This window comes from Mycobacterium heidelbergense (assembly GCF_050205645.1).
Taxonomy (GTDB): domain Bacteria; phylum Actinomycetota; class Actinomycetes; order Mycobacteriales; family Mycobacteriaceae; genus Mycobacterium; species Mycobacterium heidelbergense_A.
In genome coordinates, this window is record NZ_JBNMQT010000002.1 from 56874 (window position 1) to 111839 (window position 54966).

Consider the following 54966-nt stretch of genomic DNA (forward strand, 5'->3'; position numbering starts at 1 on the left):
CAGGAAGCGCTGGCGTCGGGGCTGCCGGTGATCGCCCCCGACGCCGGCGGACCCCGCGACCTGGTCGCGCCGTGGCGAACCGGACTCCTGTTGGGAGTCAACGAGTTCGAGGCGCGGTTACCCGGCGCTGTCGCGCACCTGCTCCAAGAGCGCCACCGCTATTCGCACGCCGCTCGGCGCAGCGTGCTCGGCCGCAGCTGGCCGGTCATCTGCGACGAGCTGCTCGGCCACTACGAGGCGGTGCTTTCGCCCTATGCGCCGGCGCGTATGTCGTTCCGGCGACATGCGCAGGGTGAGTGAGTAGCCGAGCCGCTAGATTTTGATCGGCGTCTTCGTCGTGTCCCCGAGGAACTTCGTCAGTAGCCGATCGAACTGTTGGAGCTCGGCCGCCGACCAGTCCGAAAGCGCCCGCGCCAGGTGATCCCTGCGCACCTCGTGCAGGGAGCCCGCGGCGCGTACGCCGTCCGCCGTGGCTTCAATGACCGAAACTCGGCCGTCGCCCGGATCACCGCGTCGTGTAACGAGTCCCGCATCGGCCAGGGCCCGCACCCGGCGTGTGGCCATCCCGACGTCCATGTGCGCCATCGTTGCCAGGCGCCCGATCGGTAGAGGTCCCTCGTCGATCAAGACGCGAAGCAGGATGTAAGAGGGTTGCGATAGCTCGGTATCGGCAGCCGACGCCTGTCGAGCGAACGCCGAGCGACTCACGCTGAGCCGCACGATTCGCGAAAGCGTGGCGCTGATGGAATCCACGGAATCCCGCTTTGGCGCGTACGTCACGCCCCTCACCGTACCAAAAATATACTTGACATAGTCAAATACATGGCGATAGCCTGCCGAAATCAGCTTGCGCTGAGGAGGTTTCATGCTGGGGTCGCGCTTCTACTTTGACTGGCACAACTACCGGACCATGCTCGGGTTGTTGCGCCGGGACCCGCCGACGCCGAAGCGTTGGTCGCGCTACCTCGGCTTCCTGGTCGGCGTGCCGACGATCGCGGCGATCCACGCCGTGTGCTTCACGCTCGATCCGATCCTGTTTCCATCGCTGCGCCGCACGCGGGTGACCGGGCCGACGTTTTGCATCGGGCACGCCCGCAGCGGCACCACCTACCTGCATCGGCTGATGGCCGCCGACCCACAGTTCAGCTACGCCCTGATGTACGAGCTGTTCTTCCCGTCGCTGTTGGAGAAGCGGTTGTTGCGCCTTCTGTTTGCCCTTGACGCCGCGGTGTTCGCGAAGCGCCTGCGGCACCGCCTTGACGCGATCGAGGAGCGCCGGTTCGCGCCGACCGACGATATACACAAGACGGGCTTTTTCGTCCCCGAAGAGGACGACTTCTTTCTCACCTGGTCGCTGTGTTCGGGTTTCTGGATCGTGGTGTTCCCGTTCATGGGCGAGCTCGACTTCTACCACGTGGACCAATGGCCCGAACGCAAGCGCCGCCGGGTGATGGACTTCTACTCCCAATGCGTCCGCCGACAGATCGCGCTCAACGGCGGCGGGACGCACCTGAGCAAGAACCCCACCTTCTGCGGTCGCGTCGAATCCCTGATCGAGACGTTTCCCGACGCGAGATTCGTTGTGCCCATGCGTAATCCCGACGAGACGATCCCGAGCCTGCTCAAGATGCTGAAGACCGAATGGGGCCTGCGCGGCCGCGACGAGCGCCTGATCGCGAAATCGCTGCGCGTGCTGGCCGATCAATCCTTCGATACCTACCAGCGGCCGCTTGACGTTCTGGCCAGGCATCCCGAGGTTCGCTCGGTCGTCGTCGACTATCGCGAGCTGGTCGCGCAACCCGGCGCCACGATGCGCCGGATCTATCGGGAGTTGGACCTCGATCTAGGTCCGGTGGCCGCCAAGGCGTTCGCGTCCGCCGGGGGCGGTCACGAGTCGGCCCACCGCTACAGCCTCGAGGAATTCGGCCTCGACGCCGGAGAAATCCACACCCGCCTGGCCGCCCTGTTCGATCAATACCAGTGGGACACCGAAGGAAAGGAAGCAGATGTCCACTGAATCAACCCGGGTCGAACTCCGCGCGGCCTGGACGGACATGATCGACGCCATGACCCGGGCGCGCGACGCCGTCGACTCCGCCGAGCTGCACGCGCCACCGCTGACCGAACAGGGCCTGGCGGAAGGGCACCGCTATCTGCTGGGCTTCGTGTTCAGCGCGATCGAGCGCGCCTTCTTCGAAGACCCCGAATTCCCGTACTTCCGGCGCGCCATCCAACCGCTCGACAAGGCGACCATCGACAACGCCGACGCCCTGTACCTCTCGGCCTCGATCGACGGCGCCAAGGGCTACCGGGTCCGTGGCCGGCTCGTGCCGAAAGCGCCGCAATACATCATCTTTGAGGCCCACACTGTGTACGCCGGAGACACCGGCAGTCTCGCCGAACTCGCCCCGGGAGGGCGCGCCGTCACCGGATCGTTGGATGTCGCCGACCTCGCGGTCGACGGCGACGGCCGCTTCGAGATCCTGCTGGCTCCCCAGCGGCCAACCGGCCACGCGGGCAACTTCATCGCCACGTCCACGGCGGACGGCACCGAGACGGCTCGTTTCCTGATCGCCCGCATGCTCTTTCATGACTGGGAACACGAGGTATCTCCCGAGCTGCACATCGTGCAGATCGGCAAAGAGGGCGGCCGCCCGCTGCCGATCGATCCGGCCGGGGCGTCCCGTCACCTTCGTCGCGTCGGCACGATCGTCGAAAACCAGATGAGATTCTGGAACGAATTTTATGACGTCGTGCTGGAGGCGCACGGCGACAAGAATGGTGACGGGTTCACCCTGATGCCCCGCAACGCCCTGAACGAGCCGGCGCTCGCCAACCTCGCCATGGGCGGCGGGCAGAGCACCAACGTCTACTCCGGTGGCGTGTTCGACCTTGAGCCCGACGAGGCGCTGCTCGTCGAAGTCGCCGTCCCCGTGGCGCCGGCGTACATGGGCTTCCATCTTTCTAATTTGTGGGGCGAATCGCTCGATTACGCCAACCACACGAGCAGCCTGAACGGATTTCAGTCCGAATCGGACCCTGACGGGACCTTCCGCTACGTGGTCGCGGGGACCGACCCCGGCGTGCCGAACTGGCTCGACACCGCCGGCCACCGCGGCGGGTTTCTGGCCCTGCGGTGGACGTACTCCACGCCCCCGCCCGACTTGCCGACGGCGACGGCGACCAAGGTACCGCTGGCCGGCGTGCGTCAGCACCTTCCCGCGACCACCCGCGCCGTCTCTCCCGAGGAGCGCAGGGAGCAGATCAGGGTGCGCCAAGAACACGTCCAGCGAAGGTACCGACAATATTGACCCGGTAGCGTCGTCCGGGTGAGCCGCGCGGCGCTGGACAAGGACCCCCGCGACGTCGCGTCGATGTTCGACGGCGTCGCCCGCCGGTATGACCTGACCAATACCGTGCTGTCGCTGGGCCAGGACCGGTACTGGCGCCGGGCGACGCGTTCGGCGCTGAAGATCGCGCCCGGCCAGAAGGTGCTCGACCTGGCCGCCGGCACCGCCGTGTCGACCGTGGAGCTGGGCAAGTCCGGGGCGTGGTGTGTGGCGGCCGATTTTTCGGTCGGGATGCTCGCCGCAGGCGCCGCGCGCAAGGTGCCGAAGGTCGCCGGCGACGCCACCCGGCTGCCGTTCGGTGACAACGTATTCGACGCGGTCACAATCAGTTTCGGGTTGCGCAATGTGGCCGACCCGCAGGCGGCGCTGCGCGAGATGGCGCGGGTCACCCGCCCCGGCGGTCGATTGGTGGTGTGCGAATTCTCCACTCCCACCAACGCGCTGTTCGCCACCGCCTACAAGGAATACCTGATGCGGGCGCTGCCGCGGGTGGCGCGGGCGGTCTCCAGCAACCCCGACGCGTACGTGTATCTCGCGGAGTCGATCAGGTCCTGGCCCGACCAGGCGACGCTGGCGGGTCGGATTTCGGCCGCGGGGTGGTCAGCGGTGCGGTGGCGCAACCTGACCGGCGGCATTGTGGCCTTGCACGCCGCGTACAAGGCCCTGCGGTGACCGAGGCCTAGCGACCGGCGCTCTGTACGAAGCCGACCTGGTCGGGGCAGTAGTGATCGACCGCGGCGCCGAGGAACTGGAACGCCTGCCCCTCGCTGGTGCCGCGCGGCAGGTTGCGCTGGATGAAGTTGGCCGACTTGTACGGGTCGGTGTCCACGCCCCTGCCGATCCGGTCACAGGTGATCTTGCCCAGCCACGCCAGTTGGTCCTGCGGCTGGTAGATGCCGAACCCGTTCACGGTGTTCTTGAACGGAGCGTCGTAGTCGCTGGGCGGCGACGGCGTCCGCGGCGTCGGATACGGCGCAGTTGGCGGCGGATCGGCGTGCACCGGCGCGGCCAGCGCGATGGCTGCCGCCGCCATGGCGACGCTGGTAAGCAGCTTGGTACCCCTCATTAGCAGGACTATACACCTCGGCGATGGTTCGAAATCGGCAAATCAGTCGCGGTGCGCAGACAACAGCCAGGCACCGACCGACCGCAGGCCGCTGGGCTCTTCGCGGAATCCAGCGAACGGCAGATCGGGAGCGCTGTCGGGCAGGTTGGCGTGGATGCGGGCCGGCCTGATCTCGTCGACGACCCAGTACTTGGACACCGTGTCGCGCAACTCGTCGGCGGTGACGGCATTGATCGGGCCTCCCGGCACCGCCGCTTTGTCGAAGACCAGGGCGAAGTACGAGGCGCCGGGCGCGGCGGCGCGGCGGATCGAGCGCTGGTAGCCCTCGCGCGCCTCCACCGGGATGGAGTGGAACAGCGTGCTGTCGACGATGGTGCCGAACCGGCCGTCATATCCGCCGAATTCGCTGATGTCGGCGACCTCGAAGGCGACGTTGGTCAGGCCCCGCCTCTCGGCCTCGCGACGGGCCAGGTCGACCGCGGTGGGCGACAGGTCCAGGCCCACCGTGTTGTAGCCACGCTCGGCGAGCGCCAGCGAGATGGCCGCCTCCCCGCAGCCCACGTCGAGCACGTCGCCGTGGAACCTGCCCTGCTCGATCAGCGCGGCGAGCTCCGGCTGCGGGGCGTCGATACTCCATGGCGGCCGCACGCCTGCACCGAACGGGGATTCACCGCGGTAGGCCGCCTCGAACTGGAAATCTGTTGGCTGAGTCATGCCCCATGTATATCAAGCGGCCTGATGCTATGTCAACGAACTTGATATTGAACTCCGGCTCAGCTGAACGGCGTTCGACGGTCGATGAACCGCGACAGCAGGCCCCCGCCGCGCCATACGCGCGCAACCCAGTCGGCATCGTCGTCGGTGACCAGGTTGGCCATCACGCGCACGGCGATGGTCATGAGCGTTGTGGAGCGCATCGCGATCGGCCCCGTCGCGGGAAGGAAGCGTTGGAAGGTGAGCAGCAGCGCCAGCCTGCGCGCCACCGAGAACCCGCGGGCGTAGTGGTGTTGCAGCAGCGAGGGCCACACCCGCGAGAGGTCGCGGGTGTCCAGCAGCTCGGCGGCCAGGCGTCCGGTCTCCAGGCCGTAGTCGATGCCCTCGCCGTTGAGCGGGTTGACGCAGGCGGCGGAGTCGCCGATGAGCATCCAATTCGGCCCGGCCACCCCCGACACCGCGCCGCCCATCGGCAGCAGCGCCGAAGCCACCGCGCGGGGCTGGCCGGTAAAGCCCCACTCGTCGCGGCGCAGGTCGGTGTAGTACGAAATCAGCGGCCGCAGCGCCAGATCCGCCGGGCGCTTCGAGGTCGACAACGCTCCCACGCCGATGTTCACCTCGCCGTTGCCGAGCGGAAAAATCCAGCCGTAGCCGGGCAACACGGCGCCGTCGGGGGAGCGCAGTTCCAGATGCGACGTCAGCCAGGGGTCGTCGCTGCGCGGGGTGGTCAGGTAGCCGCGGGCGGCCACGCCGTACACCGTCTCCTGATGCCAGCGCCGGCCCAGTTTGCGTCCCAACGACGACCGGCCCCCGTCGGCGACGATCAGCTGCCGGCAGCCGACCTCGGTGCCGTCGGCCAATGTCAGTGATGTCACCCGGCGCGATGAGTCGTGGTGGGTGGCAACGGCTTTGGTTCCGAGCAGCATCCGTGCGCCGGCATCTTCGGCGACCTTGCGGATCCGGTCGTCCAGCTCGAAGCGGGCCACCGCGCTGCCGGTCGACGGGAACGACGGTCCGGGCCAATCCACTTCCAGCTCGCCGCCGAATCCGCTCATCCGCAGACCCCGATGCCTGATGCGGGTATCCAGCCAATCGCCTAGGCCCATCCGTTCCAGTTCGGCGACGGCGCGCGGCGTCAGCCCGTCACCGCAGGCCTTGTCGCGGGGGAAGCTGGCCGAGTCGACGACCAGGACGTCGCGGCCCGCGCGCGCGGCCCAGGCCGCCGCCGCCGAACCGGCGGGTCCGGCGCCCACGACCACCACGTCGGCCTTGGTCTCCACGCTCACCAGTATGTTGGTCGAGTGAGTACTCCGGCGACGGTGGTGGCGGGCGTGGACTTCGGCGACGCCGCGTTCGCCGCGACGGTCCGCGACGGTGTCGCGAAAATCGAGCAGCTCATGGACACCGAACTGCGCAGCGCCGACGCGATCATGATCGACTCACTGACGCATCTGTTCAAGGCCGGCGGCAAGCGGTTCCGGCCGCTTTTTACCGTGCTGTCCGCCCAGATCGGACCCAACCCGGACGCCGCGGAGGTGACGATCGCCGGCGCGGTCATCGAACTGGTGCACCTGGCCACGCTCTACCACGACGACGTGATGGACGAGGCGGAGGTGCGCCGCGGCGCCCCGACGGCGAACGTGCGCTGGAGCAACAACGTCGCGATCCTCGCCGGCGACTATCTGTTCGCGACCGCCTCGCGGCTGGTCTCGCGGCTGGGCCCGGATGCGGTGCGGCTCATCGCCGAAACGTTCGCTCAGCTGGTCACCGGCCAGATGCGCGAGACCCGCGGTGTCGCCGAAGCATCGGATTCGATCGAGCACTATCTGAAGGTGGTCTACGAGAAGACGGCCTGCCTGATCTCGGCCGCCGGCGAGTTCGGCGCCATGTTCTCAGGGGCGGACGAGGATCAGGTCGCGCGGCTGAGCCGGCTCGGCGGCCTGGTGGGCACCGCGTTTCAGATCTCCGACGACATCATCGACATCGACAGCGACTCCCACGAATCGGGCAAGCTGCCCGGCACCGATGTGCGCGAAGGGGTGCACACCCTGCCGATGCTCTACGCGCTGGGCGAACCCGGACCCGAGGCGGCGCGGCTGCGCGAGCTGCTGGCCGGGCCCGTCGACGATGACGACGCCGTGACCGAAGCCCTGACGCTGTTGCGGGCGTCGCCGGGCATGGCCAAGGCCAAAGATTTCCTGGCGCAATATGCCGCAAAAGCCCACCATGAGCTGGCCCTTTTGCCCGACGTGCCCGGGCGGCACGCGATGCAGGCGCTGGTCGACTACACCATCAGCCGGCACGGCTAGCGCTGATTGCGGAACTCCGCCCGCCGTTTCAGGCGTTCAATAGGCTGAAGTCCGCGACAGAGTGGTCCGAGGAGGACACCGATGACCTGGCATCCCCATGCCAACAGGCTGAAGACCTTCGCCCTGTTGGTCGGTATGTCCGTGTTGATCGTGCTGGTGGGCTCGCTGTTCGGCAGGACGGCTATGTGGCTGGCGGTCCTGTTCGCGATCGGCATGAACGCCTACACCTACTTCAACAGCGACAAGCTGGCACTGCGGGCGATGCACGCGCAGCCGGTCTCCGAGCTGCAGTCACCGGCGATGTACCGGATCGTGCGCGAGCTGGCCACCTCCGCGCACCAGCCGATGCCGAGGCTGTACATCAGCGACACGAACGCCCCCAACGCCTTCGCCACCGGACGCAATCCGCGCAACGCCGCGGTGTGCTGTACCACCGGCATCCTGGGCCTCCTCAGCGAGCGTGAGCTGCGCGCCGTGCTCGGACATGAACTTTCGCACGTCTACAACCGCGACATCCTGATCTCATGTATCGCCGGCGCCCTGGCGTCGGTGATCACCGCGCTGTCCTACATAGCGATGTTCTTCGGCGGCGATGACCGCGATGGCGACAATCCCTTTGCGCTGCTGCTGGTTTCGCTGCTGGGCCCGATCGCCGCGACTGTCGTGCGGCTGGCGGTGTCGCGTTCCCGGGAATACCAGGCCGACGAGTCGGGTGCCGTGCTGACCGGTGACCCGCTGGCGCTGGCGTCGGCCCTGCGCAAGATCTCCGGAGGCGTACAGGCGGCGCCGCTGCCGCCGGAGCCGCAGCTGGCCAGTCAGGCGCATCTGATGATCGCCAACCCATTCCGTGCGGGTGAGCGAATCGGATCGCTGTTCTCGACGCACCCGCCGATCGAGGACCGCATCCGCCGGCTGGAAGCGATGGCGCGGGGTTGATAGCGGCTTGGCCCTTCGGCCTCGTCTAGCTACGTACCATGGGAGTTGCCGATCGATTGGCTACATGGAAGCAGTGATTCCGATGCCGGGAGCTAACTCAATGGATATCCACGAAGCCGGATTGTCACTGGACCTGCCCGACTTGATATTCGAGACGCGCGTCGGCGCGGGCATGAACCAGGCCCAGCTGGCCGATGCACTCGGCATCGACAAGGGCGTGGTCGCCGCCTAGGAGAAGGGCAGTGACGTGCCGCGGATCGATGTGCTGGAACGCCTGGCCCAAGTGTGCGGCAAGCGCCTGCACATCAGGATCGACGTCGATTAGGCGGCGGCTTCGGGTCGCTCGGGTTCGACCAGGTCGCGAAAGGGCCGGCGGGCATGGCCCGTCTCGAACTCACCGTGGATTCGGATGGTGCCGCCCGTGGCCTCATACTGCTGTCGCCAGTCGGTAATCGCTTGGTGCGCAGCATGATCCATGTAGTTGACTGAAATACTGACCGACACGGTGTGACCGGTCGGGACCGATGCCAGCACGCGGGTCAGCCGGGGCAGGGCGAGGAAGGTGCACGCGGTGCCCTCGATGCTCACCTGCCATTCGTCGCGGACGGGCTTCGCCTCGACCTTGACCCGGATCACCCGCCATCCGGTCAACGCGATCGCCAGAGCGAGCCCGATCATCACGCCGTGCAGCAGATTGAGGAAGATGACGCTGACCGCCGTCACCACGTACACGGCGAGATCCCGGTGTTTCATTGCGGTTTCGATGTGCGCGGGCTTGAGCAACTGAATGCCGATGACGATGAGCAGGCCGGCAAGGGCGGCGGACGGGATTTTCTCAACCAATTCCGCGAAGGGAACCGTGAACAGCAGGATCCAGACGCCGTGCATGATCGAGGAGGCGCGGGATTTCGCGCCCGCGTAGACATTCGTTGAGCTGCGCACGATCACGCCGGTGACCGGCAGCCCGCCGATGGTCCCCGACACGATGTTTGCGGCACCCTGTCCGACCAACTCGCGGTCGAAATCAGTGCGGGGCCCGTGATGCATCCGGTCGACGGAAACCGCCGACAGCAGGCTTTCGACGCTGGCGATGAGCGCGACGGTGATCACGCCGATTGCCACCGCGCCCCAGTTGCCGTGCGGAATGTCGGGCAGCCGCAACGCGTTCAGCGGCGACTCGTCGATCTCGATCCGCCTCACGTGGAACGGGAAGACCAGCGAGATGACCGTCGCCGCCACGATGGCGACCAGCGGGCCCGGGATAAAGCGCAGGCGGGCGGGAACCCAGCGCCAGGCGATTAGGATCACGATCACCAGGACGCCCAGCAGCACTCCCGGCCGATGCGCGCCGATGATTTGGCCCGGCAGGCCGATAAGGTTGTGCCAGGCCGTGCTTTTGGATTTGCCGCCCAGCAATACGTGCGCTTGTTGCAGCGCGATCGTGATCCCGATGCCGGCCAGCATGGCGTGCACGACGACCGGCGAGATCGCGAGCGCCGCCCGCGCAACGCGGCTGAGCCCCAACAGAACCTGCAGCACGCCCGCGGCGGCGGTGATCAAACACGTTACGCCCCAACCGAAATCGGCGATGAGGCCGGCGACCACCACTGTCAGGCCGGCGGCGGGCCCGCTGACCTGCAGCGGTGATCCGCCGATGGCACCGACGATGATGCCGCCGGCGATCGCGGCGATCAGACCGGCCAGGACGGGAGCGTTCGACGCGATCGCGATGCCCAGCGACAACGGAAGCGCGACCAGGAAAACCACGAGCGAAGAGGGCAAATCGTGCCGCAGAATCGATCGCAATCGGTCGGAGGACAGCGCCTCGATGTGGTGCATCGGTGGCTCCCTCGTTAGGACTAGCGGGGGACGTTCCGATATCCCGCCCTTGCGTTCAGTAACGTCTGCGTAACTGATTGGCGCACAAACGATTACACCCAGCGCAACACGATGGGAACGCTTGGCTACCTCGTTCGACGGTATGGGCCAGCAAAACCTCGGTCAAGCTGACGGGGCGGGCGCATATGGAATGCAAATGTTTTCGTAACGTCCCGTTAAGCAGGGCAGTCAGAAGCCCGAGCCGTGCACCTCGTGCCCCGGGACCTCGGCGATCAGCCCGTGATAGGCCTGCTCGACGGACGAGCCATGGTTGATGACCGCGTCGACCTCACGGGCGATCGGCATGTTCAGGCCGAACTCGTTGGCGAACTCCATGATCACGCTGGCGGCCTTCACCCCCTCGGCGACCTGGTTCATCGACGCGATGATCTCGTCGATCGGCTTGCCGGCCCCCAGCTGCTCGCCGACGTGGCGGTTCCGGCTGCGCTGGCTGGTGCAGGTGACGATCAGATCGCCCAGGCCGGCCAGCCCTGGAAAGGTGTCGGGGTGGCCGCCGACGGCCACGCCGAGCTTCGTCATCTCGCGCAAGGCGCGGGCGATGACCAGCGCGCGGGTGTTCTCCCCGATGCCCAGCGAGTAACCCATCCCCGCCGCGATCGCGAAGACGTTCTTCAGGGCCCCGGCCATCTCCGCGCCGACGACGTCGTCGGTGGTGTAGACGCGGAAGCGCCGGGTGCGGAACAACGCCGCCAGCCGGGTGGCCAAATGCTGGTCGGGCATCGCCAGCACCGCCGCCGCGGCATAGCCTTCGGCCACCTCGCGGGCGATGTTCGGGCCTGCCAGGATGCCCGCCGGGTGGCCGGGCAGCACCTCCTCGACGATCTGCGACATCCGCATATTGGTGCCCTGCTCGAGCCCCTTGACCAGCGACACCACTGGCACCCACGGCCGCAGCTCTTTCGTCAGCTCGGTGAGCACGCCCCGGAAACCGTGCGAGGGCACGCCCATGACGACCACGTCGGCGGCATTGGCGGCCTCGGCGAAGTCGGTGGTCGCGCGCAGGGTGTCGCTCAGGACGACGTCGTTGCCGAGGTAGCGGTGGTTGCGGTGATTGTCGTTGATGTCCTTGGCGGTCGCCTCGGAGCGCACCCACTGCAGCGTCGGTCCGCGGCGCGCGCAGATCGACGCCACCGTGGTCCCCCAGGAACCGCCACCGAGGACAACGACTTTGGGTTCGCGCTTCGTAGCTGCCATGGCGATCAGCGTATTGCCGACACTCGCGATTTAGAAGCAGTTCATCCGGCCAGGGGCGCCCGGTCGCCGGCGCGGCCGAACACCATCGCCTCCTCGATGCGGTCGAACCGGTAATCGATCGCATCGGCGAGGTAGTTCTGCCGCACATTCCACGGCCGCTTGGTGCCCGACTTGGGTAGCGCGTGCAGCGACCGCTTCACATAGTTGGCCTGGATGTCCCAGGCCGGCTTCTCGGCCATCGGCTCATCGCCCAGGTGTGGGGCGGCATGCGTGTAGCCGTGAGACGCCATGTGCGCCATCAGCTTTGCCGTTGCCCGAGCGGTGATGTCGGCCCGCAGCGTCCACGACGCGTTGGTATAACCCACGCACCAGAACAGGTTGGGCACGTCTTCGAGCATGTGCGCCTTGTAGACGAAGCGGTCCCGCGGGTTGATTTCGACGCCGTCCAGGCTGATCGTGGCCCCGCCCAGCGCCTGCAATTGCAGGCCGGTGGCGGTGACGATGACGTCGGCGTCGAGGTGGCCGCCCGATTGCAGGGCGATGCCGGTGGCGTCGAAGCGGTCGATGTGGTCGGTGACCACCTCGGCGCGGCCCGACGCGATCGCGGTGTACAGATCGGCGTCGGGAATCAGGCACATCCGCTGGTCCCACGGGTTGTACCGCGGCTTGAAGTGCGTGTCGATGTCGTAGCCGTCGGGCAGATAGCGGGTCGCCACGTAGCGCAGCAGCCGCTTGATCAGCCCGGGCGTCTTGCGGGAGAAAAACCAGAACACCGCCTCGGTCAGGGCGGAGTATGTCCGGGTGACCAAGTGGGCGGCCCTGCGCGGCAACACTTTACGAGCCGCCGCGGCCACCCTGCTGTATTTGGATGCCGCCATCATGTAGGTCGGAGAGCGCTGCAGCATGATCACTTTGGCCGCGCGCTCCGCCAGTGCCGGGATGAGCGTGATCGCGGTGGCGCCGCTGCCGATGACCACGATCTTCTTGCCGCTGTAGTCCAGGTCTTCCGGCCAGTGCTGCGGATGCACGACGGTGCCGCGGAACTTCTCGATGCCGGGGAAGTCGGGGGTGTAGCCCTCGTCGTAGTTGTAGTAGCCGCTGCCGAAGAACACGAACCGGCTGCGGTAGTGCCTCAAAGAGTTAGGGGCACCGTCTTGCTCGACCGTGACCGTCCAGGTGTCGGTGGACGAATCCCAGTCCGCGGAACGGACATAGCTGCCGAACCGGATGTGGCGGTCGATGCCGTGCTTGCGCGCCGTCGCGATCAGGTACTCGCGGATGTGGGTGCCGTCGGCGACGCCCTCCCTGCGGGTCCACGGCTCGAACGGATAGCTCAGCGTGAAGATGCTGCTGTCGGACCGAACTCCGGGGTAGCGGAACAGATCCCAGGTGCCCCCGATCCGGTCGCGCCGCTCCAGGATGGCGTAGGTCGTATGCGGGTTGCGCTCGGTGATCCGGTACGCCGCGCCGATGCCGGAGATACCGGCGCCGACGATCACGACGTCGAAGTAAGCGGCGCTAGCCGCGCCGTCGCCGGCGGCCTCCTGGGGAGTCACGGTCATCGTGAACCTCGCTTGATTCGTGGGACTCGGCACTACCTTAGGCACCCACCGGTTGGTTGAGCCAGCAGCTAGACCGCGCTACCGGTAGTTGACGAACTGCAGCGCCACGTCGAGGTCGGCCTTCTTCAGCATCGCGATCACGGCCTGCAGGTCATCCCGCTTCTTGCTGGTGACGCGGACCTCGTCGCCCTGGATCTGGGTCTTGACGTTCTTGGGCCCCTCGTCGCGGATCAGCTTGGTGATCTTCTTGGCGTTCTCGCTGTTGATGCCCTGCTTCAGGGTGCCGGTGACCTTGTAGGTCTTGCCGGAGGCCTGCGGCTCGCCGGCCTCGAAGGCCTTCATCGATATGTCGCGGCGGACCAGCTTTTCCTTGAAGACGTCGACGGCGGCCTTGACGCGCTCCTCGGTGGACGACGTCAGCTCGACCGCCTCGTCGCCCTTCCAGGCGATCTTGGTGTCGGTGCCGCGAAAGTCGAACCGGGTGGCTAGCTCCTTGGCCGCTTGGTTGAGCGCGTTGTCGACCTCCTGCCGGTCGATCTTGCTGACGATGTCGAACGATGAGTCCGCCATTCGATCCGTCCCTTCATCAGGTGATAGCCGTTTGTGCCCTGTCTACCCGTTCGTTGTAACCTGTCTGGCGGCAGGTTGCCCGAGCGGCCAATGGGAGCGGACTGTAAATCCGTCGGCTTACGCCTACACAGGTTCGAATCCTGTACCTGCCACCAAGGCTCGTGCAGTTCAGAGCATGCTCCGCTGAAGCGCGCTTAGGCGGAAGGCGAATAGCGCCCACCCGGACACCGCCCTAAAATTTGGCGCATGGGATCGGATGGTTTGCAGGTGGTCCCTCCTGAGCTGCAGGCTACGGCCGCCAACAGTTCAGCAAGTCAGGATTTCCGGCGCGCCTACACCGACTACGCAGCACAGAGTCAGCAAGCCGGTCAGGCACTGCAAGCGGCGTGCCCGGCATGATGACCGCGATTCTGGCATTGACCGCGATGGTGGCCTTGATGGCTCTCTTCACCATCTTCTTTTACTGGTATTGCCGCTGGATCCGCGACGGCCGAATCAACCTGTATACGGACCCAGAATGGAATTCGGTCACCGGCCCCGCGTCACCACACTCGTTGCTTGATCCCAACACCCGCATAGGGAAACAGCCCGAGTACGACGACGACCATGTCCACCATCGATCGGAAGAGTGACTGCGCGGTCTGCTCAGAACCACGGACCGGGATAGTGACCGTCCTGGTCCTGCACCATCACGATCTCCTTGCATTCGCCGGTCGCGTCCGCGGCGGTCTCGCCGCGGCATACCAGCGTCCAGCCGTTGATCCGCGCGAACGGACGCACCGACCAGTTCGAGGCGACCGGATCGGGAGCCGGCAGGGCGATGACCGAGAACGTGTTGCCCACGTTCGTGATGTAGAGGTGATCGCCGAAGAAAGCCACCTTGGCGATCGGTTGCTTCAAAGCGTCGTCGCGGTTTTTCAGAAAGTCCCAGTGCTGTGTTCGCAGGTTCCACACCCCGAACCCGAACTGCGAATTGTCCGAGACGCGGCCGTCGACGAACAACTTCCCGTCCGACAGTGTCGCCCCCAGTCCGCCCCCGGAGATCCGGTCGGTGTCCCCGACCTTGATGACGGATTTGGAGTTCAGGTCGAAGAACATGGTCGACACGGCGGTGGGGGAGTCCTGTCGCGTGATCTTCACGAGTTTGTCTGGCCCGTCGGATAATTCGGCGTCGACGGACACGACATCGTTGTCCTGGTATATCGGTTCGCTGTTCGGCCGGCGCAGCTCGGCTCCCGTCGTCTTGCCCTCCGTGGTGTTCCGCTGGAATGCCAGAACGTCCTGCCAGGCCCGGGCGGGCTGCGGGTCGCTCCACGTCGTGGAAAGGTCTGCACCGGAAAGGATTACGGTCCGCGGCGGCGACGTCGCGGCGTGGCCGTCGGTGAAGGCGTTCACCCATGCCACCCCCGACGCGGTTGCGCCGAGCCCCCATCCGTTCGGTGCGGTCAATCTCAGGTCAGGGGTGGGCGGCTGCAGCTCCTTGGTGGCCACCGGCTGGCCGGACTTGAAATCGAAGGCGTACGCGGTCGCCTTGGTGACTTCGGGGGCGGGCGTCTGGGCCGGCTTGACGGTCGTTACCAGGTAGACGACCTTCATGTCGTCGGCGACGCCCGTTAGCGCGCACATCGCGCCGCTGAGAATCTCACCGGCGGGCACCGCGGGGAGAGCCGGCGCCACATACTGTCCGGTCTTGGTATCGAAGACCTTGGGGCGGATGTCGTCGAGTGCCGATTTGGCGACCGAGAACCTTTCGGGACACCCGAAGTAGGCGGTGCCGCCGTAGCTTTTCCAATCCTTTTCCAACGGGCCCGTTATCGGGGCCGGTGGGGGCGCCGCGCTGGTGGTCGTGGAAGAAGAGGTCGTCGACGAGGTGGTCGGTGTGAATGCGGGCGGCGACACCGTCGCCGAACACGCGGCGACCGCAAGACAGACGCCGGGCACGACGAGGGCAAGCTTGCCTCCGGGCACACGTCGCCCCATAAGCACACCCACTAGCAAACCCCCGTTCGTGTAACCAACGAGCGTAGAGCCGGGCGGGTGCAACCGCGACTCCGGCACAGCGGTTTCGATCACACGTGATAGACCAAGAGCCATGAGCGGTCTTGCCGACGAGACACGGTGGATGGATGCCACGGACCAGGCGGCCCTGGTGGCCAAAGGCGAGGTCACGCCCGGCGAGTTGCTCGAGGCGGCGATCGAGCGGATCGAGCAAGCCAACCCGTCGTTGAACGCCGTGGTCATCGAGTGGTTCGAGCACGCGCGGTCGGTGGCCGCGGATCCGGGCCTGCCACACGGGCCGTTCCGCGGCGTCCCGTTTCTGCTCAAGGACCTGTATACGAGTTTCGCCGGTCAGACCCTGTCGAACGGCAACGTGGCGCTCAAACAAGCGGGCAAGATCGACACCGCCGACACGACGCTGGTTGCCCGGTTCAAGGCGGCCGGGCTGGTGATCGCGGGGCGGACGAACAGCCCAGAGATGGGCAGCCTGCCGACCACGCAGCCGCTCGCCTGGGGGCCGACGCGCAATCCGTGGGCGCTGGATCGCACGCCGGGCGGATCGAGCGGCGGAGCCGCCGCGGCCGTGGCCGCCGGGATGGTGCCGTTCGCCAACGCCTCGGACGGCGGCGGCAGCATCCGGATCCCGGCTTCGTGCTGCGGGCTGGTGGGCCTCAAGCCGAGCCAGGGACGGACCACGGCCGGGCCGCTGCGCACCGAGGCGGGGCTGGGGGTCGAACTGTGCGTCAGCCGCACGGTGCGCGACACGGCGAGCCTGCTCGACGCGGTGCACGGTCCCGGTGTCGGCGACAGCGTGATCGCGCCGGCGCCCGAGCGGCCGTACGCCACGGAGGTCGGCACCGATCCGGGCCGGCTGCGCATCGGGCTGCTCGACGTGCATCCGCGCGGCGACTTCCTGCATCCGGACTGCGCCTCGGCGGTGCGGTCGGCGGCGGCGATGCTGGAGGGGTTGGGCCACATCGTCGAGCCCGCCTGGCCGGCTTGCCTCGCCGATACCTCCTTGGTCGAGAAGTTCATGGCGCTGTGGGCGACGCAGATGGCCATGGCGGCCCGGGGATTCGGCGAGACGCTCGGACGCGAAATGACGGCCGACGACATCGAGCCGGTGAACTGGGTGCTGGTCCAGCAAGCGCAGCGGTTGACCGCCGTCGACTACGCCGACGCCCAGGCCGCGGGATGGGCCTTCCGCAGGGCGGTGCAAGGGTGGTGGGCCGACGGCTGGGACCTACTACTGAGCCCGACGCTGGCGGAGCCGCCGCTGCCGCTGACGGAGTTCGAGAACAATCCCGAGCAGCCGACGGCGCCCATGCGCCGCGCGGGCCAATTCGCCGCGTTCACACCGCCATTCAACATGAGCGGGCAGCCGGCGATCAGCCTTCCGCTGCACCGCAACTCCGAGGGCCTGCCCATCGGAATCCAGCTCTCCGCCGCCTACGGACGCGAAGACGTGCTCATTCGCCTTGCGGCCCAACTGGAATCGGCCCACCCCTGGGCGTCCGATCACCCGCCGATCCCGTGACGCTGGAGGAGAGGTCAACTTCACCCGACGGTCGATACAAAGTCTGCGTCGACCCATTCGAGGCACGTGCTTTCCAATGGGTCGAGACGCCCGAACTGATTGATTCCGCCACTGACAGAGCGCTTCTCGCCTTGACGGACCGCTACTGGCACCTGGATTCGGTCGACTGGCGAAGCGGGTCCGTGGTGAGCATTGATTTGCGACACTTCCCGGATGGTTGCCCCGAGTACCGGGTCGACATTGACTGCGAGCGACTCACCGCAAGCGTTGATGGAAATGGGCCTTACCCCCTAGGACAACTCGAAAAGGCGCTGGAGCGCGCTAGCGGGGCGCCCTCGACGACGCCGGGGCCGACGATCCCAAGTTGAGGCGGATGCCTCATGTGTCGAAACGGCGTCGGGGTCGACTATTTCAGCATGATTGACAGCAAGATCCCACGCCAGACCGCGCCGGTGACGCCGGAGCAGCGATGGGACAAGGTGTTAACCGAAGGTCACGCGCCTTTGGTGTCGGCGCGGCGGGTGTTTCGCTACCTGCCGTCGGCCCCACGTTGCAAGCTGTGCAACAACCCCTTTGGGGGCCTGATCGGCCACGCTTTCGCCGCGGCCGGGTTCCGCCCGTCGCGCAAGAACCCCAATTTGTGCAGTCGCTGTTGTGATGTGCTTCCGCCGGGTGGCGCCGAGGTCGATATCGCGGTTTTGTTCGCCGACGTTCGCGGCTCCACCGCGCTGGGCCAGCACGCTGTCGCCGCCGATTTCGCCGCGTTGCTCAACCGGTTCTATGTCGTTGCAACACAGACCCTGCTGCGGCACGACGCGGTGATCGACAAACTCATCGGCGACGAGATCATGGCGTTCTTTGTTCGGGGCATCAGCGGTCCGCAGTACCGCCGGCGTGCGGTTCTGGCCGCGATGGAGCTGATCAAAGCGGTCGGGTACGGCAGCGACGAGGGGCCTTGGCTGAAGCTAGGCATCGCGGTCAATGCGGGGGTCGCATACGTCGGCAACGTCGGGGGCGCGGTGGTCGATTTCACCGCCCTCGGTGATCCGGTCAACGTGTCGGCCCGGATGCAACAACACGCCGCGGGCGGGGAGTTGCTCGTCGCATCCGGAGTGGCCGACGACCTGATGGGGATGACGCCGCGGCGGCGACTCAACCTGCGTGGGCACGACCAGCCGATCGATGCCTTCGTTCTGGATTCGGTCTCCAGCGGTGGCCAAGCTAGTCTTCAACGTCGTGACAGCGCCGACGCGGGCGAAGCTGGCCGACGGCCGTGACCTGCTTTTCTTTTCGCTGCCCGGGCACCGACCGGCCCCGGTCGAAGATCGCAGGCCGCTGCCGCCGCGCGACCCCGACCAGTCGCAGTTGCGGTTCGACCGCTCGACCGGACAGTGGGTGATCATCGCCGCGCTACGCCAAGACCGCACCTACAAGCCACCGCCGGACCAGTGTCCGCTATGTCCGGGCCCGACCGGGCTGACCAGCGAGGTGCCCGCCCCCGATTACGACGTCGTCGTTTTCGAGAACCGCTTCCCGAGCCTGTCCGGCGCCTCGGCCGATAAGCCGGCTGAAATGCCCGCGGGTGACGGCTTCGTGTTCGCCCCCGCGTACGGGCGCTGCGAGGTGATCTGCTTTTCCAGCGACCACACCGGGTCGTTCGCGGAGCTGCAACCGCCGCATGCCCGGCTCGTCGTGGACGCGTGGCGGCACCGCACGGCCGATTTGATCGCAAAGCCGGGCATCGAGCAGGTGTTCTGTTTCGAGAACCGCGGCGAGGAAATCGGGGTGACGCTGACCCATCCCCACGGCCAGATCTACGGCTATCCCTACCTGACGCCGCGCACCGCCGCCATGCTCGGCCAGGCCCGCGAGCATCGAATGCGCCACGGCGGCAACCTCTTTGCCGACCTACTTGCGCGCGAGGTCGCCGACGGCAGCCGCGTCATCACGCGCACCGAGCTGTTCACGGCGTTCGTGCCGTTCGCGGCGCGCTGGCCGGTCGAGGTGCACATCTATCCGAACAGGTTCGTCCATAACCTTGTCGACCTCGACGAGAACGAACTGAACGGATTCGCCCAGATCTACCTCGACGTGCTGGAACGGTTCGACCGGATGTATTCGGCTCCGCTGCCATACATTTCGGCGCTGCACCAGTTCGTCGACACGCACGACCAGGCCGACGGCTACTTCCACGTCGAGTTGATGTCGATCCGGCGCAGCGCCACCAAGCTGAAGTATCTGGCTGCATCCGAATCGGCGATGGACGCGTTCATCGGCGACGTCACACCCGAGGCCGTGGCCCAGCGGCTACGGGAGCTCGGCCGATGACCGACTCGAGCGTGCGGTACGCCGCCCCCGGGCGGATCAACCTGATCGGGGAACACACCGACTACAACCTCGGGTTCGCACTGCCGATCGCACTCCCGCAACGCACCCTGGTGACCTTCCTCCCCGACGGCGGCGACGCGATCACCGTGGGCAGCGATCGCGCTGACGGCTCGGTGCGCATTCCCCTCGACACCGCTCCCGGCGGCGTGACCGGCTGGGCCGGCTACGTCGCTGGGGTGATGTGGGCGCTGCGACAGGCCGGCCACCCGGTGCCCGGCGGCGCGATGTCGATCACCAGCGACGTCGAGATGGGCTCGGGCCTGTCGTCCTCGGCGGCACTGGAATGCGCAACCCTCGGCGCGATCGCGGCGGCGGCCGGTGTGCGCATCGACCCAACGGAGCAGGCGCGGATGGCCCAGCGCGCCGAGAATGAATACGTCGGCGCCCCAACGGGTTTGCTTGACCAGCTGGCCTCGCTGTTCGGCCGGCCCGCCACGGCGCTGCTGATCGACTTTCGCGACGTCACCGTCGATCCGGTGGCCTTCGATCCCGACGGTTGTGGCGTCGCGCTGCTGCTGATCGACTCCCGGGCACGCCACCGTCACGCCGGCGGTGACTACGCGGCCCGGCGCGCCTCGTGCGAGCGCGCGGCCGCCGAGCTGGGCGTGTCGTCACTGCGCGATCTGCAGGATCGCGGCACGTCGGTTTTGGCGAGAGTGACCGATCCGACGGACGCCCGCCGTGCGCGTCACGTGCTCACCGAGAACAGCCGGGTGTCCGATTTCGTTGGTGCCCTGGGTGATTCGGACTTCGCCGAAGCCGGCCGCATCTTTACCGCCTCGCACGCCTCCATGCGCGACGGCTTCGAAATCACCACCGAGCACATCGACCTGATCGCCGATGCCGCGGTGGGCGCGGGCGCCCTGGGCGCCCGGATGACCGGCGGCGGGTTCGGGGGCTGCGTGATCGCCCTGGTGCCAACCGAGCGGGTGGATTCCGTCGGTGACGCGGTGCGAAGGGCCGTGTGCGACGCCGGGTTTGAGCGGCCGGTGATCACGAGAACCCATGCCGCCGCGGGCGCGGGGCCCGAGTAGGTGAACGAACCGCCGGGAGTCGGCTACGTCGAGGTCCGGGCGTACGCCGAACTGAACGACTTCCTGGCGCCCGAGCTTCGCGGCGCCACCGTGCGCCGCCCCTTCCGTTCCCACCAGACCGTCAAGGACGTGCTGGAGGCAATGGGCATTCCGCACACCGAGATCGACCTCATCCTGGTCAACGGAGATCCGGCCGACTTCGAGCATCGGCCCACCGCCGGCGACCGCATCGCGGCGTACCCGATGTTCGAGGCGCTCGACGTCACGTCCACCGCCAGGCTTCGGCCGGTGCCGTTGCGCGATCCGCGATTCGTCGTCGATGTGAACCTCGGCCGGCTCGCGCGGCTGCTTCGCATCCTCGGTTTCGACGCGTGGTGGTCCAGTGATGCCGACGACGCGGCCCTGGCCCGCATCAGCCTGGACGAGCAGCGAATCCTGCTGACCCGCGATCGCGGCCTGCTGAAGCGCCGGGCAATCACGCATGGCCTCTTCGTGCACTCCCAGGATCCCGAGCAACAGGCCCTCGAGGTGATGAGGCGACTGGACCTACGCGAACGGCTGGCGCCGCTCACCCGCTGCCTGCACTGCAACGGTGCATTGGCAGCGGTCGACAAGCGCGACGTGATCGACCAGCTCGAGCCGTTGACCGCCCAGTACTACGAGGAATTCAGCCGCTGCTCGGGATGTGGTCGCATCTACTGGGCCGGCTCACATCATGCGAAGTTGCTCGGCCTCGTCGAACGGCTGCGCGGGCAACTCTGATCGGTCCCTATGCGGGAGTCAGCCGCACCGCTCCCAAGTGCATCCGGTCGACGGCCTCGGCGAATTCGTCCAGGGTCGGCATGCGCTGGTCGCGAAATTTCAATCCGATCATCCGCTGCGCGCGCTGCACGCCGTAGGCCTGGGCGCAGCGCAGGTAGAGGTCGGAGACGACGGCGCGGTCCCGGATGAGCTCACCGCGCATGGTGGTCGTCTTGCCGTCGTAGACGACCTCGGCGGTGGCGCCGCCGCGGAAGTTCTGCTTCCAGGGCGCGCCGGTCAGCGCGTAGAGGTCGTTGTCAATCATGTGGGCGCTCACTGGAAGTGAGTACGGCCGCCCGGTCTTTCGTCCGGTGAAGCTCAACACCATCAGCTGCTTGCGCGCGGACCCCGCCAGCGGGGTGCGCAGCAGGGAGCGCAGCATCGGGTTGACGATGCGAAGTAGAGCCGACGGTGGGTGCCCGACGTCTATCGCGTGCGACTGTTCTGCCATGCCAACACCGTAGGACCAATCGGGGTCCGGGGGAACATGCCGGATCGCGCCGCGGAGACGAACACGCTCCGCGGCGCGATCCGGCTACCGACTCAGACGGAGATGGTGGTCTGGTCGTCGACGATGTTCATCCCGTCGATCAACGTCGCCTTGTCGGTGGCGAGCGCGTCGGCGTTGAGCTGCAGCACGAAGAGGGCGCCCTGGCCGGGAATCACCACGGTCTTCTGTCCGACAAACCGTGTCTTGCCGTCCTTGACGTAAGTGCCGCTGATCTGCCACGCCTGGAAGCCGCTGAGGGTGGAAGCCGATCCGTCGCCGGAGACCTGGGCACCCGGCAGATTCTGCACCTCGCCCGGGGCGTACTGGATGATCTTGGCCGGGTCGGCGTTACCGTCCAGCTTGGCGACGAGCGCCGAGATCGTCGGCGGATCGGAAGGATCCGACGGCTGAGAGAAGGCGATGGTGCCGTAGGAGGCGCTGCTTTCGTTGGCTACCTGCCAGCCCGGGGGCATCGGCAGACTGATCGTGGGGGAGCCCGGATCGCCCCGGCGAACGGGGCTCTGCGTGATGTGGTTCTCGTTGAAGTAGTCGGCGATGGACTTGTGGGCCTGCCCGGAAGATGTCGCGCTGGTTGTCGTGGTCGTCGACGTCGACGTGCTCGTCGATGTTGATGTCGACGTGGACGTTGATGTCTTGTTGTTGGATCCGCAACCGACGAGCGCCACAATCAGCGCCACGGTAATGGTTGCTGCGGTCAAGTGTTTCATCAATCAACTCTCCCGAAAATTGGGGCCGGCACCAGCGCCAGCCGCGCGGATTGAGACTAGCCGAAGTCGCTGCGGAAAGTTGCTAGACCATCTCGTTTGCGGTCAGCCACCGCATCACCGGCCACCCGACGAACACCGGCAGCCAGCAGGTGAGCACCCGATACAGCAGAACCGACGGCACGCCGACGGCCGCGGGAACGCCGAAGGCGGCCAGACCACCGATCAATGCCGCTTCCACGGCGCCGACGCCGCCGGGCGTCGGCGCGGCCGAGGCGAGCGTTCCCCCGACCATTGTCACCACCGTGCAGGTGACGAACGTCGCGCCGCCGCCGAAAGCCTCGACGCTTGCCCACAGCGCCAGTGCCGCGCCGAGAGTCGTTCCGGCGCAACCGAGTACGATCAGACCCAGTCGTTTCGGTTGGCGGGCGACCTCGACCAGGTCCCCGACTACCTCCTTCAGCTTGGGCCGCAAGTCCGTCGCCAGCCAGCGCCGCAGCCTGGGCACGAAGAGAAATGTCCCTAGAAGGCCGAGCGCCACACCCGCGATCAGGTACAGCACGGTGGCATCCGGGACGAAATGCTTGAGGTCCATCGACGCGCCCGCGACGGTGCTGAACAAGACCAGCAATACCACGTGCATGATCACCTGCACGGATTGCTGCAGTGCCACGGCGGTGGTGGCCCGCACTGCGGGTAGCCCTCCCCCCTTCTGTAAGTAGCGCGTGCTAAGGGCCAGCCCGCCGACGCCGGCCGGGGTGGTGGTCGCGGCAAAAGTGTTGGCCACCTGTGCGATTGACAGCTTCCAGAAGCTCACCGATTCGTCAGCGCTTGCCCATAACGCGGCCGCCGCGCCCACGTAGGTCAGCGCCGACACCGTCAAGCCCAGCACCGCCCACCACCAGTTCGCGTTTCGAACTTCGTGGAAGAACGTCGGCACGGTGCTGATGAAGGGATACGCGACGTAGACGAGCGCCCCCAGCAGCACCAGTTGAATGAACTGGCTGCGGCTGAAGCGGGTGATCGTCGCCGCCTGGATCTGATCGGCACCGGTTTGCCGCTGGACCTCCGCCTTGGCGGCGGAGATGACCGCGCCGGCGTCGGCTATCGACTGTCGAACACGTTTCGGCACAGCGGCTTTGGTGAGCCGGCGGGACGCGGTCAACACGGCGGCTTTGCCGAACACGTCGATCGCGGCGGCCACCGCCGACTTCGGATCGTACAGCGCCGACGTCGTCACCAGAAGTTGCGCGACGTCGGACTGCAATTGGGCCTCGGTGGCGCCGTATTCGGCGTTGCCGAATCCACCGAAGAACACGGTGCCGTCGCGCACCGTGATCTCGTCGCCGCGCAAATTGCCGTGTGAAATCTGCTGTTCCTGCAGGGTTTTCAGCGACTCCCACACTGCGGCGACGGGTGTCGCGGTGGCGCATTCGACGAGGGGAAGCCCTTGCACGGGCCGGTGCGCGTACATGATCCAGCCGCGATCGAGCACGGCGACCGCGATCGTCGCCGTGTTGGCAACTCCCACTTCACCGATGGCGATTGCCATCAATGCGCGGTGCTCGACGATGCGACGCATAGAGGTCTGAAAGGGCGCGGTCTCGGAGCCGCGCAGCCTTAGCTTCCACCACAATTGGCGCAATGCACCACCGCTGCGCTGATGCGGGCCGTACAACTCGACAATCGCGGCGTCGGAGGCCGAATCGGAATCCTGACAGGTGGCACTGAGAACGAGCGGTCCTTGTCCGGCCGGCTGGATCACGCGCAATCTGGTGACCACGCAACCGCGTTTGGCCAGCGAACGCGCCGCACCGTCCAGCGGCACCTCCAGAGCGGGTGTGCCGACGACCAGAACCACCAGCGCGCCGACGAACCATCCCACCGCCAGTCCCAGCAGGGAGCGGGCGGGGACTATCGCGCTGATGAACAGGTGGATCGGCACGAATGCGAGCAGCAGCGCCCACCACCAACGTCGCCAGCGCGCGGGAAGCCACGGACCCGAGACGGTCAGCACCGCCGCGAGCAGGGCTATCCACCGTGGGTCGTCCAGGATCTGGGCCAACACGGTTTGGGGTCGATCGGTCAGGTCGAAGTGCCATCGGGGCGCCGCGATGCCATTGCCGCCGATCGAGAGCGGAAGAACGGCCAACAGCCCCGCGGCCGCATAGGCGCCGAGCAGTTTCCATTGCCGGGCGGCGATCAATCCGATCAGGATCGCGAACGGCAGCACCAGGATCGCGATGCCGTACGCCAGGTAGACCAGATCGGATTGGGTGGGTGTCAGCACGCCGACGATCTCGGAGATCGACTTTTCCAGCGCGACCCACTGCGGGCGGGTGATCAACGATCCGGCGATGACGATCCCGAAGAACACCACGGTGGCGCCGAGCCGCAGGATGTCGTTCGTCCGTCGGGTCAGTGGTTGCAGCAAGTCGCCCGAGACGCTGATGTCACGCCCGTCAACCCGCATGTCCGACAACTTAACCGGATACCTCCGGGTCAGCGGAGGAGAACCTGACGTACAGCTCGCTCACACGCAGCGCGCGTAGGGTCGCTATGTAGGCGTGCTAGCAAATTGGAGGACGTGAGAGTGGCGAGAACCGACAACGACACCTGGGACATCACCGAGAGCGTGGGTGCGACCGCGCTGGGCGTCGCAGCGGCCCGCGCGGCCGAAACCGAGAGTGAGAATCCGCTGATCAGCGACCCGTTTGCGCGGGTGTTCCTCAACGCCGCCGGAGACGGCATGTGGAACTGGTTCGCCGCACCGGACCTGCCCGCCGAGATCGCCGAGGCCGAACCCGACCTCCAGCCGCGGATGCAGGGGATGGTCGGCTACATGGCCGCGCGGACCTTGTTTTTCGACCAGTTCTTTCTCGACGCCGCGCGGTCGGGCGTGCATCAGGTGGTGATCCTGGCGGCGGGTTTGGACTCGCGGGCGTGGCGGCTGCCTTGGCCCGACGGCGTCACCGTCTACGAGCTCGACCAGCCCCGGGTGCTGGAATTCAAGTCGTCGACGTTGCGCGACAGCGGTGCCCAGCCGAAGTGCAACGTGGTGCACGTCCCGGTGGACCTGCGCCACGACTGGCCGGAGGCGTTGCAGCAGGCCGGTTTCGACGCTTCCGCGCCCAGCGCCTGGTCGGCCGAGGGGTTGTTGCCGTTCTTGCCGGCGGCGGCGCAGGAGTTGCTTTTCGAGCGCGTTCAAGCGCTCGGCGCCGCCGGCAGCCGAATCGCGGTGGAGGCACCCGGCCCCGACTTCCTCGACCCGGACGCCATCGCGAAGCGGCGCGAGACGATGCAACGCGTGCGCGAGCTGATGGCCAAACTCGAGCCGGAACGGGAGATCCCCGAGGTGCAAGACCTGTGGTATTTCGAGGAACGCGAGGACGTCGACGCCTGGTTGCGCCGCCACGGCTGGGACGTGACAGTGACTCCGGCCGAGGAGCTGATGGCCCGCTATGACCGGACGCCGCCTCAGCACATCGAAGGCGCCGCCCCGCGGACCCTGTTCGTGGCCGCCGAGCGGGCAGAAGGGAACTGAGCGTGGCCAGAACCGACAACGACACCTGGGAGATCACCGAGAGCGTAGGCACGACCGCGCTGGGGGTGGCGTCCGCGCGCGCGGCGGAGACCGAGAGCGACAATCCGATGATCCGCGACCCGTTCGCGCGGGTCTTCCTCGATGCGGCCGGCGATGGACTGTGGAACTGGTACTCCGCATCGCAGCTGCCCTCCAAGCTCCTCGATGCCGAACCTGAGGTGCGGCTGCAGATGCAGGCGATGGTCGGCTACATGGCATGCCGCACAGCCTTTTTCGACGACTTCTTCCTCGACGCGGCGGGCGCGGGCATCCGCCAGGCGGTGATCCTGGCGAGTGGATTGGACTCGCGGGCCTGGCGGCTACCGTGGCCGGACGGCGTCACGGTCTACGAGCTCGACCAGCCAAGGGTGCTGGAGTTCAAATCGGCGACCTTGGCCGAGCACGGGGCGCAGCCCGCGTGCGACCGCGTCGCCGTCCCGGTCGACCTGCGTCAGGACTGGCCGACGGCGTTGCGCCAGGCGGGTTTTGACGCCTCGCTGCCCAGCGCCTGGTCGGCCGAGGGGTTGATGCCGTATCTACCCGCCGCGGCCCAGGACTTGCTCTTCGACCGCATCGACGCGCTGAGCGTCGGTGGCAGCCGCGTGGCGGTGGAAGCGCTAGGGCCGCGGTTTCACGATGCGCAATTCCGCGCGAAGCGTCGGGCGCGGATGGAGCGTATCCGTACCGTGATGACCGAAGTGGACCCGCAGCGCGAGATCCCCAACAACGAAGAGTTGTTCTACTTCGAGGAGCGCGAAGACGTCGGTGAGTGGTTCCGGCGTCACGGCTGGGACGTGACGGTGACGCCGTCCGACGATCTGATGGCGGGCTATGGACGCAGCGCCCCCAAAGAGGTCGCGGACACCATGCCGGGAAACCTGTTCGTGGCCGCGCACCGGTCGGAAAGCTAGCGGCCGATAGCCGAACGTGCGGCTAGCCGCACGTTCGGTGTCGACTGTGCGGCTAGCCGCACGTTCGGTGTCGACTGTGCGGCTAGCCGCACGTTCGGCGCGATAGAGGATTATGTCCGAAGCGGATCTCTCCCCATCCGTAAACGGAGTTTCGTCCGGGCGAGCGCGTAGATCGCCACGAGGTCAAGGCCGATGGCCGCCAGATTGAACCAGTGATAAGTCGCCACCCATACGGCGGAGATAACCAACGACGCGCACGCCGCGACGAGGGCAAGGATCGGAGCGCCCGGCACCCTGAAGACCAGCATCGCGGCCGTGCCCGCGACAATGATTCCGACCGCGACAAAGAGCCAGCCCTGCCAGTAGCTGATCGTGTACAGGCCCTCCAACAAGGAATTCAAGCCGGAAATGCCCAGCAGGATCCCGGCCATGAATGGCAGGCGTGATACGTCCGTCCGCCGTATCCGCTTGTCACCGCCTTGTTGATCCGTAGTCATCGCTGAGGCACTACCCGCGCGGCGCGGCCTCAAACGACGACACGCCGATAGTGGTCTGACCACTTGACGTCAGACCACCGCCGAGCCAGACTGACCGGCATGGCGCTGCAGCCGGTAATTCGCCGATCGGTGCCTGAAGAGGTCTTCGAGCAAATCGCGACCGACGTGCTCAGCGGCGAGATGCAGCCCGGTGAGGCCTTGCCCAGCGAGCGGCGGTTGGCGGAGGTCTTCGGGGTGTCCCGGCCCGCGGTCAGGGAGGCCCTTAAGCGGCTTTCGGCGGCGAGGCTGGTCGAGGTCCGCCAGGGCGGCGTAACCACCGTGCGTGATTTCCGCCGGCATGCCGGCCTTGACCTGTTGCCCCAGTTACTGTTTCGGGATGGCGAGGTCGATCTCGCCGTTTTCCGGAGCATCCTCGATGCCCGGCTGCGCATCGGTCCGAAGGTCGCGGAGCTGGCAGCCGAGCGGCGCGGACCCGAGTTGGCCGAATCGCTCGAAGAAGCGCTGCGCACCCTCGAGAAAGACCCCCTTGAGTGGCAAGGCCTGCCGTTCACGTTTTGGGATCATGTGGTCGACGGTGCGGGTTCGATCGTATTCCGGTTGATGTACAACGCATTTCGCGCCGCGTTCGAACCCGCGTTGGCCGCCCTGCCTGTGTCCGCCGACGGCAAATGGCGCGAGGAGTATCGGAACTTGGCCGATGCGATCTGCGCCGGTGACGCAGCGGAAGCGAACAAAGCCGCCCGCGACTTACTCGAACGAGCGAACGTCAGGATGCTGGCCGAACTCGGCCGCCGGGGGAAACGGCGATGAGCACCGCCACCGTCATCACCACGTATCTCCGTGGCCAGATCCAGCCCGGGGTCGACGCGGTCGGCGGCTTCTACCGGACCTGCGTGCTCACCGGCAAGGCGCTGTTTCGGCGTCCGTTCCAGTGGCGGGAGACGATCGAGCAGGGCTGGTTCATTACGAGTGTCTCGTTGCTGCCAACGCTCGCTGTCTCGATTCCGCTGACCGTCCTGATCATCTTCACGCTCAACATCTTGCTGGCCGAGTTCGGCGCCGCCGACATCTCAGGTGCGGGTGCGGCGCTCGGCGCGGTCACACAGCTGGGCCCGCTGACCACCGTGCTGGTGATCGCCGGGGCCGGCGCCACCGCCATCTGCGCCGACCTGGGCGCCCGCACCATCCGCGAGGAGATCGACGCGATGGAGGTGCTCGGCATCGACCCCATCCACCGGCTGGTGGTGCCTCGCGTCGTCGCCGCGACCATCGTCGCCACACTGCTGAACGGCGCGGTGATCACCATCGGCCTGGTCGGCGGTTTCGTCTTCGGTGTTTTCATCCAACACATTTCGGCCGGCGCCTACGTCGGCACCCTCACCCTGGTCACCGGCTTACCCGAGGTGGTCATCTCGGTCGTGAAGTCGGCCACGTTCGGAACGATCGCCGGCCTGGTCGGTTGTTATCGCGGCCTCACCACCAAGGGCGGTCCCAAGGGCGTCGGCACCGCCGTCAACGAAACCCTGGTGTTGTGCGTGATCGCGCTGTTCGCGGTCAACGTGGTGCTGACCACGATCGGCGTGCGGTTCGGGACGGGGCGCTGACGTGGCCGGGTCTTCAGCGCGGGTCGTACTGCGCGCGCGCTATCCGCGGACGGCCACCAATCTCAACCGCTATGGCGGCGGCGCGGCCCGAAGGCTCGAACGGATCGGGACTTTCGCGAGGTTCACGCGGATCAGCGTCATGCAGATCGGGTGGGCGCTACACCGCTACCGCCGGGAGACGCTGCGCCTGATCGCCGAGATCGGCATGGGCACCGGCGCGATGGCCGTGATCGGCGGCACGGTCGCGATCATCGGCTTCGTGACACTATCCGGCAGCTCGCTCATCGCCATCCAGGGATTCGCGTCGCTGGGCAACATCGGCGTCGAGGCGTTCACCGGATTCTTTGCGGCACTGGCCAATACGCGCGTGGCCGCTCCCATCGTCTCGGGTGTCGCGCTGGCCGCCACGGTCGGCGCCGGCGCCACCGCCCAATTGGGCGCCATGCGGATCAGTGAGGAGATCGACGCGCTGGAAGTCATGGGCATCAAGTCGATTTCGTTTCTGGTCTCCACTCGGATCCTGGGCGGGCTGGTGGTGATCGTGCCGCTGTACGCGCTGGCCCTCGACATGGCTTTCACGTCCGGGCAGGTCGTCACGACGATCCTCTACGGCCAGTCGAACGGCACGTATGAGCATTACTTCCGCACGTTCCTGCGCCCCGAGGACGTGGCCTGGTCGGTCGTGCAGGTCGTCATCATTGCGGTGGTCGTGATGATCACCCATTGCTACTACGGCTACACCGCCAGCGGTGGACCGGTCGGCGTCGGCCAGGCCGTCGGGCGATCGATGCGTTTTTCTCTGGTCTCGGTGGTGGTGGTCGTCCTGGTGGCCGAGTTGGCGCTCTACGGCGTCGACCCGAACTTCAACCTCACGGTCTAACCCGCATGACGACACAGCTGACGCGCAAGAGTCGACGGGTCCTCCTGTACGTGGAGGGTGTGGTCTTGCTGGTAGTCGCCGCATTGGTTCTGGTGTTGGTGTACATGCAGTTTCGGGGGGACTTCACGCCGAAGACCGAGCTGACCATGGTGGCTTCGCGGGCGGGGCTGGTAATGGAACCGGGCGCGAAAGTCACGTTCAACGGGGTCGCGATCGGCCGGGTGGCCAGCATTACGGAGATCGAGCGCGACCGCGGCCCCGCGGCAAAGCTGGGGTTGGAGGTCAATCCGGAGTTCGTCAAGCTGATTCCGGCCAACGTGGTGGCGACCATCGAGGCGGCCACGCTGTTCGGCAATAAGTATGTGGCATTGTCCTCGCCGGAAAATCCGCTGCCCCAACGCATCTCGCCGCGCGATGTCATCGACGTTCGGTCGGTGACCACCGAGTTCAACACGCTGTTCGAGTCGATCACCTCGATCGCCGAGAAGGTGGATCCGGTCGAACTCAACGCGACGCTTTCGGCCCTGGCGCAGGCGCTCGATGGGCTGGGCGGGGGCTTCGGAGAGTCGCTGGTCAACGGCAATCGTATTCTGCAGCACTTGAACCCGCGGGTCGAGCGCCTCGGATACGACGTGCGGCGGTTGGCGGATCTCGGTGAGATCTACACACGTGCTTCGCCGGATTTGTGGGGTTTCCTGCAGAACGCGCTGACCACCGCCCGCACACTGACCAGGCAGCAAGGGGATCTGGATGCCGCGTTGTTGGCGGCGGCGGCCGCGGGCAAGACCGGTGAAGACATCTTCGCCAGGGGCGGCCCGTATCTGGTGCGCGGTGCAGCCGACCTGGTACCCACCGCCGAGCTGCTCGACACCTACAGCCCCGAGCTGTTCTGCACCACCCGCAACTTTCACGACGCCGCGCCACTGATCCTGAACGCGGCCGGCGGCAACGGCTATTCGCTGGCGGCATACGGCACGCTTCTGCCGGCGCCCAATCCCTATGTCTATCCGGACAATCTGCCCCGGGTGAACGCCCACGGCGGGCCCGGGGGGCGGCCGGGCTGCTGGCAGACGATCACCCGGGATTTGTGGCCGGCCCCCTATCTGGTGATGGACACCGGCGCCAACCTCGCGCCGTACAACCACCTCGAGGTGGGCCAGCCGCTGTTCGGTGAATACGTCTGGGGACGCCAATACGGGGAGAACACGATCAACCCATGAAAACCACTGGCACGGCACTCAAACTCGGCATCGTGTGGTTGGTTCTGCTCGTGTTCACCCTGGTGATCATCGTGGTATTCGGCCAGGTGCGCTTCGATCGCACCACCGGCTATTCCGCGGTCTTCTCCAACGCCAGCGGCCTAAAGGCAGGGCAGTTCGTCCGCGCGGCGGGCGTGGAGGTCGGCAAGGTCTCCAAGGTGACGCTGATCGACGGGAACAGACGGGTTTTGGTGGCCTTCACCGTGGATGACTCGCTGTCGCTGGACAAGGCGACGACCGCGTCGATCCGCTACCTCAACTTGATCGGCGACCGCTACCTGGAGCTCAAGCGAGGGGACAGCGGCCAGCCGCTGTCCCCGGGCGGCACCATCCCGCTCGAGCACACCCAGCCGGCCTTGGATCTGGACGCATTGATCGGCGGGTTTCGTCCGCTCTTCAAGGCGCTGGATCCGGACAAGGTCAACAGGCTCGCCCAGTCGATCATCACCGTGTTCCAGGGGCAGGGCGCCACCATCAACGACATCCTCGACCAAACCGCCTCGCTCACCGCGACGTTGGCCCACAAGGATCAAGCGATCGGGGAGATAGTCACCAACTTGAACACCGTGCTGGCGACGGCCGTCAAGCATGAAAAGGAGTTCGACACCACGGTCGACAAGCTAGAGGTGTTGATCACCGGGCTGAAGAACAGGGCCGATCCGTTGGCGGCGGCGGTAGCCCATATCAGTGGCGCCGCGGGAACCCTCGCCGACCTGCTGGGGGAGGACCGGCCCTTGCTGCACAGCACATTCGGACACCTGGAGGGCATCCAGCAGTCGCTGATACACGATCTGCCGACACTCGACGACGTGTTGCGCAAGCTGCCGGGCGCGTACCGGATCATCGGCCGCGCCGGCGGTACCTATGGCGACTTCTTCAACTTCTACCTGTGCGACATTTCGCTGAAAGTCAACGGATTGCAGCCCGGCGGTCCGGTGCGCACCATCAAGCTCTTTGGGCAGCCCACCGGGAGGTGCACGCCACAATGAGGACGCTGACGGAATCCAACCGCGGGCGCATCGGGCTGATGGGCGTGGTGGTCACGCTGCTCATCATCGGTGTGGGACAGACCTTTACCAGCGTGCCGATGTTGTTCGCCACGCCCACCTACTACGCGGAGTTCACCGACACCGGCGGGATCAACACGGGCGACAAGGTGGAAATCTCCGGGGTGGACGTCGGCCTGGTCCGCTCGCTGGCGATCCGCGGCAACCGGGTAGCCGTCGGATTCACCCTCGATGGGAGGACGGTCGGGACGCAGAGCCGGGTGGCGATTCGCACCGAGACCATCCTCGGCCGCAAGAACATGCAGATCGAACCGCGTGGTTCAGAGCCATTGCTGCCCAACGGTTTCCTTCCGCTGGCGCAAACCACCACGCCATACCAGGTCTACGACGCTTTCGTCGATGCCACCAAGGCGGCCAAGGGCTGGGACATCGAGGCCACCAAACGTTCGCTGAAGGTGTTGTCGGAGACCTTCGATCAAACCGCTCCACATCTCAGTGCCGCCCTCGACGGGGTCAGGGCATTCTCGGACACCATCGGCAAGCGCGGCGAGCAGCTCAAGCAACTGCTGGCCAACACCAACAAGATCGCGCGGGTGCTGGGTGACCGCAGCGGCCAATTCAACGGGCTGCTGGTCAACACCAACACGCTGCTGGCCTCGTTCAAGCAACGCAGCCAGGCGCTGAGCATTCTGCTGAGCAATGTCTCGGACGTGTCGGCCCAGGTTTCCGGTCTTTTCAAGGAAAACCCCAACCTCAACCATGTGCTGCAGCAGTTGGGCACGGTCAGCGACGAACTGGTCAAGCGCAAGAATGACCTGGCCGACGTGCTGATACTGCTGAGCAGATACACCGCGTCCCTGACCGAGGCCGTGGCTTCCGGACCGTACTTCAAGGCGATGGTGGCGAATCTGCTTCCCTACCAAGTCCTTCAGCCCTGGGTCGACGCGGCGTTCAAAAAGCGCGGCATCGACCCGGAGAACTTCTGGCGCAGTGCCGGGCTGCCCGAGTTCCGGTGGCCCGACCCCAACGGCACCCGGTTCCCCAACGGCGCGCCTCCGCCGGCTCCGACGGTGCTGGAAGGCACACCGCAGCATCCGGGGCCGGCCGTCCCGCCCGGATCGCCGTGCTCCTACACGCCGGGGCCGGGCGCGTCGCCGCGTCCCGACAATCCGCTGCCCTGCGCCGGCGCCGCGATCGGGCCGTTCGGAGGCCCCGCATTCCCGGCGCCGCTCGACGTCCAGACCTCGACGCCCAAACCCGATGGGCCGCAACCGGAGCCGGGCATTCCGATCGCGGGGCGACCGGGTGAGACGCCGCCGGATGTTCCGGGCGCACCCGTTCCGTTGCCGCCGCACGCGCCGCCCGGGGCACGCGCCGAACCGCTGGGGCCGGCCGGCCCGACACCGCCGCCGTCGACGTTGGCGCCAGGCTTGCCGCCGCGCCCCGGCCCGCCGCCGGGACCGGGACCGCAGCTGCCGGCGCCGTTCATCACGCCCGGCGGGACGGGAGGTAGCAACCAATGAGCACCATCTTCGACATCCGCAGCCTTCGACTGCCGAAAGTGTCGCGCAAGGCGCTGCTGGCCGGGGCGTTGGTAATGGTGTTGGCCCTCGTCGCCCTCGTCGTCGGCGTGCAGCTGTATCGCAAGCTGACCAACACGAGCGTCGTCGCATATTTCTCCGAGACCCTCGCGCTCTACCCCGGCGACAAGGTCCAGATCATGGGTGTGCGGGTGGGTTCGATCGACAAGATCGAGCCGGCCGGCGACAAGATGCGAGTCACCTTCCACTACAGCAACAAATACAAGGTGCCCCTCAACGCCACCGCGTCGATACTCAACCCCAGCCTGGTCGCCTCGCGCACCATCCAGCTGTCACCGGCCTACACCGATGGGCCGGTAATGAAGGACGGCGCGGTGATCCCCGTCGAGCGCACCCAGGTGCCCGTCGAGTGGGACCAGCTGCGCGACTCCCTCAACGGGATCCTGCGACAGCTCGGCCCGACACCGCAGCAGCCCGAGGGCCCCTTCGGCGAGCTCATCGAATCGGCCGCGGACAACCTGTCCGGCAAGGGCAAGCAGGTGCACGACACCCTGAACAGCCTGTCGGAGGCGTTGACCGCGCTGAACGAGGGGCGGGGTGACTTCGTCTCGATCACGCGGAGCCTGGCGCAATTCATCGGCGCGCTGTACCAGAACGACCGACAGTTCGTCGCCCTCAACGACAACCTGGCTCAGTTCACCGATTGGTTCACCAAATCCGACCACGATGTGGCCGACACGGTGCAGCGGGTCGACGAGGTGCTCGCCGCCACGCGAAAGTTCGTGAACGACAACAGGTCCGCGCTGAGCCACGATGTCAACAACCTCGCCGACGCGACCACCGCGCTCCTGCAGCCCGAGCCGCGGGACGGTCTGGAAACGGCGTTGCACGTGTTGCCGACCTTCGCGGGCAACATCAACAACATCTACTATCCGGCGCACAGCTCGCTGGTGGGTTCGTTCGTATTTCCCAGCTTCGCGAACCCGATTCAGTTCATCTGCAGTTCCATCCAGGCCGGCAGCCGGCTCGGCTATCAGGACTCGGCCGAGCTGTGCGCGCAGTACCTGGCGCCGGTTCTGGACTCCATCAAGTTCAACTACCTGCCGTTCAGCGCGAACTTCTTCAGCTCGGCGGACACCTTGCCCAAGGAGGTGGCGTACTCCGAGGAGCGGCTGCGCCCGCCCCCGGGATACAAGGACACCACCGTGCCCGGGATCTTCTCGCCCGATACACCCTTTTCGCACGGCAACCATGAACCGGGCTGGGTCGTCGCGCCCGGAATGCAGGGGACGCAGGTTCAGCCGTTTACTGCGAACGTGCTGACCCCTGAGTCGCTGGCCGAGCTGATGGGCGGTCCGGACGCCCCGCCCCCGCCGCCGGCGAGCAACCTCCCCGGACCGCCCAACGCCTACGACGAGTCCAATCCGCCTGCGCCGCCGTGGTTTTCGCAGCCCGCACAGCCGGGGCCGGGCCGATGAAACGCCTGATCATCGGCGCCGGACGCCGCGGACTGGCGGTGGTGATGGCGTTGGTGCTGAGTTCGTGCGCCTGGCGTGGCATCGCCAACGTGCCGCTTCCGGTCGGCCGTGGCACCGGCGCGGGCCACATGACGATCTACGTCCAGGTGCCCGACACGCTGGCGCTGAACACGAACAGCCGGGTGCGGGTCGCCGACGTCTGGGTCGGCACGGTGCGCGACATCCGGCTGAAGAACTGGATCGCGACCCTGACGCTGGACATCGATCCGAGCGTGAAGCTTCCGGCAAACGCGACCGCGAAGATCGGCCAGACCAGCCTGCTGGGCACTCAGCACGTCGAGCTGGCCGCGCCGAAAAACCCGTCGCCGCAACCGTTGAAGACCGGCGACACCATCAGCCTGATGAACTCCTCGGCCTACCCGACCGTCGAACGGACGTTGGCCAGCATCGCGGTCATCCTGACGGGAGGCGGCATCACACACCTCGAGGTGATTCAGAACGAGATCCTCAATGCCCTCGACGGCCATGTCGATCAGGTCCGCGAATTCCTCGGGCGGCTGGACACATTCACCGCCGAACTGAACCGGCGAACGAGTGACCTCACCCGCGCGATCGATTCGAGCAACGAACTCCTGACCGCCATCGCGAACCACAACGACACGCTGGATCGGGTGCTCACCGACATCCCGCCGCTGATCCGGCACTTCGCCGACACGCGCGAACTGTTCGCCGACGCCGTCGAATCGCTGGGCAGATTCAGCGACGTCGCCAACCGGGCGCTTTCGGATTCCCGGGGCAACCTGCGCCAGAACCTGGAGTCCTTGCAGCGGCCCCTCATTCAGCTCGAGCGGGCCTCGCCGCTGACGGTCGATGCGTTGCGGCTGGGCCTTACCGCGCCGTTCAACATCGACGGTGTCCCGAAGCTGATCCGCGGCGACTACATCAACATTTCGGCCGGGATCGACCTGACCCTGTCCGCCCTGGATAACGCGCTGCTGACCGGAACGGGACTCTCCGGCATGTTCCGAGCGCTCGAACAGGCGTGGGGCCGCGATCCGGCCACGATGATCCCGGACGTCCGCTATACGCCGAACCCGAATGACGCCCCGGGCGGACCGCTGGTGGAAAGGGGCGAGTGAAAGATGCTGACTCGCCTCATCAAAACCCAACTGGTGCTATTGGTGGTGCTGGCGGTCGCTGCGGTGGTGGTCCTGGGCTGGTACTTCCTGCGGATACCGAGTCTCGTCGGCATCGGGCGATACACGCTCTATGCCGAATTGCCGCAGTCCGGTGGGCTTTATCGAACCGCCAACGTCACGTATCGGGGCATCACCATCGGCACGGTCACCGCCGTCGACCCGACCGCGCGCGGTGCGCGGGCGACGATGAGCATCGACAACGGCTACCAGATCCCGACCGACACGTGGGCCAACGTGCATTCCGTGTCGGCGGTCGGCGAGCAGTACCTCGATCTGGTGTCGACCCGCACCGGCGGTCCGTACCTCGAGAACAACCAGACGATCACCAGAAGCACGGTCCCCAGCCAGATCGGCCCCGCGCTCGATGCCGCCAACCGCGGATTGGCCGTGCTGCCCAAGGACAAGGTGGCGTCGCTGCTCTACGAGGCGTCACAGGCCCTGGGTGGGCTGGGCCCGTCACTTCGGCGCCTGGTCGACGCGGCCCAGGGCATCAGCCACGACTTCAACGGCAGCATCGACGACGTCGACGGCATCATCGACCATTCGGCGCCCATCATCGACAGCCAGGTCAATTCGGGTGACGACATCGCGCGCTGGGCCGCCAACCTCAACACCCTGACAATGCAAACCGCGCAGCAGGATCAAGCGATTCGTCGCATCCTGGCCGAGGCGGCACCGACCGCCGAGCAGGTCAACGCCACGTTCGGCGACGTGCGGGAATCGCTACCACAGACGCTCGCCAATCTCGAGGTCGTGATCGACATGCTCAAGCGCTACCACAACGGCGTCGAGCAGGCGTTGGTGTTCTTGCCGCAGTCCGCGGCGGCCGCCCAGTCCGTCACGTCGGAATTTCCCGGCCAGGCGGCCCTCGGCGTCGGCGCACTGTCCCTCAACCAGCCACCGCCGTGCCTGACGGGTTTCCTGCCGGCATCGGAATGGCGGGCGCCGGCCGATACCAGCACCGCGCCGCTACCCAGTGGGACCTACTGCAAGATCCCGATGGACGCGCAGAATGTCGTTCGTGGGGCACGCAACTACCCGTGCGCGGACGTGCCGGGCAAGCGGGCCGCATCCCCCCGGGAGTGCCGCAGCAGCGAGCCGTACGTGCCGCTGGGCACCAATCCGTGGTACGGAGACCCGAATCAGATCCTGACCTGTCCCGCCCCGGCCGCGCGGTGCGACCAGCCGGTGAAGCCCGGTCTGGTGATCCCCGCGCCGTCGGTCAACAACGGTCTCAACCCGCTGCCCGCCGATCAGCTGCCGGGCACGCCGCCCCCGGTCAGCGACCCATTGCAGCGACCCGGATCGGGCACCGTCCGCTGCAACGGGCAGCAGCCCAATCCGTGCGTCTACACCCCGAACGCGCTTTCCGCGGCAATCTATGACGTGCAGAGCGGCAAAGTCGTGGGGCCGGACGGCGTGGTCTATTCCGTTGAGAACTCGACCAACATCGGAGACGAGGGGTGGAAGAAGATGCTGACACCGGCCGGCTGATCCGGCACAGCGTTTCGTCAGGGCGCCTCCGCTTCCGGATCCGCTGTGCCGCTGGCTTTTTCGTGACGCGCGTGGTGACGCCAGCTCCGGTACCCGCGTCGAGCGGCGAACGCACCGACGACGGCCGACACGCACCACACCCCAATCGCCGCATATGCCAAAGCGGGCGACCGATTCCCGATCGATGCGCCCAGCGCCGTGTAAGCGAAAGCGCGCGGCAACGAACCGATGAACGAACCGACGGCCATCTGCCACAACGGAACTCCGAACGCCCCGAACGCGTAGGAGGCGAGCGCATCCGATATGCCGGGGACAAAGCGCTGACCCACAACCGCCCACAGCCCGCCGTGTTCGATCAGCGCGTCGATGCGGTCGGCGCGTGCCGTGCCCAGCAGAGCCCGAGCGCTGTTGCGGCCGGCCCGACGGCCCAGACGGCTGGCGACGATCGCGGTGCCCACCGCCGCGCCCAGCGTCACGAAGACGCCCACAACGGGGCCGAACAACAGCCCGCTGCCCGCCGCCAGAATCGAGCCCGGCACGAACATCGCGCCCAGCGCGGCCGACACCACGACGTAGGTCAGCGGGGCCGCCGGGCCCGTCGCCGAAACCACGCCCCGCAGGTCCTCGATGTCGACAATTCGCTTGACGGCCAAGAGATAGAACATCGCGGCCAAGAACGCGGCAAACACGGCGAGCCGCACGATGTGGCTGCGCCGGGAGGCGGGTGGGGTTGCCGGTGCGGGACCGTCGTCGTCGGACATCGGGCGTCATTCTTCCGCAATCGTCTTACTATGCGACATGGGAGGCTCCAACCATGACCGAACACCCCGAGTCACCGCGGCGCAAGCGGATCGTGGTCTGCCTTGACGGGACCGCCAACCAAATCGGGGCCGGCAATCTCACCAATGTCGCCAAGCTCTTCGAGCTGCTGGCGAAGGACGATCCAACCAGCCAACTGACCTATTATGACCCCGGCGTGGGCACGCTGGCCCCGGCCGCCGCGCACTCGACGTTGCGTCGCACGGTCTCGCTGCTATTCGAGCAGGCATTCGGTGTAGGCCTGAAAGACAATGTGGCACAGGCATACCGGTACTTGATGGAACATTGGCGGCCCGGCGATGCGATCTACATATTCGGGTTCAGCCGCGGCGCGTATACAGCCCGGGCGCTGGCCGGGATGCTGCTGCGGCCGGGGCTGATGCGACCCGGTTCGGAGAATCTGCTACCTTACGCGGTCGAAAAGTACGCTATCAACCGGGATTTCACCAAGAACGAGTACGACCTCTGGGGCGAGTTCGCCCGCGCGTTCTGCTGGCGCACCGAGGGCGAACCGCTGTTTTCGGCTGTGCGCCAGAACAATCCTAATCAGGTGTGGCACTATGCGGTGCCGGTGGCGTATCTGGGATTGTGGGACACCGTCAAGGCGGCGGGCTTCCTGCGGCTCGGCACCTTGCGATGGCCGTACACGCGCACGCTGCCCAACGTGGCGCGCATCCGTCACGCCGTCTCGATCGACGAACGTCGTCGTCCCTACCGTGAATACCTCGTCGAACGGCACCCGCTGGGGCTCGAGGAGCGATGGTTCGCCGGCGTGCACGCCGACGTGGGGGGCACCTTTTCCGACCACCGGCTCGCCACGATCGCGCTGAAGTGGATCGTCGACGGCGTGGCCCACGACCTGGCGATCGACGCCGACGACTACCGGCAGCAATGCGCGGTGACCGAGGACTTCGCAACCGCACCGATCCACGACAACGGGAAACTGTGGTACTTGGTGGGGCGGCGACGTCGGCCGATTCCTCCCGACGCGCTGGTGCACCCGAGCGTGCTGGTGCGCCGCCGCGAAGACCCGGGATACTTGCCGAAGCTGAGCGCCGAGCAGCTACAGGCCAGCGCCGCCCAGCCGGATTGGACGACTCCAGCGTTGTAGAGGAGTAATTGTCATGGCACTTGATTCGCTGCCCGAACTCGACCAGTACAAAGCCGCGCCCTTCCCGCCCGGATATCCCGACCACACCCGCACCTTCTACAGCCCCGTCGACCGCGTGCACGACGCGCTCAAGGCGTTGCTGACTTCCGCCGACAAGAGCCTCGTCGTGGCGATGTACGGCTACGACGACCCGGAGCTGAATTCGGTCCTGAAGTCCAAGCTGCAGGACGAAAAGATCTATGTGCAGCTGACTCTCGATTCCACTCAAGCCAAAGGAGTCGCCGAGCGCGCTCTGCTGGCACAGTGGCTGAACGACAAAACCGGCAACAGCATTGCGATCGGCCACAGCGAGAAATCGGCGATCATGCATTTGAAGATGGTGATCATCGACGGGGTCGACGTCGTCACGGGTTCCACGAATTGGTCCCAGGGCGGAGAAGCCAGGCAGGACAATCAGCTCACCGTTATCCGCGACTCACTGGTTTGCGCGGAAGCCCGCTCGCGGATCGACATCATCCACGACGACATGCTCAAGCAGATGGCCGCCAAGGCACAATCCGGAACAACGCACTAGAGGGGATGAGATGGAAACGTGGGACGCGATCCGCGCTCGGCGCAACGTTCGGCAGTACACGGCGGAACCGGTGCCGGAAGCCGACCTGAACCGGATCGCCGAGGCCGGCTGGCGGGCGCCGTCGGCGAAAAACCGTCAGCCGTGGGACTTCGTGATCGTCACCGACCCGACTCAACTCGAGGAGCTTTCCACGGTCTGGATGGGCGCCGGTCACATCGCCGCGGCCGCGGCCGCAATCGTCATCGTGGTGCCGGTGCCGCCGGACGAGCGGCGGCTGGTGACGGACAACTACGACGTCGGCCAGGCAACGATGGCGATGATGATCGCGGCCACCGACCTCGGGATCGGCACCGGCCATTCGTCGGTGGGGGATCAGGAGAGGGCGCGCGCCATCCTGGGCGTCCCTGACGACCACCTGGTGGCCTTCATGCTCGGCGTCGGCTATCCGGCCGACCGGCCCCTGGCGCCGATCCGCAAACCGAATCGGCGCTCCTTCGACGAGGTGGTCCACCATGGCCGCTGGTGAATCGGTGACTGCCGACGTGCGCAAGGGCGAATACGGATACGACGGCTCTTTTCATACCATCTCGGCACGAGCCCAATTGGCCGGCGTCGCAGCCACTTCCGCTGCCCTGCTCGCGGGGGCCGGCTTCGCGCTGGCCCGCGGTAACCGCTTGGCGGCGTCGCTCGCGGCCGCGTCGGCCGTCGAGATTCTCGCGACGGCCGCCTCCTTCATCTACGCGACGCGATCGGGCAAGTTTCGCGCCTGGGACGACGTTTTGGACAACCTACGACTGCGCGGGGACGAAACGTTGCTCGACCTCGGGTGCGGGCGGGGTGCGGTGTTGCTGGCCGCGGCCAAGCGACTGCCGCGGGGCCGCGCGGTGGGCGTCGACCTGTGGCGGGCCGATCAGACCGAAAACTCCCAGGAGGCAACGTTATCCAACGCGGCCCTGGAAAGCGTCGCCGAGCGCGTCGAGGTGTACACCGCCGACATGACCGCCCTCCCGTTGGGCGACGAGAGCGTCGACGTGATCGTGAGCAGCCTGGCCATCCATAACATTCCGAAACGCGCCGGGCGGCGACAGGCGTTGGACGAAGCGGTTCGGGTGTTACGGCCGGGCGGCCGCCTGGCCATCGCCGACCTGTGGGAGACCCGTCAGCACGCCGCGCGGCTGCGCGAGCTGGGCTGGCTCGACGTGCGGCGCCGCAACCTGGGGTGGCGCATGTGGTACGGCGGCCCGTGGTTCGCCACCCGCTTGGTCACCGCGACGAAGCCCGGCTAGGTCCGGCGGTGCATGCTGGGACGCATGACGAGAAACGAAGTCACCGAGCAGATCGTCGTTGCCCGCCTCGCGCGCGGCCTGACGTGGCAGGAGCTGGCCGACGCCATAGGCCGGCCGGTCGTGTGGACCACGTCGGCATTGCTTGGTCAGCATCCCATCCCCGCCGAACTCGGCAAGGTCGTGGTCGAGATGCTGGGTCTCGACGAGTCGGCGGTAGCCGTGCTGGCCGCCCCGCCCATGCGTGGCGGACTGCCTACGACAGTGCCGACCGACCCCACCATCTACCGTTTCTACGAAGCGCTTCAGGTGTACGGCGGCGCCATCAAGGAACTGATTCACGAGCGGTTCGGCGACGGCATCATGAGCGCGATCAACTTCAGCGTCGACCTGCAAAAGAAGCCGCACCCGTCGGGCGACCGCGTGGTGGTGACATTCGACGGGAAATTCCTTCCCTACGACTGGGTTTCGGCGGAGAACTAATGGCGGTCAAGGCAGCGCAGCCGAAATCGGTGGATCTGGTGCTCTCCGGTGGTGGCGTGAAGTTCATCGGTCTGGTGGGCGCCATCGTCGCGCTGATGGATGCCGGCTATTCGATCAAGCGGATCTCGGGTGTGTCGGCCGGCTCGGTGGTTGCGGCGATCTTGGCGGCCGGGTCCAGAGGCGGCCAGCTGAGCGGCGCGGACATGAAGGAACTCGCCTTCTCGGTACCGCTGAACCAGTGGCGCGATGCGGGGCCCGTCCCCTTTCTCGGTGCCGCGTGGGGACTGGTGCGGGACACGAGCATGTACCGCGGCGATGTTGCCTACGACTGGATTCGGAGTGAGCTGAAGAACCTTGGCGTCACCTCCTTCGGCGATCTAGTCCTCGACGAGGACCACCCGATCGAGGGATGGCAATACAAGCTGGTGGTCACCGTCGCCGACCTCACCGCGGCGCAATTGGTGCGGCTGCCGTGGGATTACCGGCGGCTCTACGGCCTGGACCCCGACGAGCAGCCGGTCGCCGACGCGGTGCGCGCATCGATGGCGATCCCGTTCTTCTACCGCCCGGTCAAGCTGACGAGCGCGAGCGGCGAGACGTCGACCCTCGTCGACGGTGGTGTGCTCTCGAACTTCCCGATCGACACCTTCGACCGGCCCGACGGCAAACCGCCACGCTGGCCCACGTTCGGGATCACGGTGCTGCCGAGGCTCAACGAGGGCATCCTCGCGGTGATGCCCGCGCTGAAACCCCTGCGCTTCTTCGAACAGACCGCGTTGTTGGAAAGCCTGCTCACCACGATGCTGGCCGGCCACGACCAGACCCACCTCAACCGGCCGTGGGTCGCCGCGCGCGCGATCCCGGTCGAGTCGACCAATGTGGGGGTGCTCGACTTCGATGTCGCGCCCGGGCGCCTGGAAGAGCTATACGACAGGGGTTATGAGGCGGCGCAAGAGTTTCTGGCGACGTGGGACTGGACCGCGTATCTCAAGCGCTTCCGCTGGGCCGGTTGACGGTCACCCTTTCGGGCCGAAAGGCCTGGTCACGGGGTGAAGTGACGGCGTCGCGCAAACGTGTCAGACTTCCGAATGGAGGAGGCGACATGAGGGGAGGCGGTTGCCCGGGCAACCGCATCGCCTTCTCCGCAAAACTGAATCATGTTGCACCGCGCCAACTTTCAGCTGGTCAATGCCTGCGCGGTGCGACGCGGAACTACACGCCGAACTCGGCCTCGATCCCGTCGATCCCGGCGCGGATGGCTGCCAGCGCGTCGGCGCGGGCGCGCAACTTGGTCGCGGCGTGGGCGTGCTGGTTCAGGCCGGCGAATTCCTGCGCGGCTTCTTCGGCGCGGCTGAGCACCATCTCCGGAAGCACGATCTCGTCGACAAAGCCCGCCGCGAGGGCGGTCTCGCCGAAGAAGGTCTTGGCCAGGCCCGTGGCTTGCTGGTACGCCGACCGCGTCAGCCGCAGCTTCATGATCTCGAGAGCGGCGTACGGGATGATCATGCCGATAGCGACCTCGTTGGCCTGAATGTTGTACGCGTGGGCGGCCACTCGGTGATCGCCGGACGACAACAGGAACGCCCCCATCGCGATGGCGTGGCCGGTGCAGGCCATTACCACCGGCTTCGGGTAGGACAACAGTCGATGCGCCAGCTCGAAGCCGCCCCTGAGCATGTCGATCGCCGGCTGCACCTCACCGGAGGTCAGAATCTTCAGGTCGAATCCGCCGCTGAACACCCTCTCGTTGCCGGCGATCACCACCGCGCCCACGTCGTCACTGTCGGCCTGGTCGATGGCTTCGTTGAGAGCCTGCTGCATGGTCGGGCCCAGCGCATTGACTTTGCCGTCGTCCATCCGGATGACCGCGATGGACTCGTTACGGCTGTAGGTGACCGGGCCGCTCATGGCTCACTCCTTTGATACGGACGCGCAGTCGATTGAATCAGATCGACATCGGCGGGAGCCGGCCCGCCGTCACACGTGCTGGCCGCGATGCTTGCCCAGCTCGTTTTCCGCGTTACCCCAGCGGAGGCTGACATCGGTGGGTTCGTCGAGCTGCCGGGTGCGCCAGCGGTCCTGGGTTTCCTGCACCGCCTTGTTGATTCGTTCGATTTCGCTGCGGAACACGTCGGGACGCGTTTCCTTGCTCGCGTAGTGGAAGTAGGTGAGCAGCCCGCGCAGCAGTTCCAGTTTCTGCTTCTCCCGCTTCGCGAGGTCGTGCGTCGTCATCAACTCGATGCGCTGAACGGGTGGCAGGGCATCCCAGTCCAGCACCACGCTGGTCTCCAGCGGGCGGCGCTCGCGCTGCCAGAACCGCCATCCGCGCGGCGTATCGGGGCGGTCGTAATAGATCACCTTGCCGGTGAAGCGAGACTCGATACCGCTTCCAATTTCGCGGCGGTCGAGCGCAGAATCCCACACCATCCGCCATTCCTGGCCGGGCGCCAGTACCGGCAACTCGCGGGGAAGCTGCAGTTCGACGACATCGGCGTAGCCGTCCGAGGCATTTTCGTATTCGGCCACCGTCGGCGGATTCGGAAATGAAAAACGGATGTCATAAGCCGCCGTCTGGCCGAAATTCCGGACCACGAGCTCGATCACGTGCCAGTCGGCGGCGTGCGGCTCCATGAGCATGGCGACGTGGGGGCGGGTCTGCTCCGACGCGAATCCGCGGCTGCGGCTGATCTGCCGGTTTGCGAACACCAGCGCGACGACACCGAGCGCAATTGCCGCCCAGGCCGCCCACGCCAGCCAGGTGCTGGACCCGACATCGGTGACCCCGTGCCAGCTGTCCTGGATCCACCCCATTGAATCGACCTTCCGCTTATCCGGCATCGCAGGAAATTTCGCTGGACTGATAGTAGAGGTGCCAGGCGAATATCGCCGCATTCGGAATCACAATGACCCCGGCGGGCGCTCATGCTGCGCAAATGTGAACGCGAAAGGCCGCTGAGTCCCTCAGCCGCCCATCAACATTCGCCACTGATCGAGGTTGGCGGGCCGGTACACGTAGTTGGACCGCTTGACCTCCGACAACGGGGCGCTGGGATCCGCGGAGTACCAGTGTCCCGGAAACACCGTCGGATCACCGGGAAGCGCCGCGAGCTGCTGCAGGCTGCGATACATCTCGTCGGAATCGCCGCCGGGAAAGTCGGTGCGCCCGCAGCCGTCCAGAAATAGCGTGTCACCCGCGACCAGCCGGCCGTCCAACAGGAAGCACTGGCTACCGGGCGTGTGACCCGGCGTGTGCAACAGCTCGATTTCGAGGTCGCCGATGCTGATCTTGTCGCGATGCTCGTGGGTGGTGAGGTCGCCCAGCCCGATGCCGGTAACCCGCGAAACCCAAAGTGCCTCATGGGTATTCACGTGCACCGGCACAGTTGCTCGCTCCAGCAGCTCGGCGAGTCCCTTGAGCTCGAAGCCCATCATGTTCCCGCCCACATGGTCGGGGTGATGGTGGGTCACCAGCACGCCGGACAAGTGCATGCCATCGGCTTCCAGTGCGTCGAGAAGATCGCCCGCGGCGTACGCCGGGTCGACCACCACGCAATCTCCGGTCTGCCGGTCGCCGATCAGATAGGCGAAATTGCGCATTTGTGTCGCAAACATGTCGCCGGCGGCGAAATCGCGACCGGAAAGCAGTTGACGGAAGTACAGCCGGTCCTCGGACGAATCTGACACGTCACCAGACTATGACCCGCAGCGGCGCGCTTCCGCCACGCATGGCAACAACCGCTTCATCCGGTCCGCACTGGGTATCGTTAGCCCATGCTGAAGAAGTTCGAGATCGACGTGGACTTCGAGCTTGTCCAGGAAGCGATACGCCGATACCACCTGGCCGACGCGCGCGAGGCCATCCACCTCGCGCTGCGGACCCTGCTCGGCGAGACCGATCCCGCAGCCAAAGATCAGCGCGACGGCGACTACGACGAGTTCAGCGACCTCAGCGCCTGGGAACCCCACCGCAGGAGCGACACCGGCTAGAGCTTTCCCCGGCAACTCCGGGCCCGCGCCTGTGGTTTGGTGCCGTTGCGGGCCAGGCTGTACCCTCTTTTAGGCCCGCGGGACGACTGGTCGCTTCGGGCGAACGGCCCCCTTAGCTCAGTCGGTAGAGCGTTTCCATGGTAAGGAAAAGGTCAACGGTTCGATTCCGTTAGGGGGCTCGGCGGATGCCGAGCAGGCGTGGCGGCCCCGACCCAGGGTGGACAAGGCGATGTAGCTCAGTCGGTTAGAGCGAACGACTCATAATCGTTAGGTCGCCGGTTCGAGTCCGGCCATCGCTACAACACAACAACGCACTTTGAGAGATTTGAGAGAGAACCGTCATGGCTTCCAGTACCGACGTCAGGCCGAAGATCACCCTGGCGTGCGAGGTGTGCAAGCACCGTAACTACATCACCAAGAAGAATCGCCGCAACGACCCCGACCGGATGGAGCTGAAGAAGTTCTGCCCGAACTGTGGCAAGCACCAGGCGCACCGCGAGACCCGCTAGCGCCGTCCCCAAGCATTTATTCAGATCGACTAGGTAGGTTCTAGACCCGTGGCGTTGAGCGGCAACATCGTCGGGATGCACTACCGCTATCCCGACCATTACGAGGTAGAGCGGGAGAAGATCCGCGAGTACGCGATAGCGGTTCAAAATGACGACGCGCCTTTCTTCGAGGAGAAAGCGGCCGCCGAGCTGGGTTATCAAGGTTTGCTGGCCCCGCTGACCTTCATCTCTGTCTTCGGCTACAAGGCCCAAAACGCGTTCTTCAACTACGCGAACATCGCGGTCGAGGACGCGCAGATCGTCCAGGTCGACCAGGTGCTGAAATACAAGAAGCCGATCGTCGACGGCGACAAGTTGTACTGCGACGTCTATGTGGACTCGGTCCGCCAGTCGCACGGCACCCAGATCATCGTGACCAGAAACATCGTCACCGACGACGCCGGTGACATCGTGCAGGAGACCTACACGACCCTCGCGGGCCGTGCCGGTGAGGATGGAGAAGAGGGATTTTCGCATGCCATTGCGTGAGTTCAGCTCGGTGAAGGTGGGTGATCGCCTTCCGGAGAAGATTTACCCGCTGACGCGCCAGGATCTCGTCAACTACGCGGGCGTCTCGGGTGACTTGAACCCGATTCACTGGGACGACGAGATCGCCAAGGTCGTCGGGCTGGACACCGCCATCGCACACGGGATGTTGACGATGGGATTGGGTGGCGGCTACGTCACGTCATGGGTCGGCGACCCGGGCGCGGTCACCGAGTACAACGTGCGGTTCACCGCCGTGGTGCCGGTGCCCAACGACGGCAAGGGCGCCGAGCTCGTCTTCAGCGGCAGGGTGAAATCGGTCGATCCGGAAAGCAAGTCCGTGACCATCGCACTGACGGCGACGACCGGCGGCAAGAAGATCTTCGGCAGGGCCATCGCGTCCGCGACCCTGGCATAGCCCATGGCGCTCAAGACCGATATCCGCGGGATGATCTGGCGGTATCCGGATTATTTCGTCGTGGGTCGCGAACAACTGCGTCAGTTTGCGCAATCCATCAAGAACGACCACCCCGCCCACCTGGACGAGGATGCGGCCGCCGAACTCGGCCACGACGCGATCGTCGCACCGCTGACGTTCGCGACCATCTTCGCCAAGCTGGTCCAGCTGGATTTCTTCCGGCATGTCGACATCGGCATGGAGACCCTGGTGATTGTCCAGGTCGACCAACGGTTCGTGTTCTCCAAGCCGATCAAGGCCGGCGACAAGCTATGGGCCCGCATGGAAGTCCAATCGGTGGTCGAGCGTTTCGGCGCCGACATCGTCGTCACCAAGAACATCTGCACCACCGACGACGGCGAGGTGGTCTTGGAGGCCTACACCACGTTGATGAGCCAGCACAGCGACGGCTCCGCGAACCTGCGATGGGACGCCGAGTCCGGCCAGGTCGTCCGAAGCGCGTAATTAGTATCTGACTCCTGCGTCGATGTACACTCGGACCTCGGGGTTTTCCCACAACAGCGCGCTGTCCGTCGGTTCGGCGATCACCGAACGGAGAGCGCGCGTGTCGTGTAGGCCCCGGTAGGTAAGCGCAGGTTGGCCTGCCAACCGCGAAGGGGCGTAGCTCAAATGGCAGAGCAGCGGTCTCCAAAACCGCAGGTTGCAGGTTCAAGTCCTGTCGCCCCTGCTAATGGCCAAGACGTGCCATGCTGGACACTGAAAGCCAACGAACAAAGGAGCATGCGGTGAGCGACGAGGGCAACGCTGCCAACGACGCCGCAGGCGACGGCGGCGAGACCGACGACAGCCGCACCGGCGGTAGTCGGACGGCCGTGGTGACCAAGCCCGCGCGGCCCACCGGCAAGCGGTCTCGGCAGCGGGTGGCCGACGTCGAGGAAGACGTCGACGTCGAGTCGCCCGAGGAGGCTGAGGCCGAGGGCAAGACCAAGAAGGCCCGGGCAGCCAAGAAGGACCGCAAGCAGGCCAAGAAACCGAAGAAACCCGCCGGCCGTTCGGCTAACCCGTTCGTGTTCGTCTACAACTACCTCAAGCAGGTCGTTGCGGAGATGCGGAAGGTGATCTGGCCGAACCGCAAACAGATGCTCACCTACACCTCGGTGGTGCTGGCGTTCCTCGCCTTCATGGTGGCGCTGGTCGGTCTCGCGGACTTCGGACTGACCAAGCTGGTCCTGTTGGTGTTCGGCTGAGCGAGTGACAGAGAGGACTGAAAACCGTGACTACCTTCGACGGTGACACGTCCGCGGGTGAGGCGGTCGACGTGCAGGAGGTCGCCGAGACCCCTGAGGCGGAGGCTCACACGGAGCCGGCCGAGGAAATCGACCCGGCCGCCGCGCTCAAGGCGGAACTGCGCAGCAAACCCGGCGACTGGTACGTCGTGCACTCCTACGCGGGATACGAGAACAAGGTCAAGGCCAACCTGGAAACCCGGGTGCAGAACCTGGACGTCGGCGACTACATCTTCCAGGTGGAAGTGCCTACCGAAGAGGTCACCGAGATCAAGAACGGCCAGCGCAAGCAGGTCAACCGCAAGGTGCTGCCCGGCTACATCCTGGTGCGCATGGACCTGACCGACGACTCGTGGTCCGCGGTGCGCAATACGCCCGGCGTCACCGGCTTCGTCGGGGCAACCTCCCGCCCCTCGGCGCTGGCGCTGGACGACGTGGTGAAGTTCCTGCTGCCCCCGGGGTCGTCGAAGAAGGCCGCCAAGGGCGCGGCCAGCACCGCCGCCGCCACCGAGGCGGGCGGCCTGGAACGTCCCGTCGTCGAGGTCGACTACGAGGTGGGCGAATCGGTGACGGTGATGGACGGGCCGTTCGCCACATTGCCGGCCACGATCAGCGAGGTCAACGGCGAACAGCAGAAGCTCAAGGTGCTGGTGTCGATCTTCGGCCGTGAAACGCCGGTGGAACTCACCTTCGGCCAAGTCTCCAAGATTTAACTCCCAGGAAGGAACGTCAACATCTCATGGCCCCGAAGAAGAAAGTCATCGGGCTGATCAAGCTGCAGATCCAGGCCGGGCAGGCCAACCCCGCTCCGCCGGTGGGACCCGCGCTCGGCCAGCACGGCGTCAACATCATGGAGTTCTGCAAGGCGTACAACGCCGCGACGGAGAACCAGCGCGGCAACGTCATCCCGGTGGAGATCACGGTCTACGAGGACCGCAGCTTCACCTTCGCGCTCAAGACGCCGCCCGCCGCCAAGCTGCTGCTGAAAGCCGCGGGCGTAAGCAAGGGTTCGGCCGAGCCGCACAAGGACAAGGTCGCCAAAGTGAGCTGGGACCAGTGTCGCGAGATCGCCGAGACCAAGAAGGCCGACCTCAACGCCAACGACGTCGAGGCAGGCGCCAAGATCATCGCCGGGACCGCCCGGTCGATGGGGATCACGGTCGAGTAGCTCTCGGCCATACCCCGTGGGAGGGCCAGCTTCGGCCCGCTTCGTAACCACAACCCAACACCGGATTGGATATTCAATGAGCAAGAACAGCAAGGCATTCCGCGCCGCCGCCGAGAAGGTGGACCGCAACAACCTCTACACTCCGCTGGAGGCGGCGAAGCTCGCCAAGGAGACGTCCTCGACCAAGCAGGACGCCACCGTCGAGGTGGCGATCCGGCTCGGCGTCGACCCGCGCAAGGCGGACCAAATGGTGCGCGGCACAGTCAACCTGCCGCACGGCACCGGTAAGACCGCCCGCGTCGCCGTGTTCGCGGTCGGTGAAAAGGCCGAGCAGGCACAGGCCGCCGGCGCCGACATCGTGGGCAGTGACGACCTGATCGAGAGGATCCAGGGCGGCTGGCTGGAGTTCGACGCCGCGATCGCCACCCCCGACCAGATGGCCAAGGTCGGACGCATCGCGCGAGTGCTGGGTCCGCGCGGCCTGATGCCCAACCCCAAGACCGGCACGGTGACCCCCGACGTCGCCAAGGCGGTGGCCGACATCAAGGGCGGCAAGATCAATTTCCGCATCGACAAGCAGGCCAACCTGCACTTCGTCATCGGCAAGGCGTCGTTCGACGAGAAGAACCTCGCGGAGAACTACGGTGCCGCGATCGACGAGGTGCTGCGGCTCAAGCCGTCCTCGTCGAAGGGCCGCTACCTGAAGAAGATCACCGTGTCGACGACCACGGGCCCGGGCATTCCGGTCGACCCGTCGATCACTCGCAACTTCGCGGACGCCTAGCCGCCGCACTCGGCGATGCGCCGGCGCAAGAACTCGCGGCCCGGCTCGGAACCGTTGGACTCCAACGCTATTCGGTACCACTCCACGGCGTCGGCCGCCCGGCCGGCGCGCCGCAACAGATCGGCGCGCACCGTCACGACCAGATTGGAGCGGGCCAGCCGGGGATCGTGCGCCACCTTGTCCAGCGCGGCCAGGCCCGCCACCGGGCCGTCGCGAAAGCCGATCGCCAGCGCGCGATTGGCGCCCACCACCGGGGAGTCGGTCATCCGCCACAGCCGGTCGTAGGCGGCGCAGATCGCAGTCCAGTCCGTCTGTTCCCAGGACGGGGCCGTCGCGTGCAGCGCCGCGATCACCGCCTGCGGCAGGTAGGCGCCCGTCGATCCCTCGGCCGCCCGCAACCGCTCCAGCCCCCGCGCGATGCGGCCGCGGTCCCAACGGCGGCGGTCCTGGTCCTCGAGCGGCACCAGCATGCCGGAGTCGTCCACCCGGGTCGCCCGCCGCGAATCGTGCAGCAGCATCAGGGCGGCCAGGGCGTGCGCCTCCGGCTCGTCGGGCATCAGCGCACACAATTCTCCGGCCAGCCGAATCCCCTCGTCGCACAGCTCGTCTCGAATCGCCGACGGTCCCGCGGTCGACCAATAGCCCTCGGTGAACACCGAGTAGATGCAACCGAGCACGTGCGGTGTGCGCTCGGCCAGCAGCTCGGCCGGAGGCACCCGCAGCGGGATGTTGGCGTGCCGAATCTTGTTCTTGGCGCGTGTGATTCGCTGACCGATGGCGGGCTCGCTCTGCAGCAGGGCTCGAGCTATCTCGGCGACGGTCAACCCGGACACCAGCCGCAGCGTCAGCGCCAGCTGCGACTGCCGGTCCAGCGCCGGGTGCGCGCAGGTGAACATCATCCGCAGCTCGTCGTCGCGGACCGGGTGGACGTCCACCCGGTCGGTCCGAACCCTGATCTCGTCGACCACCGCCGCCAATTCCTTTCCGGGACGGATGGATTCGCGACGAAGCCGGTCGCGGGCGCGGTTGCGGGCGACGGTCACCAGCCACCCGCCGGGACTATCGGGCACACCGTCGCGCGGCCAGGCCCGAAGCGCCTCGGCGCAGGCCTCCTGGACGGCGTCCTCGGCGACGGTGAGGTCCCCGGACCACCGCGCGAGCGCGGCGACGGCCGGTCCCCATTCCCGGCGGAAGACGCCGTCCAGGTTGGCCATCCGCGAATCTAGAGCGCGGAGATCCCGGCTAGTTGCCGCACCTGCACGGTCGTCGCCGGGATCATCGATGCGAGCTTGATGGCCTCTTCGCGGTCCGCCGCGCTCAGCAGGTAGATCCCGGTTGCGATTTCGGCGCCTTCCGCATAGGGCCCATCGGTGATCAGGACCTCGCCATCGCGCACCCGCACGGTCGTAGCCGTGGAGCGGTCGTGCAATGCGGCGCCCCCAATGATGTGATCACCCGCGGCCGCGTGGAGACCCGCGTGCTTCGCCGCCACTGCCTCCCACTCCGGTGTGCCCGGCGTGTGTGCGGATTCGGCGGGTTCGGACAGCAGCGCGAGCCAGTCGTTGCCGGTGAGCTTGCGCGACAGCTCGACGGAGTGCACCGTGGGCCACAGTTCCACGGCGCCGTACGCGGCGATTGGGACGTCGCGGGCCAATGCCAGCGCCTCGTCGAGGTTTTCGGCTTCGAAGACGTAGTAACCGCAGGCCACCTCGGCGGACTCGGCGAAGGGTCCGTCGGTGACCGTCGGCGCATCCGGGCCACCCGTGACGACCGCCGCGGCGGCGGCGGGCGCCAGCGCGTCTCCAGATTTGATCGCCGCGCCTGCCTTGGCGTGAAAGCTCTCCCACGCGGCCATCGCGGCGGCTGGATCGTCGGGCGTGCGATCTTGCTCCTTGCTGATCAACAGCGCGAAATACTGCATGTTCGTCACCTCCGGTCGTGAGCGAAGCCTCGTGCTCCACTCTCTACCTGTTCGACGAACGCCGCAGCACCGATCCGACGACCCGGGGCGAAAATTAGGCGGCGGCTCCAGGCTTGAGGTAGGTCACCAGGCTGACGTCGAGCATCTCCTCGGTGAAGTAGTACTCGCAGCCGCGCAAGTACTTCATGTAGCGGTTGTAGACCTCTTCGGAGGTGACCTCGATGGCCTTGTCGCGGTTCGACTCCAACGTGTCGCCCCAGGTGTGCAGCGTCCTGATGTAATGCGGGCGCAGCGAAAGCGGCTCGGGGACGACGAATCCGGCCTTCTCGCCGTGCTCGACCATCATCTTGGTGGACGGCAGGCGCCCACCCGGGAAGATTTCGGTGATGATGAACTTGATGAAGCGGGCCGTCTCGAAAGTTAGCTTTTTGCCGAGGGCCGCCATTTCGTAGGGGTGGTAGCTGACGCTGCTCTGGACGGTCATCCGGCCGTCCTCGGGCATGACGTTGAAGCACCGCTTGAAGAAGTCGTCGTAGTTCTCGTGCCCGAAGTGCTCGAACGCCTCGATGGACACGATCCGGTCGACGGGGTCGTTGAAGTCCTCCCAGCCATGCAGCCGTACCTCGCGCGTCCGGCTCGTGTCCAGGGCTCCCAGCACCTGCTCGCAGCGGGCGTGCTGGTTCTTGGACAGGGTCAGGCCGATGACGTTGACGTCGTACTTCTCGACGGCGCGCTTCATGGTGGTGCCCCAGCCGCACCCGATGTCGAGCAGGGTCATGCCGGGCTTGAGGTCGAGCTGGTCCAGGTTGAGGTCGATCTTGGCGTACTGGGCCTCTTCCAGCGTCATGTCGTCGCGCTCGAAGTAGGCGCAGCTGTAGATCCGGGTGGGGTCCTGAAACAGGGCGAAGAAGTCGTCGGAGACGTCGTAGTGTGCCTGAATGTCTTCGGCGCGCGTCCGCGTCTTCGTGGGGCTAGGCGGTTGATCAGCCATTTTCTTCTTCTTCTCCTGGATGATGGTCATTGCCTGTGGCAGGCACGCCTCTCGGTCGGTGTCAAACGATACCGAATGGCGAGGTGAGGTTTGACCGGCACAGGCAACGGTCAGCGGAAGTGGTAATCGCTCAACGGGAACCGTGATCCTTCCCGTACCGCGTTGCGGGTCGACGTGGGGCGCAGCAATGCCGGCTCGCCGTCGGGGTTGAAGTAGTAGGACCGCGAGCTGGCGCAGTTGCCGAGGGCGAAGAGGGACTTTCCGGCAAGCTGGGTCACGCGATCCAGGAAGCGCGCATTCGCCTCCTCGGTGACCTCGAATTCCGTCGCGCCCCTGCGTTGCAGCTCTCCGAACAGCCGGTCCATGTGGCGCATCTGGTATTCGATGGTGTGGAAGAACGACAGGCCGGAGAAGGCGTAGGGACTGGCCAGGCTCAGGAAGTTGGGGAAATAGGGGACCGAGATGCCCTGGTAGGCCTGAAACCTGTTCTCACGCCACCACTTTCCCAGGTTGCGGCCCCTGCGCCCGATCACTTCGATGGCGGGGAAGTTGGCTTCCCAGAGGTCGAACCCGGTGGCCAGCACCAGCGTGTCGATGACGGTCTTGTTCCCGTCGGCGGTGACGATGCCGTCGGGTTCGATCCGTTCGATGCTGTTGGTCTCCAGGTGCACGTGCGGCTTGGTCAGGGCGCGGTAGTAGGTGTTGGACCAGGTGGGGCGCTTACAACCGAAGTCGTAGTCGGGAGTGAGCTTGCGCCGCAGTTCCTTGTCGCGGATCCAGAAGAACCGGCTCATCTTCGCGACGTCCGCCGCGCCGATGTCGAGCCGCCGAAGCCCCTTGTGGTGCAGCGCCGTGGCCAATACCAGCTCGAAGAAGCCGTCGGTCGCCAGGCGGAAGGCGCGGTGCACCAGGGGCACCCGGGCGAACAGCCATTGCAGCCAGCGCGGGATCTCGAAGTCGAGCTTGGGCACCACATGGGTCGGCGTGCGCTGGTACACGGTCAGCTCGCCGGCTGTGGCGGCCAACTCGGGGATCAACTGCACTGCGGTCGCCCCGGTGCCGATGATTCCGACGCGGCGCC

58 protein-coding genes, 4 tRNA genes and 2 pseudogenes (2 of these 64 running past the window's edge) are annotated in these 54966 nt (G+C 66.3%); 43 read left to right on the forward strand and 21 right to left on the reverse strand.

Annotation, left to right across the window (positions count from 1 at the left end):
• Nucleotides 1–300, forward strand: partial view of a glycosyltransferase family 4 protein gene (locus ACQI5H_RS01720; protein WP_427077717.1) — the 3' portion only. The gene continues 855 nt to the left of window position 1, outside the view; 300 of the gene's 1155 nt are visible here — the last part of the coding sequence; its start codon lies beyond the left edge, outside the window; the stop codon is at nt 298–300.
• A 12-nt stretch (nt 301–312) separates the two neighbouring features.
• Here ACQI5H_RS01720 and ACQI5H_RS01725 read toward each other — a convergent pair whose 3' ends face one another.
• Nucleotides 313–867 carry a MarR family winged helix-turn-helix transcriptional regulator gene (locus tag ACQI5H_RS01725; protein ID WP_427077718.1) on the reverse strand — a complete coding sequence of 185 codons (555 nt, stop codon included), beginning with the start codon at nt 865–867 and terminating at the stop codon, nt 313–315.
• Here ACQI5H_RS01725 and ACQI5H_RS01730 point away from each other — a divergent pair.
• The 3 genes from ACQI5H_RS01730 to ACQI5H_RS01740 are packed head-to-tail and all read left to right on the forward strand — an operon-like array spanning nt 866 to nt 4022.
• Complete coding sequence (locus ACQI5H_RS01730) at nt 866–2017, forward strand: sulfotransferase family protein (RefSeq protein WP_427077719.1); 1152 nt, start codon at nt 866–868, stop codon at nt 2015–2017. The two genes, ACQI5H_RS01725 and ACQI5H_RS01730, sit on opposite strands and share 2 nt — an antisense overlap.
• Nucleotides 2007–3311, forward strand: a complete 1305-nt coding sequence (locus tag ACQI5H_RS01735) for a DUF1214 domain-containing protein (protein ID WP_427077720.1) — start codon at nt 2007–2009, stop codon at nt 3309–3311. The genes ACQI5H_RS01730 and ACQI5H_RS01735 overlap by 11 nt, the downstream gene beginning before the upstream one ends.
• An 18-nt stretch (nt 3312–3329) precedes the next feature.
• Nucleotides 3330–4022 carry a demethylmenaquinone methyltransferase gene (locus ACQI5H_RS01740; protein WP_427077721.1) on the forward strand — a complete coding sequence of 231 codons (693 nt, stop codon included), beginning with the start codon at nt 3330–3332 and terminating at the stop codon, nt 4020–4022.
• A 7-nt stretch (nt 4023–4029) separates the two neighbouring features.
• Here ACQI5H_RS01740 and ACQI5H_RS01745 read toward each other — a convergent pair whose 3' ends face one another.
• Genes ACQI5H_RS01745 through menJ form a run of 3 tightly spaced genes read right to left on the reverse strand, consistent with a single transcriptional unit; the run spans nt 4030 to nt 6416 of the window.
• Nucleotides 4030–4416: a DUF732 domain-containing protein gene (locus tag ACQI5H_RS01745; protein WP_427077722.1), complete on the reverse strand. Its 387-nt coding sequence runs from the start codon at nt 4414–4416 to the stop codon at nt 4030–4032.
• A 42-nt stretch (nt 4417–4458) separates the two neighbouring features.
• A complete protein-coding gene (locus ACQI5H_RS01750; RefSeq protein WP_427077723.1) occupies nt 4459–5130 on the reverse strand; it encodes a class I SAM-dependent methyltransferase in 672 nt (223 codons plus the stop codon).
• A 59-nt stretch (nt 5131–5189) separates the two neighbouring features.
• The gene (menJ, locus tag ACQI5H_RS01755; protein ID WP_427077724.1) at nt 5190–6416 is read right to left on the reverse strand and encodes a menaquinone reductase; all 1227 of its coding nucleotides are present in this window, start codon (nt 6414–6416) and stop codon (nt 5190–5192) included.
• A 15-nt stretch (nt 6417–6431) separates the two neighbouring features.
• Here menJ and grcC1 point away from each other — a divergent pair, with 15 nt between their 5' ends.
• The 3 genes and pseudogenes from grcC1 (at nt 6432) to ACQI5H_RS01770 (ending at nt 8700) form a co-directional block, all read left to right on the forward strand.
• On the forward strand, nt 6432–7439 hold the full coding sequence (grcC1, locus tag ACQI5H_RS01760; RefSeq protein ID WP_427077725.1) for a nonaprenyl/(2E,6E)-farnesyl/geranylgeranyl diphosphat synthase: 1008 nt from the start codon (nt 6432–6434) through the stop codon (nt 7437–7439).
• Nucleotides 7440–7520: 81 nt separating this feature from the next.
• Complete coding sequence (gene htpX, locus ACQI5H_RS01765; protein WP_427077726.1) at nt 7521–8375, forward strand: zinc metalloprotease HtpX; 855 nt, start codon at nt 7521–7523, stop codon at nt 8373–8375.
• Between the two features lie 64 nt (nt 8376–8439).
• A pseudogene (locus ACQI5H_RS01770) lies at nt 8440–8700 on the forward strand (helix-turn-helix domain-containing protein).
• On the opposite strand, the gene ACQI5H_RS01775 reads toward ACQI5H_RS01770, so the two are convergent.
• From ACQI5H_RS01775 to ACQI5H_RS01790, 4 genes are all read right to left on the reverse strand, one after another.
• Complete coding sequence (locus tag ACQI5H_RS01775) at nt 8697–10214, reverse strand: SulP family inorganic anion transporter (protein ID WP_427077727.1); 1518 nt, start codon at nt 10212–10214, stop codon at nt 8697–8699. The pseudogene ACQI5H_RS01770 and the gene ACQI5H_RS01775 overlap by 4 nt on opposite strands.
• Nucleotides 10215–10442: 228 nt before the next feature.
• Nucleotides 10443–11468, reverse strand: coding sequence for an NAD(P)H-dependent glycerol-3-phosphate dehydrogenase (locus ACQI5H_RS01780; RefSeq protein ID WP_427077728.1), 1026 nt, complete (start codon nt 11466–11468; stop codon nt 10443–10445).
• A 41-nt stretch (nt 11469–11509) separates the two neighbouring features.
• On the reverse strand, nt 11510–13030 hold the full coding sequence (locus tag ACQI5H_RS01785) for a flavin-containing monooxygenase (RefSeq protein WP_427077729.1): 1521 nt from the start codon (nt 13028–13030) through the stop codon (nt 11510–11512).
• A 78-nt stretch (nt 13031–13108) separates the two neighbouring features.
• Nucleotides 13109–13600, reverse strand: a complete 492-nt coding sequence (locus tag ACQI5H_RS01790) for a YajQ family cyclic di-GMP-binding protein (RefSeq protein ID WP_076060895.1) — start codon at nt 13598–13600, stop codon at nt 13109–13111.
• 69 nt (nt 13601–13669) lie between these two features.
• Here ACQI5H_RS01790 and ACQI5H_RS01795 point away from each other — a divergent pair.
• Together ACQI5H_RS01795 and ACQI5H_RS01800 are read left to right on the forward strand one after the other, a co-directional pair.
• Nucleotides 13670–13755 (forward strand) — tRNA-Tyr (locus tag ACQI5H_RS01795).
• Between the two features lie 240 nt (nt 13756–13995).
• The gene (locus tag ACQI5H_RS01800; RefSeq protein ID WP_427077730.1) at nt 13996–14232 is read left to right on the forward strand and encodes a hypothetical protein; all 237 of its coding nucleotides are present in this window, start codon (nt 13996–13998) and stop codon (nt 14230–14232) included.
• 13 nt (nt 14233–14245) lie between these two features.
• Here ACQI5H_RS01800 and ACQI5H_RS01805 read toward each other — a convergent pair whose 3' ends face one another.
• Entirely contained in the window at nt 14246–15580 is a 1335-nt protein-coding gene (locus ACQI5H_RS01805) for a hypothetical protein (RefSeq protein ID WP_427077731.1), read from the reverse strand.
• A 112-nt stretch (nt 15581–15692) separates the two neighbouring features.
• On the opposite strand from ACQI5H_RS01805, the gene ACQI5H_RS01810 reads away from it, so the two are divergent.
• The 5 genes from ACQI5H_RS01810 to ACQI5H_RS01830 all read left to right on the forward strand — a co-directional run bounded on the left by ACQI5H_RS01810 (nt 15693) and on the right by ACQI5H_RS01830 (nt 21319).
• The gene (locus ACQI5H_RS01810; RefSeq protein ID WP_427077732.1) at nt 15693–17135 is read left to right on the forward strand and encodes an amidase; all 1443 of its coding nucleotides are present in this window, start codon (nt 15693–15695) and stop codon (nt 17133–17135) included.
• A 416-nt stretch (nt 17136–17551) separates the two neighbouring features.
• Complete coding sequence (locus ACQI5H_RS01815) at nt 17552–18412, forward strand: adenylate/guanylate cyclase domain-containing protein (RefSeq protein WP_427077733.1); 861 nt, start codon at nt 17552–17554, stop codon at nt 18410–18412.
• Between the two features lie 16 nt (nt 18413–18428).
• Complete coding sequence (gene galT, locus ACQI5H_RS01820) at nt 18429–19463, forward strand: galactose-1-phosphate uridylyltransferase (RefSeq protein WP_427077983.1); 1035 nt, start codon at nt 18429–18431, stop codon at nt 19461–19463.
• Nucleotides 19460–20557 (forward strand): galactokinase, encoded by a 1098-nt coding sequence (locus ACQI5H_RS01825; protein WP_427077734.1) that lies wholly within the window; start codon nt 19460–19462, stop codon nt 20555–20557. Before galT ends, ACQI5H_RS01825 begins: the two co-directional genes overlap by 4 nt.
• On the forward strand, nt 20558–21319 hold the full coding sequence (locus ACQI5H_RS01830; RefSeq protein WP_427077735.1) for a Mut7-C RNAse domain-containing protein: 762 nt from the start codon (nt 20558–20560) through the stop codon (nt 21317–21319).
• A 7-nt stretch (nt 21320–21326) separates the two neighbouring features.
• Here ACQI5H_RS01830 and ACQI5H_RS01835 read toward each other — a convergent pair whose 3' ends face one another.
• The 3 genes from ACQI5H_RS01835 to ACQI5H_RS01845 all read right to left on the reverse strand — a co-directional run bounded on the left by ACQI5H_RS01835 (nt 21327) and on the right by ACQI5H_RS01845 (nt 25046).
• Nucleotides 21327–21809, reverse strand: coding sequence for a hypothetical protein (locus tag ACQI5H_RS01835; RefSeq protein WP_427077736.1), 483 nt, complete (start codon nt 21807–21809; stop codon nt 21327–21329).
• A gap of 92 nt (nt 21810–21901) precedes the next feature.
• The gene (locus tag ACQI5H_RS01840) at nt 21902–22576 is read right to left on the reverse strand and encodes an LpqN/LpqT family lipoprotein (protein WP_427077737.1); all 675 of its coding nucleotides are present in this window, start codon (nt 22574–22576) and stop codon (nt 21902–21904) included.
• Nucleotides 22577–22658: 82 nt separating this feature from the next.
• Nucleotides 22659–25046, reverse strand: coding sequence for a lysylphosphatidylglycerol synthase transmembrane domain-containing protein (locus tag ACQI5H_RS01845; protein WP_427077738.1), 2388 nt, complete (start codon nt 25044–25046; stop codon nt 22659–22661).
• Between the two features lie 120 nt (nt 25047–25166).
• Here ACQI5H_RS01845 and ACQI5H_RS01850 point away from each other — a divergent pair, with 120 nt between their 5' ends.
• On the forward strand, nt 25167–26117 hold the full coding sequence (locus tag ACQI5H_RS01850) for a class I SAM-dependent methyltransferase (protein ID WP_427077739.1): 951 nt from the start codon (nt 25167–25169) through the stop codon (nt 26115–26117).
• A gap of 2 nt (nt 26118–26119) precedes the next feature.
• Nucleotides 26120–27067, forward strand: a complete 948-nt coding sequence (locus ACQI5H_RS01855) for a class I SAM-dependent methyltransferase (RefSeq protein ID WP_427077740.1) — start codon at nt 26120–26122, stop codon at nt 27065–27067.
• A 110-nt stretch (nt 27068–27177) separates the two neighbouring features.
• Here ACQI5H_RS01855 and ACQI5H_RS01860 read toward each other — a convergent pair whose 3' ends face one another.
• On the reverse strand, nt 27178–27498 hold the full coding sequence (locus ACQI5H_RS01860) for a DUF7144 family membrane protein (RefSeq protein ID WP_427077741.1): 321 nt from the start codon (nt 27496–27498) through the stop codon (nt 27178–27180).
• A gap of 165 nt (nt 27499–27663) precedes the next feature.
• On the opposite strand from ACQI5H_RS01860, the gene ACQI5H_RS01865 reads away from it, so the two are divergent.
• Genes ACQI5H_RS01865 through ACQI5H_RS01905 form a run of 9 tightly spaced genes read left to right on the forward strand, consistent with a single transcriptional unit; the run spans nt 27664 to nt 38026 of the window.
• The gene (locus ACQI5H_RS01865; RefSeq protein WP_427077742.1) at nt 27664–28374 is read left to right on the forward strand and encodes a FadR/GntR family transcriptional regulator; all 711 of its coding nucleotides are present in this window, start codon (nt 27664–27666) and stop codon (nt 28372–28374) included.
• Entirely contained in the window at nt 28371–29168 is a 798-nt protein-coding gene (locus ACQI5H_RS01870; protein ID WP_427077743.1) for an MlaE family ABC transporter permease, read from the forward strand. Before ACQI5H_RS01865 ends, ACQI5H_RS01870 begins: the two co-directional genes overlap by 4 nt.
• 1 nt (nt 29169) lies before the next feature.
• Nucleotides 29170–30048: an ABC transporter permease gene (locus ACQI5H_RS01875; protein WP_427077744.1), complete on the forward strand. Its 879-nt coding sequence runs from the start codon at nt 29170–29172 to the stop codon at nt 30046–30048.
• A 5-nt stretch (nt 30049–30053) separates the two neighbouring features.
• Nucleotides 30054–31268, forward strand: coding sequence for an MCE family protein (locus ACQI5H_RS01880; RefSeq protein WP_427077745.1), 1215 nt, complete (start codon nt 30054–30056; stop codon nt 31266–31268).
• On the forward strand, nt 31265–32296 hold the full coding sequence (locus tag ACQI5H_RS01885) for an MCE family protein (RefSeq protein ID WP_427077746.1): 1032 nt from the start codon (nt 31265–31267) through the stop codon (nt 32294–32296). The genes ACQI5H_RS01880 and ACQI5H_RS01885 overlap by 4 nt, the downstream gene beginning before the upstream one ends.
• On the forward strand, nt 32293–33837 hold the full coding sequence (locus ACQI5H_RS01890; RefSeq protein WP_427077747.1) for an MCE family protein: 1545 nt from the start codon (nt 32293–32295) through the stop codon (nt 33835–33837). The genes ACQI5H_RS01885 and ACQI5H_RS01890 overlap by 4 nt, the downstream gene beginning before the upstream one ends.
• Nucleotides 33834–35333 (forward strand): virulence factor Mce family protein, encoded by a 1500-nt coding sequence (locus ACQI5H_RS01895; protein WP_427077748.1) that lies wholly within the window; start codon nt 33834–33836, stop codon nt 35331–35333. The genes ACQI5H_RS01890 and ACQI5H_RS01895 overlap by 4 nt, the downstream gene beginning before the upstream one ends.
• Complete coding sequence (locus ACQI5H_RS01900) at nt 35330–36472, forward strand: virulence factor Mce family protein (protein WP_427077749.1); 1143 nt, start codon at nt 35330–35332, stop codon at nt 36470–36472. Before ACQI5H_RS01895 ends, ACQI5H_RS01900 begins: the two co-directional genes overlap by 4 nt.
• A 3-nt stretch (nt 36473–36475) precedes the next feature.
• Nucleotides 36476–38026 (forward strand): MCE family protein, encoded by a 1551-nt coding sequence (locus ACQI5H_RS01905; RefSeq protein ID WP_427077750.1) that lies wholly within the window; start codon nt 36476–36478, stop codon nt 38024–38026.
• A gap of 17 nt (nt 38027–38043) precedes the next feature.
• Here the strand turns inward: ACQI5H_RS01905 and ACQI5H_RS01910 are convergent, their stop codons facing one another.
• Entirely contained in the window at nt 38044–38787 is a 744-nt protein-coding gene (locus tag ACQI5H_RS01910; protein ID WP_427077751.1) for a TVP38/TMEM64 family protein, read from the reverse strand.
• Nucleotides 38788–38840: 53 nt separating this feature from the next.
• On the opposite strand from ACQI5H_RS01910, the gene ACQI5H_RS01915 reads away from it, so the two are divergent.
• From ACQI5H_RS01915 to ACQI5H_RS01940, 6 genes are read left to right on the forward strand one after another with little or no spacing between them, the layout of a single operon-like run.
• Nucleotides 38841–39956 (forward strand): DUF2235 domain-containing protein, encoded by a 1116-nt coding sequence (locus ACQI5H_RS01915; protein WP_427077752.1) that lies wholly within the window; start codon nt 38841–38843, stop codon nt 39954–39956.
• Between the two features lie 13 nt (nt 39957–39969).
• The gene (locus tag ACQI5H_RS01920; RefSeq protein WP_427077753.1) at nt 39970–40530 is read left to right on the forward strand and encodes a phospholipase D-like domain-containing protein; all 561 of its coding nucleotides are present in this window, start codon (nt 39970–39972) and stop codon (nt 40528–40530) included.
• 10 nt (nt 40531–40540) lie between these two features.
• Nucleotides 40541–41056, forward strand: coding sequence for a nitroreductase family protein (locus ACQI5H_RS01925; RefSeq protein WP_427077754.1), 516 nt, complete (start codon nt 40541–40543; stop codon nt 41054–41056).
• Nucleotides 41043–41816, forward strand: a complete 774-nt coding sequence (locus ACQI5H_RS01930; RefSeq protein WP_427077755.1) for a class I SAM-dependent methyltransferase — start codon at nt 41043–41045, stop codon at nt 41814–41816. The genes ACQI5H_RS01925 and ACQI5H_RS01930 overlap by 14 nt, the downstream gene beginning before the upstream one ends.
• A gap of 12 nt (nt 41817–41828) precedes the next feature.
• Nucleotides 41829–42296, forward strand: coding sequence for a cyanase (gene cynS / locus ACQI5H_RS01935; protein WP_427077756.1), 468 nt, complete (start codon nt 41829–41831; stop codon nt 42294–42296).
• Nucleotides 42296–43309, forward strand: coding sequence for a patatin-like phospholipase family protein (locus ACQI5H_RS01940; RefSeq protein WP_427077757.1), 1014 nt, complete (start codon nt 42296–42298; stop codon nt 43307–43309). The genes cynS and ACQI5H_RS01940 overlap by 1 nt, the downstream gene beginning before the upstream one ends.
• Before the next feature lie 199 nt (nt 43310–43508).
• On the opposite strand, the gene ACQI5H_RS01945 is transcribed toward ACQI5H_RS01940, so the two are convergent.
• From ACQI5H_RS01945 to ACQI5H_RS01955, 3 genes and pseudogenes are all read right to left on the reverse strand, one after another.
• Nucleotides 43509–44204, reverse strand: coding sequence for a crotonase/enoyl-CoA hydratase family protein (locus tag ACQI5H_RS01945; RefSeq protein ID WP_427077758.1), 696 nt, complete (start codon nt 44202–44204; stop codon nt 43509–43511).
• 37 nt (nt 44205–44241) lie between these two features.
• A pseudogene (locus tag ACQI5H_RS01950) lies at nt 44242–45134 on the reverse strand (hypothetical protein).
• Nucleotides 45135–45257: 123 nt separating this feature from the next.
• On the reverse strand, nt 45258–45980 hold the full coding sequence (locus ACQI5H_RS01955; RefSeq protein ID WP_427077759.1) for an MBL fold metallo-hydrolase: 723 nt from the start codon (nt 45978–45980) through the stop codon (nt 45258–45260).
• 87 nt (nt 45981–46067) lie between these two features.
• Between ACQI5H_RS01955 and ACQI5H_RS01960 the strand changes: the two genes are divergently transcribed.
• The 12 genes from ACQI5H_RS01960 (at nt 46068) to rplA (ending at nt 50973) form a co-directional block, all read left to right on the forward strand.
• A complete protein-coding gene (locus ACQI5H_RS01960) occupies nt 46068–46283 on the forward strand; it encodes a type II toxin-antitoxin system VapB family antitoxin (RefSeq protein ID WP_427077760.1) in 216 nt (71 codons plus the stop codon).
• A gap of 106 nt (nt 46284–46389) precedes the next feature.
• Nucleotides 46390–46462, forward strand: a tRNA-Thr gene (locus ACQI5H_RS01965).
• A 46-nt stretch (nt 46463–46508) separates the two neighbouring features.
• Nucleotides 46509–46582, forward strand: a tRNA-Met gene (locus tag ACQI5H_RS01970).
• Between the two features lie 42 nt (nt 46583–46624).
• Nucleotides 46625–46792 (forward strand): 50S ribosomal protein L33, encoded by a 168-nt coding sequence (gene rpmG / locus ACQI5H_RS01975; protein WP_007167776.1) that lies wholly within the window; start codon nt 46625–46627, stop codon nt 46790–46792.
• Nucleotides 46793–46840: 48 nt separating this feature from the next.
• Nucleotides 46841–47320, forward strand: a complete 480-nt coding sequence (hadA, locus tag ACQI5H_RS01980; RefSeq protein ID WP_427077761.1) for a (3R)-hydroxyacyl-ACP dehydratase subunit HadA — start codon at nt 46841–46843, stop codon at nt 47318–47320.
• Nucleotides 47307–47735, forward strand: a complete 429-nt coding sequence (gene hadB, locus ACQI5H_RS01985) for a (3R)-hydroxyacyl-ACP dehydratase subunit HadB (RefSeq protein WP_427077762.1) — start codon at nt 47307–47309, stop codon at nt 47733–47735. Before hadA ends, hadB begins: the two co-directional genes overlap by 14 nt.
• A 3-nt stretch (nt 47736–47738) precedes the next feature.
• Nucleotides 47739–48239 (forward strand): (3R)-hydroxyacyl-ACP dehydratase subunit HadC, encoded by a 501-nt coding sequence (gene hadC / locus ACQI5H_RS01990; RefSeq protein WP_427077763.1) that lies wholly within the window; start codon nt 47739–47741, stop codon nt 48237–48239.
• A 150-nt stretch (nt 48240–48389) separates the two neighbouring features.
• Nucleotides 48390–48462, forward strand: a tRNA-Trp gene (locus ACQI5H_RS01995).
• A gap of 58 nt (nt 48463–48520) precedes the next feature.
• Nucleotides 48521–48982, forward strand: coding sequence for a preprotein translocase subunit SecE (gene secE, locus ACQI5H_RS02000; protein ID WP_427077764.1), 462 nt, complete (start codon nt 48521–48523; stop codon nt 48980–48982).
• 26 nt (nt 48983–49008) lie between these two features.
• Entirely contained in the window at nt 49009–49734 is a 726-nt protein-coding gene (gene nusG / locus ACQI5H_RS02005) for a transcription termination/antitermination protein NusG (protein ID WP_427077765.1), read from the forward strand.
• 26 nt (nt 49735–49760) lie between these two features.
• Nucleotides 49761–50189, forward strand: a complete 429-nt coding sequence (rplK, locus tag ACQI5H_RS02010) for a 50S ribosomal protein L11 (RefSeq protein ID WP_427077766.1) — start codon at nt 49761–49763, stop codon at nt 50187–50189.
• A 76-nt stretch (nt 50190–50265) separates the two neighbouring features.
• Nucleotides 50266–50973 carry a 50S ribosomal protein L1 gene (rplA, locus tag ACQI5H_RS02015; protein WP_427077767.1) on the forward strand — a complete coding sequence of 236 codons (708 nt, stop codon included), beginning with the start codon at nt 50266–50268 and terminating at the stop codon, nt 50971–50973.
• Here rplA and ACQI5H_RS02020 read toward each other — a convergent pair.
• From ACQI5H_RS02020 to ACQI5H_RS02035, 4 genes are all read right to left on the reverse strand, one after another.
• Entirely contained in the window at nt 50970–52187 is a 1218-nt protein-coding gene (locus ACQI5H_RS02020) for an RNA polymerase sigma factor (protein ID WP_427077768.1), read from the reverse strand. The two genes, rplA and ACQI5H_RS02020, sit on opposite strands and share 4 nt — an antisense overlap.
• 8 nt (nt 52188–52195) lie before the next feature.
• The gene (locus ACQI5H_RS02025; protein ID WP_427077769.1) at nt 52196–52894 is read right to left on the reverse strand and encodes a YciI family protein; all 699 of its coding nucleotides are present in this window, start codon (nt 52892–52894) and stop codon (nt 52196–52198) included.
• Between the two features lie 94 nt (nt 52895–52988).
• Nucleotides 52989–53885, reverse strand: coding sequence for a hydroxymycolate synthase MmaA4 (gene mmaA4 / locus ACQI5H_RS02030; RefSeq protein WP_427077770.1), 897 nt, complete (start codon nt 53883–53885; stop codon nt 52989–52991).
• A gap of 110 nt (nt 53886–53995) precedes the next feature.
• Nucleotides 53996–54966 carry the 3' portion of a flavin-containing monooxygenase gene (locus ACQI5H_RS02035; protein ID WP_427077771.1) on the reverse strand. The gene runs 505 nt beyond the window's last position, so the window shows 971 of its 1476 coding nt (coding positions 506–1476); its start codon lies off the right edge, out of view; it ends in the stop codon at nt 53996–53998.

What these genes read in the sequence shown, in the direction of transcription:
- ACQI5H_RS01730 (WP_427077719.1), top strand. Translation starts at nt 866, where the DNA reads ATGCTGGGGTCGCGCTTCTACTTTGACTGGCACAACTACCGGACCATG.
- ACQI5H_RS01725 (WP_427077718.1), bottom strand. Translation starts at nt 867, where the DNA reads ATGAAACCTCCTCAGCGCAAGCTGATTTCGGCAGGCTATCGCCATGTA.
- ACQI5H_RS01735 (WP_427077720.1), top strand. Translation starts at nt 2,007, where the DNA reads ATGTCCACTGAATCAACCCGGGTCGAACTCCGCGCGGCCTGGACGGAC.
- ACQI5H_RS01745 (WP_427077722.1), bottom strand. Translation starts at nt 4,416, where the DNA reads ATGAGGGGTACCAAGCTGCTTACCAGCGTCGCCATGGCGGCGGCAGCC.
- ACQI5H_RS01750 (WP_427077723.1), bottom strand. Translation starts at nt 5,130, where the DNA reads ATGACTCAGCCAACAGATTTCCAGTTCGAGGCGGCCTACCGCGGTGAA.
- htpX (WP_427077726.1), top strand. Translation starts at nt 7,521, where the DNA reads ATGACCTGGCATCCCCATGCCAACAGGCTGAAGACCTTCGCCCTGTTG.
- ACQI5H_RS01775 (WP_427077727.1), bottom strand. Translation starts at nt 10,214, where the DNA reads ATGCACCACATCGAGGCGCTGTCCTCCGACCGATTGCGATCGATTCTG.
- ACQI5H_RS01780 (WP_427077728.1), bottom strand. Translation starts at nt 11,468, where the DNA reads ATGGCAGCTACGAAGCGCGAACCCAAAGTCGTTGTCCTCGGTGGCGGT.
- ACQI5H_RS01785 (WP_427077729.1), bottom strand. Translation starts at nt 13,030, where the DNA reads ATGACCGTGACTCCCCAGGAGGCCGCCGGCGACGGCGCGGCTAGCGCC.
- ACQI5H_RS01790 (WP_076060895.1), bottom strand. Translation starts at nt 13,600, where the DNA reads ATGGCGGACTCATCGTTCGACATCGTCAGCAAGATCGACCGGCAGGAG.
- ACQI5H_RS01800 (WP_427077730.1), top strand. Translation starts at nt 13,996, where the DNA reads ATGATGACCGCGATTCTGGCATTGACCGCGATGGTGGCCTTGATGGCT.
- ACQI5H_RS01805 (WP_427077731.1), bottom strand. Translation starts at nt 15,580, where the DNA reads ATGGGGCGACGTGTGCCCGGAGGCAAGCTTGCCCTCGTCGTGCCCGGC.
- ACQI5H_RS01810 (WP_427077732.1), top strand. Translation starts at nt 15,693, where the DNA reads ATGAGCGGTCTTGCCGACGAGACACGGTGGATGGATGCCACGGACCAG.
- ACQI5H_RS01815 (WP_427077733.1), top strand. Translation starts at nt 17,552, where the DNA reads ATGATTGACAGCAAGATCCCACGCCAGACCGCGCCGGTGACGCCGGAG.
- ACQI5H_RS01825 (WP_427077734.1), top strand. Translation starts at nt 19,460, where the DNA reads ATGACCGACTCGAGCGTGCGGTACGCCGCCCCCGGGCGGATCAACCTG.
- ACQI5H_RS01835 (WP_427077736.1), bottom strand. Translation starts at nt 21,809, where the DNA reads ATGGCAGAACAGTCGCACGCGATAGACGTCGGGCACCCACCGTCGGCT.
- ACQI5H_RS01840 (WP_427077737.1), bottom strand. Translation starts at nt 22,576, where the DNA reads ATGAAACACTTGACCGCAGCAACCATTACCGTGGCGCTGATTGTGGCG.
- ACQI5H_RS01845 (WP_427077738.1), bottom strand. Translation starts at nt 25,046, where the DNA reads ATGCGGGTTGACGGGCGTGACATCAGCGTCTCGGGCGACTTGCTGCAA.
- ACQI5H_RS01860 (WP_427077741.1), bottom strand. Translation starts at nt 27,498, where the DNA reads ATGGCCGGGATCCTGCTGGGCATTTCCGGCTTGAATTCCTTGTTGGAG.
- ACQI5H_RS01865 (WP_427077742.1), top strand. Translation starts at nt 27,664, where the DNA reads ATGGCGCTGCAGCCGGTAATTCGCCGATCGGTGCCTGAAGAGGTCTTC.
- ACQI5H_RS01870 (WP_427077743.1), top strand. Translation starts at nt 28,371, where the DNA reads ATGAGCACCGCCACCGTCATCACCACGTATCTCCGTGGCCAGATCCAG.
- ACQI5H_RS01880 (WP_427077745.1), top strand. Translation starts at nt 30,054, where the DNA reads ATGACGACACAGCTGACGCGCAAGAGTCGACGGGTCCTCCTGTACGTG.
- ACQI5H_RS01885 (WP_427077746.1), top strand. Translation starts at nt 31,265, where the DNA reads ATGAAAACCACTGGCACGGCACTCAAACTCGGCATCGTGTGGTTGGTT.
- ACQI5H_RS01890 (WP_427077747.1), top strand. Translation starts at nt 32,293, where the DNA reads ATGAGGACGCTGACGGAATCCAACCGCGGGCGCATCGGGCTGATGGGC.
- ACQI5H_RS01895 (WP_427077748.1), top strand. Translation starts at nt 33,834, where the DNA reads ATGAGCACCATCTTCGACATCCGCAGCCTTCGACTGCCGAAAGTGTCG.
- ACQI5H_RS01900 (WP_427077749.1), top strand. Translation starts at nt 35,330, where the DNA reads ATGAAACGCCTGATCATCGGCGCCGGACGCCGCGGACTGGCGGTGGTG.
- ACQI5H_RS01905 (WP_427077750.1), top strand. Translation starts at nt 36,476, where the DNA reads ATGCTGACTCGCCTCATCAAAACCCAACTGGTGCTATTGGTGGTGCTG.
- ACQI5H_RS01910 (WP_427077751.1), bottom strand. Translation starts at nt 38,787, where the DNA reads ATGTCCGACGACGACGGTCCCGCACCGGCAACCCCACCCGCCTCCCGG.
- ACQI5H_RS01915 (WP_427077752.1), top strand. Translation starts at nt 38,841, where the DNA reads ATGACCGAACACCCCGAGTCACCGCGGCGCAAGCGGATCGTGGTCTGC.
- ACQI5H_RS01920 (WP_427077753.1), top strand. Translation starts at nt 39,970, where the DNA reads ATGGCACTTGATTCGCTGCCCGAACTCGACCAGTACAAAGCCGCGCCC.
- ACQI5H_RS01925 (WP_427077754.1), top strand. Translation starts at nt 40,541, where the DNA reads ATGGAAACGTGGGACGCGATCCGCGCTCGGCGCAACGTTCGGCAGTAC.
- ACQI5H_RS01930 (WP_427077755.1), top strand. Translation starts at nt 41,043, where the DNA reads ATGGCCGCTGGTGAATCGGTGACTGCCGACGTGCGCAAGGGCGAATAC.
- cynS (WP_427077756.1), top strand. Translation starts at nt 41,829, where the DNA reads ATGCTGGGACGCATGACGAGAAACGAAGTCACCGAGCAGATCGTCGTT.
- ACQI5H_RS01940 (WP_427077757.1), top strand. Translation starts at nt 42,296, where the DNA reads ATGGCGGTCAAGGCAGCGCAGCCGAAATCGGTGGATCTGGTGCTCTCC.
- ACQI5H_RS01945 (WP_427077758.1), bottom strand. Translation starts at nt 44,204, where the DNA reads ATGAGCGGCCCGGTCACCTACAGCCGTAACGAGTCCATCGCGGTCATC.
- ACQI5H_RS01960 (WP_427077760.1), top strand. Translation starts at nt 46,068, where the DNA reads ATGCTGAAGAAGTTCGAGATCGACGTGGACTTCGAGCTTGTCCAGGAA.
- rpmG (WP_007167776.1), top strand. Translation starts at nt 46,625, where the DNA reads ATGGCTTCCAGTACCGACGTCAGGCCGAAGATCACCCTGGCGTGCGAG.
- hadB (WP_427077762.1), top strand. Translation starts at nt 47,307, where the DNA reads ATGCCATTGCGTGAGTTCAGCTCGGTGAAGGTGGGTGATCGCCTTCCG.
- hadC (WP_427077763.1), top strand. Translation starts at nt 47,739, where the DNA reads ATGGCGCTCAAGACCGATATCCGCGGGATGATCTGGCGGTATCCGGAT.
- rplK (WP_427077766.1), top strand. Translation starts at nt 49,761, where the DNA reads ATGGCCCCGAAGAAGAAAGTCATCGGGCTGATCAAGCTGCAGATCCAG.
- rplA (WP_427077767.1), top strand. Translation starts at nt 50,266, where the DNA reads ATGAGCAAGAACAGCAAGGCATTCCGCGCCGCCGCCGAGAAGGTGGAC.
- ACQI5H_RS02020 (WP_427077768.1), bottom strand. Translation starts at nt 52,187, where the DNA reads ATGGCCAACCTGGACGGCGTCTTCCGCCGGGAATGGGGACCGGCCGTC.
- ACQI5H_RS02025 (WP_427077769.1), bottom strand. Translation starts at nt 52,894, where the DNA reads ATGCAGTATTTCGCGCTGTTGATCAGCAAGGAGCAAGATCGCACGCCC.
- mmaA4 (WP_427077770.1), bottom strand. Translation starts at nt 53,885, where the DNA reads ATGGCTGATCAACCGCCTAGCCCCACGAAGACGCGGACGCGCGCCGAA.